The following is a 45,745-nucleotide window of genomic DNA, read 5'->3' on the forward strand; positions in this document are numbered from 1 at the left end:
GCAGTAACGCGGATAGCAGTAGATGCGGTGGCCGTCGCCGTCGACCGCCGACGCGCTCAACGCGGCGAACTCGTTCGATTCGGTCGTGTCGTAGCCTTCCGACAGGACCATGCGCAGCAGATCCTCCTTGGAGTCGATGTAATGATAGAGCGCGGCCTCGCTGATGCCGATCTCGTCCGAGATATCCTGCAGCGACATGCCCCAGTAGCCTTTGACGGCGATCGTCTTCGACGCGGCGCGCAGGATCTGCAGATGCCGCTCCTCCTGGCTCATGCGCTTGCGCTTGACGAAGCGCTTGCCGGAGGTCGTGTCGCGCACCGTGACCTCATGGGAGGCGAGCAGCGGTTTGCGCGGCTCGTTGGAGATGCCATGCTGGTCTAGGATCTGCTGCCATGCGGCGACTGTCATCATAGGTCCTTTGCTCGGCGTCGCGTCGACGACGATCGACGATGAAGACGGGGGATCGGGCGTGCGCGGGAGGGTGCGGCCCGACGTGCGCATGCGGTGCACGCCGTGCACATAGTGTAGCGCGCATGGTGTAGCGGCGTGCGCCGTCGGTGCGCGTCGTGCGGACTCAGCGCGCGAAGACGCGGTCGAGCCACCGGAAGGCGAGGGACGGCCAGACGTCGACGCCGGGTTCGATGCCGTCGGTGCCGCCCCATGCGGTCTCGGCTGTTGCGAGCGACAGGCCATGTCCGCCGGTCGGGAACAGATGCGCCTCGATCGGCACATCCGCGGCCTTGCAGGCGGCGATGAGCAGCAGCGTGTTCTCGACCGGCACGCAGTCGTCCGGCACCGTGTGCCAGACGAAGACCGGCGGCGTCTTCGCGCCGATGTGCTCCTCGATCGAGACCTCGCGCATCATGTCGGGGTCGGCGTAGCGCTCGCCGAGCAGTGCGCGGAAGCTGCCGTCGTGGCGGTGTTCGCCGGCGCTGATGACCGGGTAGGACAGCATCAGCGCGGCCGGTCGCAGCATGTCCGGATCATAGCCGTGGGCGCGCATCACGTCGTCGGAGGCGCTCGTCGCGAAGTCGGCGGCGAGATGGCCGCCCGCGGAGAAACCGATGACGGCGATGCGCGACGTGTCGACGTGCCATTCGTCGGCGTGATCGTGCATCAGCCGCACCGCCTCGGCCACCTCGAGCACGGCGGTCGGGTAGATGGACGGCTTGCATGAGTAGTGCAGCACGAAGGCGTCGCAGCCGTGCGCGAGGAATCGGAACGCGATCGGCTCGCCCTCGCGGCCGGTCGTCATCTCGTAGCCGCCGCCGGGCAGCACGAGGACGGCCGGGCGGCGTCGATCGGGGTCGATGTCCGGATAGTTGTCGGGGATGTAGCCGGCGAAGCGCGCGTCGGTGCCGTCGATGCCGGCGATCGTGGTCTCGAAATACTGCATGGCACTCCTTTGTTCGGGTCGTCGGCGACGTCGACGTCGCCGCCGTGGGGGGGGGCGGACGGTCCGTCGACCATATTAGTTCATTCGTCGAAATATTCTGGTGGGGATATCCGGGCGCCCGTCAGATCCACGAGTCGAGCCACATATGGCTCAGCCAGAACTCGTACGGCACCGGCATCGCCGTCCAGATCGGGTAGAAGAAGATCGAGATCAGCGTCGTCACGACGAGGACGCCGATCAGCGTCGCGCGCCACAGCGCCGATGTGCAGGTCTCGCGGATCCAGTCGAGCACATAGCAGATCGCGAGGGTGATCCACGGCAGCAGCACGATCGAATAGAACGTGAAGGTCGTGCGGTGCAGATACTGCGCCCAAGGCAGCCAGCCAGCGAGGAAGCCGGCGAGCACGGCCCAGATGCGCCAGTCGCCGCGCCTCCAGATCGCGATGCCGATCGCGACGAGCGTGCACAGCGATCCGAGCCACCAGATGATCGGGTTGCCGAGCGACGTCACCGCGGCGACGCATTCGCTTTTCGGCGCGAGCGAACACAGGCCGGGATGGCCGGAAGGCTTCTCCCAGTAGAAGCTCGTCGGACGGATCTGCAGCGGCCAGGTCAGCGGGTTCGCCTTGTAGTCGTGCGGCGCGTCGAGCGTCGTGTGGAACTGCCACATCTGCCGGTGGTATTCGACGAAGGAACGCAACGTCGGCGGCAGCCATGCGACGCCCTGGCCGGGATGGGAGAGCGCCCAGTCGTGCATGTAGGAGTCGGGATGGATGAACCATCCGATCCACGTCGCCAGATAGCTCAGCGCGTACAGCGGGATCATATACAGCGCGGCGAGCAGCCCGGAGCCGAGGCCGGCGTTGAGGAACCAGTGCCGGTAACCGGCCTGATGGTACAGCCAGGCGTCCCACAGCACGCTGATGATGCAGAAGACGGCGAAGAAATAGGTGCCGGACCATTTGACACCGGTCGCCAGGCCGAGCAGCACGGCGGCGCCGACGCGGTACCAGGAGCATGCGATCTGCGGCGGCTTGGCGTCCGGGTCGGCTTCATGCGCGGCGAACAGACGCCGGCGCGACCAGTCGCGGTGCATGACGAGCAGCATGAACGCGCCGAGCGCGAACACCATGATGAAATTGTCGAGCAGGGCGGTGCGGCTCAGCACGATGCCGACGCCGTCGATCGCCATCAGATAGCCGGCGACGAGCGCGACCGGCATGTTATGCCACAGGCGCAGCGCCAGGCGGATCAGGATGACGATCGCCACGACGCCGGCGAGCGCCGTCGCGATGCGCCACGCCCAGACGTGCTGCGCGCCGCCGCACAGCCTGAGCCCCAACGCGATGAGCCATTTGCCCATCGGCGGATGCACGACGTATTCGGCCGAGTCGAGCCATCCGTCGACGTCGCCGGCGGCGAAGGGGATGTTCGGACTGACTCGCTCTCCGTTCCAGACGACGGTGTCGGGCCAGTCGCGCGGTTCGCCAGTGTTGAGCATCGTCCATGCGTCCTTGACGTAGTAGGTCTCGTCGAAGACGACGGCGCGCGGTTCACCGAGGCGGATGATGCGCAGCAGCGCGCCGAAGAGCGCGACGATGAGCGTCAGCCCCCACGAGACCGGTGCGGACAGCGGCGGGATGCGCGTGGCCGTGGGGTTCTCGGCGACGTCGCTTGCGCGCCGGCCGTGCCGCGGACGGGTGAGCGCGAACATGGCGGTGGTGAAGGACCTGGCAGCGGACATCTCAAACCTCCCGGACATCGTGGCGCCGGCGATGCCGTCGTCCGGCGCGCGTGTCCCACGCTACCGGAGGTCGTGTATGGCGTCGACCGTGCATGGCGGCGCGTTTGGGAGACGCGCGCGGCATACTGAAGGCATGACGGCACACAGCATCGATGACGAAACGCATGGCAACGGATACGCGGCGGGCCCTGATACGGACGGGCGGACGGACGACGGGACGGCGACGCAGGTTGACGTCGAACTCGGCGACGCGGCGCTCGACGTGCATGTTCCACGTGGAACGGTCGTACTCGCGGCGACGCCGATCGGCAACACGGCGGACGCGTCGGCGCGTCTCGTCGCGCTGCTCGAACGCGCCGACATCGTCGCCGCCGAGGACACGCGCCGCCTGTACGCGCTCGCGAACCGCCTCGGCGTGCATGTGGCGGGACGCGTCGTCGCTAACCACGACCACAACGAACGCGGCAAGGCCGACGGGCTGCTCGACGAGGTGGCCGCCGGTGCGACGGTGCTCGTCGTCTCCGACGCCGGCATGCCGACGATCAACGATCCGGGACTGGCGATCGTGCGCCGCGCAATCGAACGCGGACTGCCGGTGACCTGCGCGCCGGGGCCCTCCGCCGTGCTCGACGCGCTCGCATTGTCCGGGCTGCCGACCGACCGCTTCTGCTACGAGGGGTTCCTGCCGCGCAAGCACGCCGAACGCGTGCAGCATCTGCGCGCGCTCAAAGGCGAACGGCGCACGGTCGTGTTCTACGAAACGCTGCACCGCATCGCCGATGCGATGGCCGACCTCGAGGAGATCTTCGGCCCCGACAGGCCGATGGCGCTGTGCCGCGAGCTGACGAAGGACTACGAGCAGATCCGGCGCGGCACGATCGGCGAGATCAGGCGGGGCGTCGAGGACGACCCGCCGCGCGGCGAGATGGTGCTCGTCGTCGGCGGCGCGCAGGACGGCGAGGAGGACGGCGGCGAGACCTTGGGCGTCGAGGCGCTCGCCGCGCTCGCGACGCGTTACGCGCAGGAGCACGACGTGCGCATCAAGGACGCGATCGCGACGGTCGTCGCCGAGCATCCAGGGGTGGACGGCGCGCTCGCGAACAAGAAACAGGTGTATGCGGCCGTGCTCGCCGCGCGAGGCGGACGCTGAGGCGGCGGACGCGCGTCGCCGTCCTCGCTATGGGTGGTGGGTTATGCGCGTGCGCGGTCGACGGAGTCGAACAGCATCTGCAATGTCTCGCGCACGCCAGGACCGCCCTGCTGGGAGATGTATTCGAGCAGGTTCGCGTCGGCGGAACGGTTGACGATGACCCATTTGCGCAGATGCGGCGCGTGGCGCGCGATATGCCACAGGACCTCGATCGGCGTGTCCGGGTCGCTCGCGACCGTCGGCGTCAGACGGATCGGCGGCGCCGGCGGCGTCAGCGGCTCGACGCACGATTCGCTTGCGGCGCAATCCTCGGCTCGCGTCGATTCGAGGCGGCGATGTGCGGCGCGTGCGCGTTTCGCGCAACCGCGACGATGAGACATAGACATGGAAATCCCCCGATGGTCGTCGATAACTGGATACTGTAGCCGCCGGTGTCGAACAACGGCGGCGGTATGGGCGTCGGCGCGGCATCGGCCGCCGTCGGCGTGGTCAGGCGATGCAGGCGAAATCAGCGATCACCTCGCGCGCCCGTTGCGCCGCATGCAGGTAGGCGCAGCCCTCGAGAATGAGCAAGCAGTCTTCGATGTCGATGCTGAAATGGCGCAGCAGCTGCAGGATCAGTTCGTCGAGCGACTGCTCGTAGATGTCCTCCGGCGGGCACATCGCCAGATCGCAGACCGTGCGCTCGGGCGTCGTGACGGTCAGCGGTCCGACCGGCTGTGTCTGCTTCGGCGGGACGCGCCGCTCGCGCACGTTGATCGGGCGCCCCATCAGCGGCGCGCGGTAGTGCGTCGTCGACAGGACGTCGACGGCGCTCGGGAACTCGCCGCCGAGCCACACCCATGCCGCCGCGCGGCCGCAGGCGACGAGCTGCGGGTTCGGCAGCATCGCCGCGACGATCGCGGCGCGGCCGTACAGCGTCTCGCCATCGGCGCTGCGGTAGGCGTGGCGTTCGTCGAGCGCGACGAGCGCGCCGGCGCGCACGAGGCTGCGCATCGCGAAGGGACCGGGGAGGTTGTCGTAGGTGTACAGGACCGTCTGCGTGGTCGCGTCGTCGTCGCCGGCGCCCATATGGCGGCTCCTCGCGCCGTCCGGGGCGGTGCCGTCATGCGGCCTCCGCGTCGTGTCGTGGCGGGGGAAGAGGCCGTCGACGCCTGCGTCGTCGTAGGTGAAGCAAGCCGCCTTGCGCAGGTCGATGCACGGCTGGCGGCGCTTGTCGTCATGCGTCGAGCGCGGCCGTTCGTCGTCCGCCGGCGGCTGCCACAGCGGCAGCATCGGCTGGTAGGCCTCGGTATGCCGGTCATGAACGCCCATCGGTCATGCCTCCTCTCCTCGTCCCCGGCTCGCGCCGGCACTCGTCGGCGCGTCTGCGCACGTCCGCTCGTGATGGGCGGCGTGTCCGGCCGGGTGACGAAGCCCGTGGCGTCGGTTGCCGTCGATCGGTGGCCGGACACGCCATGCATGCGCCGTCGGCACGGGATGTGCGTCATGGCGCATGGGACGAGCGTAGGGTCGGGGCGCGCGGAGGTGCAAGGCGAGCGGCGAACAATGTGCAAATGTGGATAACCGGCGTGGGATGCCCACCGCGTGTGGATGACGATGTGGACGGGGCGGTGCGTTGTGGACATCGTCGTGGATGCATCCACACGTTATCCACATGCCGGCCGCACGGCGGTTGTTGGCGTTGCGCCATGCGGTACGCCCGGACGGGGCGGTGCGCGGATGACGGCGCGATCGCATGGGATGGGTCTGCGCGCCGGTCGCGGCGCGGCCGCACGCCGCTGCCGGCGGGGCCTCGCGTGATGCGGTGGTGTCCGCGTGCTGCCGGATAATCGGCGCATGACTCATATTATGGTGAATGTCGCTTGGCCGTATGCGAACGGCCCCCGTCATATCGGCCACGTCGCGGGCTTCGGTGTGCCTTCGGACGTCTACGCGCGCTACCAGCGCATGAAGGGCAACGACGTGCTCATGGTCTCCGGCACCGACGAGCACGGAACGCCGATCCTCGTCGAAGCGGACAAGGAAGGCGTCACCCCGCAGGAGCTCGCGGACCGCTACAACCGCGTCATCGCCTCCGATCTGTGCAAGCTCGGCCTGAGCTACGACCTGTTCACGCGCACGACGACGAAGAACCACGAACTCGTCGTCCAGGAACTGTTCCGCCAGTGCCTCAAAAACGGCTACATCTACAAGGGCACGCAGAAGGTCGCGATCTCCCCGTCGACCGGCCGCACGTTGCCGGACCGCTACATCGAAGGAGAATGCCCGATCTGCCATGCGCCGGGCGCGCGCGGCGACCAGTGCGACAACTGCGGCAATGAGCTCGACCCGGACGAGCTGATCAACCCGGTCTCGAAGATCAACGGCGAGACGCCGATCTTCCAGGAGAGCGAGCACTACTTCCTCGACCTGCCGGCGCTCGCCGATGCGAACCTCGCATGGCTCAAGACGCGTCAGGGCTGGCGCACGAACGTCCTCAACTTCTCGATCGGCCTGTTCCGCGAGGTCAAGCCGCGCGCGATCACGCGCGACATCGACTGGGGCATCCCGATCCCGGTCCCCGGCTGGATCGACAACCCGAACAAGCGCCTGTACGTGTGGTTCGACGCCGTCATCGGCTACCTGTCCGCGTCGATCGAATGGGCGCGGCGCTCCGGCGACCCCGAGGCGTGGCGCAAGTGGTGGAACGACCCGTCGACGCCCGGCTACTACTTCATGGGCAAGGACAACATCACGTTCCATTCGCAGATTTGGCCCTCCGAGATGATCGCCTACAACGGCGGCGGTTCGAAGGGCGGCGAGGCCGGCCAGCTCGGCCCGCTCAACCTGCCCGAGCAGGTCGTGGCCTCCGAGTTCATGACGATGGAGGGCAAGAAGTTCTCGTCGTCGCGCGGCATCGTCATCTACGTCAAGGACATCCTCGAACGCTATCCGGTGGACGCCGTCCGCTACTACATCTCGGTCGCCGGCCCGGAGAACTCCGACTCCGACTTCACGTGGTCCGAGTTCGTCCGCCACAACAACGAGGAGCTCGCCGCGTCGTGGGGCAACCTCATCAACCGCGTCGCGAACCTCATCGCGAAGAACTTCGGCGAAGTGCCGCCGATCGCCGAGGACAGGCTGACCGGCGAGGACCGCGCGCTGCTCGCCGAGTCCGCGGCCGCCTTCGACACCGTCGGCTCGCTCATCGAGACGCATCATCAGAAGAACGCGCTCAACGAGGCGATGCGCCTCGTCGGCGACATCAACAAGTACATCTCGGCGACCGAACCGTGGAAGATCAAGGACGATTCCGATCGTCTGGGCACGGTGCTCCATGTGGCCGCGCAGGCGGTGCTCGACGCGAACCACCTGCTCGCGCCGTTCCTGCCGCACTCGGCGCAGAAGGTGTGGGAGGCGCTCGGCGGCACCGGCACGTTCTCGCCGTTGCCGCACATCGAAGAGGTCACCGACCTTGACGACCCAGCCTTCCATTACCCGATCATCACCGGCGACTACGTGCTCGGCGAAACGCTGCGCCCGTGGAGGAGCGAACCGATCGAGGTCGGCGCGAAGGTCGCCAAGCCGACGCCGATCTTCGCGAAGATCCCGGCCGAGGCCGTCGACGAGGAGCTCGCCCGCTTCGAGACCGCGCTCAACGCGCGCCGCGAGGCCGAGGCGCAGCGCCTCGCCGCCGAGCAGGCGAAGCTCGCCGAATAAGCGACTATCGGCGGTCCGGACCGCGGTTTCGAAGGCCGGTGCGAGGATGGATATCCGTCCTGCACCGGCCTTCGCCATGCGTCGGGGAGGTCCGTCTGGCCGGTTGTGAACGTCTGCGGTGCGGTTCGTGTCGGTTGCGTTCGCGGAGATGGCCGGTTGTGAACGTTTCGGGTGCGGTTTGTGTCGGTGATGTTCGCGAAGGTGGTCGGTTGTGAACGTCTGCGGTGCGATCTGCGCCGGCGGCGTTCGCGGAGGCGGATTTCCGCGGACGCGGCAGGTTGCAGGTCGGGTGCGGCGCGTTGGCGCGCAGCGGGTTTTGCTGGAGGCGAAGGGCGTCGTGACGGTGGCGCGGCGATGGACACAACTGCGGGGCGGTGCTGGTGGAAGTGGGACAATCGTTGGAATGGCGCCGTTTTGGCGACATTGAGGTCGGCTGTGCACATGCGCGCCGCCGGCCGATTCTCCCGTTCCGCGCCTGTTTTTCAGGGAATTTTCAGAAAATCGTAGCGTCGCACTCAGCAACGGATGGTTATATGAATCCTGTCAGCGATCGCCACAGGCTCGCCGACGAGGTTCCTTCCAGAACCCCATAACTGAACCCTTCTTCTCTCTTCTCTCTATTGAAATGCCGGCGGCCTTCTCTCCGCCGGCTTTTTCTTTTCCTTTTTCTTCCCGCACCGTCCGACCTGCCCGACTATTCGATCGCGTCGGTGATCATCGCGTACTGCGATTCGACGAGGCGCCAGTAGTGGCCGCGCCTCGCCATCAGCTCGTCGTGCGTGCCCTGCTCGACGAGCTGCCCGTGGTCGATGAAGCAGATGACATCGGCGTTCTCGATCGTGCTCAGGCGGTGCGCGATGATGAAGCTCGTGCGCCCGACGAGCAGATGGTCGAGTCCCGCCTGCAGCGCCTCCTCGGTCTTCGTGTCGATGTTGCTCGTCGCCTCGTCGAGGATCAGGATCCTCGGGTCGGCGAGCAGCACGCGCGCGAAGGCGATGAGCTGGCGCTGTCCCATCGACAATGTCGCGCCGCGCTCCTCGACGACCGTGTCGTAGCCGTCCGGCAGATGCATGATGAAGTCATGCGCGTGCACGGCCTTCGCGGCGCGCTCGATCTCCTCGTCGGTCGCGTCGAGCCGCCCGTAGCGGATGTTGTCTCGGATCGTGCCGGAGAAGATGAACGTGTCCTGCAGCATGACGCCCATCTGCCGGCGCAGCGACGTGAGCGTCACGTCGCGCACGTCGTGCCCGTCGACCGTCACCGATCCATCGGCGACGTCGTAGAAGCGCGACAGCAGGTTGATGATCGTCGTCTTGCCGGCGCCGGTCGGGCCGACGAGCGCGACCGTCTGCCCGGGGGAGACGTGCAGGTCGACGAGGTTGAGGATGTTCCTGCCGTCCGGTTCGTAGCGGAACACGACGTCGTTGAAATCGACCTGCCCATGCACCGGCGGCAGCTCGACCGCGTCGGACGCATCGGTGATCTCCGGCTGCACGTCCATCGTCTCGAAGATGCGTTCGAGATACGCCGAGCAGGTGACCAGCTGGTTGTAGAAGTTGCCGATGTTGATGACCGGATTCCAGAAGTTGTTCGCATAGCCGATGAACGCGATCAACGTGCCGGTCGTCGCCGCGACGCCGGCGACGTGCATGATGCCGACGTAGTACAGCAGCGCCATCGTGCTCATCGAGATGATCTCGATGCTCGGCCACATCAGGAACTGCAGATGCACCGAGCGCATCCACGCCGTGCGCACCGCGCCCTGCTGCTCCTGGAACGTGCGGTACTGCTCCTGTTCGCGCGCGAAGGTCTGCGTCGTCTTGACGCCGGCGATCGACTCGTGGATGAAGGCGTTGAGATTGCTCTGCTTGTTGGACAGGTTCTGGTACGCCTTGCGCTGGAAGTGCTGCAGCACGCGCACGACGACGATCAGCAGCGGGAACAGCACGAGGCTCCACAATGCGAGCTTCCAGTCGATGACGAACATGATGACCAGCGTGATGACGAAGGTGAACACGTCGGAGATGACGTTGATCAGCCCCGAGCTGAGCGTGTCCGACAACGTGTTGACGTAGTTGACGACGCGGATCAGGATCTTGCCATGCGGCCGCGAATCGAAATAGCTGAACGGCAGCGTCTGGATATGCGTGAACAGGTCGCGGCGCATGTCCTTGAGCATGAGCTGCCCGACGCGCGTGATCTCCAGCGTGCGGTAGCGCAGCCCGATCTCGTACAGCACGATCAATGCGAGCATGAGCAGCGATATCCAGCCGAGCAGCGCGTAGTCGCCGTGCGGCAGCACGTCGTCGATGACGACCTTCGTCAGATACGGCACGCTCACGGCGATGCAGCTCATCGACATGACGACGGCCACGATCTTCGCGATGCGCGCGCGGTACGGCTTCATGTAGACGGTGATGCGCCTGAGGTCGCCGAGATTGATCTGCTCCTCGAGTTCCTCGTCCTCGCGGAAGGTGTTGCGTTTCGCCATCGTGTCTCCTCCTCTCTGCGTTCGCCGCGCTCAGCGCGCGTCCGTCCCGTCGTCGGTCGCATATCCCTGCGCCTGCCCGGACTGCGCGCCGAGCTGCTTGTGGTAGATCGCCCAGTATCTGCCGTGCTTGGCGACGAGTTCCTCATGGGTGCCGCGTTCGACGATGTGGCCATGCTCGAGCACGAGGATGAGGTCGCTGTCCTTGATCGACGAGATGCGGTGCGCGATCGTCACGATCGTCTTGTCGCCGTCGAGTTCGTTGAGATGCTGCCGGATCTTCGCCTCCGTCTCCATGTCGACGGCGCTCGTCGTATCGTCCATGATCAGGATCGACGGGTCGTCGGCGATCGCGCGCGCGAGGCTCAGCCGCTGCTTCTGACCGCCGGACAGGCCGACGCCGCGCTCGCCGACGACGGTGTCGTAGCCTTCGGGCATCCGCTCGATGAAGTCGTCGGCGCCGGCGATGAACGCGATGTGCCGGATGTACTCGGGCGACGGCGTGTGCGCGCCGTCGACGCCGAAGCTGATGTTGCCGCCGATCGTGTCGGAGAACAGGAACGTGTCCTGCGCGACGACGCTCACCTGCGAGCGCAATGTGCGCAGCGGCCAATCGCGCGCGTCGACGCCGTCGATGAGGACGCGCCCGCGCGTCGGGTCGTAGAAGCGCGCGATCATGTTGACGAGCGTCGATTTGCCGGCGCCGGTCTCGCCGAGGATGCCGAGGCGCGCGCCGGCCGGGATCGCGAAGTCGATGTCGGTCAGGATCGGCGTCTCCGGGTCGTCGGGGAACGCGAAGTCGACGTGTTCGAAGCGGATCGCGCCGTCGATATGGTCGGGCATCGCCGCCATGCGCGTCGTCGTACGTTCGGCGGACGCGACGGGCGCAACGGACGCAACGGACGCGTCATCGTGGTCGGCGGGCTGCGGCTCCCGGATGCGCGGCGTCGCCGTGAGCAGACGGCGGATCTTGACGCAGGAGGCGTTGAAGCGCTGCCAGTCGTTGACGAGCCAGCCGGACTGGCGGATCGGGGAGTCGATCATCCACAGATACGAGTTGAAGGCGACGAGGCCGCCGAGCGTCATGTTGCCCTTGAGCACGAGGAAGCCGCCGAGCGCGATCGTGATCAGCTGCAGCGAGAAGCCGAGGCCGTCGAGCCACGGCATGTAGCGGCGCGTGTTGCGCGCCATGTCCATGTTGCGCTCCATGTAGTCGTCGTTGCGTTCGTCGAACTTCTCCGTCTCGTAGTCCTCGCGGACGAAGGCCTTGACGACGCGGTTGCCTTCGATGTTCTCCTCGACCATCGAATTCATCGATGCGAGCGAATTGCGGATCGCGAGGAACAGCGGCTTCGCATGCTGCGACAGCTTGCGCGTGAGCACGAACAGGAACGGCGTGACGCAGGCGAGCGCCAACGCGAGCCGCCAGTCGATCGACGTCATCATGACGAGCGCACCGACGAACATGACGACGCAGTTGATCGCCTGATAGCTCACCCAGCTGAGCAGATGGCGGATCGCGTCGGTGTCCGACGTCATGCGGCTCATGATGTCGCCGGTGCGCGTGTGGTTGAAGTAGTTGAAGTCGAGCGTGTGCAGCTTCTCGTATTCGTCGCTGACGAGACGGAAGACGGTGTTCTGCCCGAAGCGCTCCATCCACATCGCGTTGCCGTAGTAGGCGGCGTCGCGCACGACTGTGACGACGATCATCAGGATGCATAGCTTGGCGAGCAGCTGCAGCTGATGCTGTTCGATGACCTGGTCGACGATGCGCGCCGAGATCAGCGGCGTGACCAGCGCCATCGCTGCACTGACGGCGTACAGCGTCAGGCCGCCGACGGCGCGCGGCAGGTCGGGCTTGCAGTAGGCCATGAGCCAGCGGAGGTTGCCGGCGTGCTCGTTGTGTTTCGGATCGACGTACATCGGTGGTGTTCATAGCTCCTGTGCGCTGTGGTTCACCGGCACGGATGGATGGTGCATTCGGCGGTAACGGTCATCCTGCATTGTTGACAGCTGTAGGAACTTAAGCAAACCGGCGCCGGCGTCGGCGTGTCGGTGGCGGTCTGAGGGCGTCGGCGCGGCGAAAGTGGTCGTGCTTCCCCCGCGTTTTCCTCGCGTGGCACAGCATGGTCAGACGTAAACAACGCATGTGCATAATGGAATGGACGAGGATGGCCGGCCATGACGGCCTTGGCCATGCGCTTGAACGAGGAAGAAGACGAGGAAGGCGACGGCGATGACTGGCGTAGTGGAGCGAATGCTGGGTGGTGAGGAACGCATCGCGGGTCGTCTGATTCCCGACGCATCCGGAAGGTTCGTCTGGGGCAACGGCGTCGTCACGATGGTGTTCGAGGCGTCGGCGGACGCGCCGGTGCGGCTCGTCGGCCTGTCGGGACGCGGCATGCGCCAGGTGGACGCGAACATTCCGGGCGAGCCCGACGCGCAGCCGATCGTCGAACTGCGCTCGTCGGTCGACGGCGGCGGCGACAACCGTCTGCAGCTCGCCGCATCGGCCGCCGGCCTCAAACTGCGCTTCGTCAAGGCGGTGCTCGTCTCGCCGCCGATGGACGAAAGCATGGGCAGCGGCCCGAACGCCAAGCCGATGGACGCGCTCGCGATCGTGCAGCGCGACCCGAACGGCGACGGCCCGCTCGTCATCTCCGTCTTCAAGACGCGCACTGGCCTGAGTGCCGTGCGCACCTACACGATGCTGCACGACGACGACGAATACCCGGTCGAGGCCGTCTCGTCGATGAACGTGACGCTGCCGCTCGCGGCCGCCCGTCTCGACGACGCGCAGACGCTCATCTACTCCGGCGAAAGCTCCTGGGACCTCGAGAATGCGTGGAGCTGCCAGCCGCTGCGCTCGACGCCGCTGCGCGACCGCGACCAGCAGATCAATCCGGGCATGTCGTCGGCGCGGTTCGCGCGCAGCTCGTCGTCGACGTGGTCGACCGGCGAATACCAGCCGGCCGGCATCGTCGAAGGCTACAGCGAGGACGCGGGCGCCCGTCCGTTCTCCTTCATGTGGCAGATCGAGCACAACGGCGCATGGGAATGGGAGATCGGCGAGGACGACCCCGGCATCCGCGTGAGCGCCTACGGCCCCGAATACCGCGACCATCAGTGGTTCACGATGCTCGGCGATGGCAATGACTTCGTCTCGGTGCCCGTCTCCTTCGCGATCTGCGGCGGCGACTGGCAGCGCGCCGTCGCCGAGATGACGGTGCACCGCCGCGCGCTGCGCCGCCACCACGCGGCCATTCAGGGCCGTTCCGACGTCTTCGACGACTCGCTGCTGCGCGTCGTCTACAACGACTATATGAACACGCTGTGGGGCGACCCGACGATCGAGAAGGAGCTGCCGCTCGTCGAAGGCGCCTCGAAGGTCGGCGCCGACGTCTTCTGCATCGACGCCGGCTGGTACGACGACGAGGACGGCGGCTGGTGGGACATGGTCGGCGAATGGCAGCCCTCCTGCGACCGTTTCGGCACGATGCGCCTCGCCGGTCTCATCCACGACATCCAGGCCCACGGCATGATCGCCGGCCTGTGGCTCGAACCGGAGGTCGTCGGCGTGCGTTCGCCACTCGCCAAGGAGCTGCCCGACGACGCGTTCTTCTGCCGCCACGGCCGCCGCATCGCCGATCAGGGACGCTACCATCTCGACTTCCGCTCGCAGGCCGCGCGCGACCATGCGAGCGCCGCCGTCGACCGGCTCATCGACGAATTCGGCATCGGCTACTTCAAATTCGACTACAACACGACGCCCGGCGTCGGCACCGACGTGAACGTCGACTCGGTCGGCGAGGGACTGCTCGAGCATTGCCGCGCCGTGCAGGACTGGATCGACGACGTGCGCCGCCGCCACCCCGACGTCATCATCGAGAACTGCGGATCCGGCGCGATGCGCGCCGACTACGCGATGCTCGGCAGGCTCGACCTGCAGTCGACCTCCGATCAGGCCGATCCGCTCGTCTACGCGGCGATCGCCGCCGGCGCCGGTATGACGGTGCTGCCCGAACAGCAGGGCAACTGGGGCTACGCGCAGGAGGAGATGGACGACGAGACCGCCGTCTTCACGCTGACCGCAGGCATCCTCGGACGTCTGTACCTGTCCGGCTTCATCAACCGCATGGACCCGATGCGCCTCGCGCTCGTGCGCGACGCCGTCACCCTGCATCGCGCGGTGCTCGACGAACAAGGCCGTCTGATGCCGTGGTGGCCTTACGAGCTGCCCGGATTCAAGGACTCGTGGCTCGCCTATGGGCTACGGCACGATGCACGGATCTCGAAGGACCTGTTCCCCGATGTCGCCGATATCATCGACGACCACGGCCACTGTGAATACCTTGCCGTGTGGCGGCGCAGCGGCGTCGAATCGATGTATCTGACACTTGGCGAAGGCGCGCATATCACGCAGGTCTTCCCCGACCCGGCACATCCGGAGCATGCGCCGAACGCACAGCCATGGACGATTGAACAGGTCGATCCGCAGACGGTGTGTCTGACGGCCGCGAACCTGGACGTGCCGTCGGCGCGCATCTTCGCGGTGACCTACGGCGACGACGCCGACGCGGCGAAGGAGGCCGAGAAGGCATGAGCAGGAAGCACCGTGACCGCAACTGGGCGCCGGCGCCCGAGGCATTGCCCGCGGACGCGCGGGTCGTCGACAACCACACGCACGTCGCATCGGTCGTGCCGTTTTCCGAGGCGATGAGCCACGAGGCGCAGGAGCGCGGGCAGGATCCGGTGCCCGTCTACAGTGTCGACGAACTGCTGCGCCAGGCGGCCGACGTCGGCGTCGAAGGCGTCATCGACTGCGGCTGCGAACTGCCGGACCTGATGACGGCCGTCGACATGGCGAGGGAACACCCGGGCAGCGTGCATGCGGCCATCGCGATCCATCCGAACGAATCGGTGCTCCACGGCCACCGCGGCGCGCCCGGTCCGGACGGGCTGCCGGTGCGTTACAAGCCGTGGCACGACGTCGGCATCGACGACGCGATCGCCGAAGTGCACCGCATCGCCGTAGCCTATCCGAAGCAGGTCGTCGCGATCGGCGAAACCGGCATGGATCTGTTCCGTACCGGCGAAAGCGCGAAGGAGCTGCAGCGCGACGCGTTCCGCGCGCATATCGCGCTCGCGAAGGAACTCGACCTGCCGATGCAGATCCATGACCGCGACGCGCACCGCGACGTCATCGAAACGCTGCTTGCCGACGGCGCGCCGCGCAGGACTGTCTTCCACAGCTATTCGGGCGACGCCGAGATGGCGAGGATCGCGCGCGAACACGGATGGTATCTGTCGCTTTCCGGCACGTCGAGCTACAAAGGCAACGACGGCATCCGCGAATCGGCGAGGATCGTGGGCCTCGACCACGTCATGGTCGAGACGGACGCGCCGTATCTGACGCCGATGCCGTATCGCGGAAGGACGAATGCGCCGTATATGATTCCATACACATTGCATTCCCTTGCCCGATATCTGCAGATGTCGGTCGAGGACGTCGCGAGGGCGACGCGGGCCACGACCCGCGAGGTATACGGCGTCTGAACAACGGGGCGCGTCGCCGTGCGCCGTGTCCTGCGCATCGGTGCGCGGCGGCGCCGGCGGCGGATTGTAGGCGTCGCCGTGGACCGTACGGGCGCCGGTGTGCTGTAAGCAAAGGTAGTGTTGGGGCGCCGGCGCGGCGCGATATCATTCCCTATTGCATATTTTGCAAGTGCGGATCCGCGCGGCTGAAGGAATGCGAGCAAGGACGGGGCGAACCCGGTGATGCGGGCGGCTGGATCCTGCTCGTGAAAGGAACCGTGATGGCTGAAAGGCCGGATGACAACGGCGAGGACACGCTGCTCAAGCGCGCCGCGCAGTATACGAAGGCTCCGAAGGTCTCGCACAAGGTGCTGACCAAGCAGGAGCGCGAGGAGATCCTCAAGGAGCACAGGCTCAAGCAGGCGCAGGCCGAGCGTCTGGAATCGACGAGCACGTCGGGCCCCATCGGACGTGCATGGCGCAAACTCCAATCGAGCCCCGACAAGGTCTCGCTCGCTATGGCGCTCGTCGCGCTCGGCGTCGTGTACGGCGACATCGGCACGTCGCCGCTCTACACGATGCAGACCTTCCTCTACGGGCGCGGAGGCATGGCGAACACGACCGACGGATCGGTCATCGGCATGCTGTCGCTCGTGTTCTGGTCGATGACGCTCGTCACGACGGTCGAATACGTGCTCATCTGCATGCGCGCGGACAACCACGGCGAAGGAGGCATCCTCGCGCTCTATTCGCGCCTGCGCCGCTACGGCAAATGGCTCGCCGTGCCGGCGATGATCGGCGGCGCCGCGTTCCTGGCGGATTCGGTGCTCACGCCGGCGATGTCGATCAGCTCGGCCGTCGAAGGCCTGACGACGCTGCCGGGGCTGGAACGGCTCTTCGAGGAGAACACCGGGCTCACCGAGATGATCGCCCTCGTCATCCTGGTGTGTGTGTTCGCGGTCCAGTCGCGCGGCACCGAGAGCATCGGCCGCGTCTTCGGTTCGATCGTGCTCGTCTGGTTCCTGTTCATCGGCGTCGTGGGACTGGTGAACATGTCCAACGACTGGAGCGTGCTGCGCGCGCTCAACCCGGTGCATGGCGTCGCGTTCCTGTTCAGCGGGCAGAACGTCGCCGGCATCGCGCTGATGGGCACCGTCTTCCTGTCCATCACCGGCGCCGAGGCGCTGTACTCGGACATGGGCCATGTGGGGCGCGGCAACATCTACCTGACGTGGCCTTTTGTCAACCTCTCCCTCGTGCTGTGCTATTTCGGCCAGGGCGCGTGGATCATGGACCATGCCGGTGACGCCGCCTACATGAAGTCGGTGCCGAACCCGTTCTTCGCGATGATGACGCCGGGCGTGCGCGGCGTGGCCGTCGTGCTTTCGGTGGTCGCCGGCATCATCGCCTCGCAGGCGCTCATTTCCGGCGCGTTCACGATCGTCTCGGAGGCGACCGGCCTCAACTGGATGCCGCATATGCAGGTGCGCTATCCGTCGCGTACGCGCGGGCAGCTGTACATTCCGATGATCAACGCCGTGCTGTGCGTCTCGACGGTGTCCGTGCTGCTGATCTTCCATGATTCCGAACACATCGCCGCCGCCTACGGTCTGGCGCTCACCGTCACGATGATCATGACCTCGGTGCTCGTGACCGTCTATCTGTGGCATCTGCGCTCCCGGTTCGCGGCCGTGCTGTTCGCGATCGTGTTCCCGTCGATCATGGTCATGTTCTTCGTCGCGTCGATGGCGAAGTTCCTGCACGGCGGCTGGTTCACGATGATGCTCATGCTCGCGATCCTCGGCGTCATGTACACATGGGACCAGGGCACGATGCTCGAACGCGCGCAGCGGCGCCATATGAGCCCCAAGGAATGCCTTCCGGTGCTCCAACGGCTGCATGAGGACGCGACGGTGCCGTACTATTCGGACAACATCGTCTACCTGACGAGCGATCAGGAGATGTGCCGCTTCGACACGGACATCTTCTTCTCGATCTTCGCGAACCACCCGAAGCGAGCGCGCGCATGGTGGGCCGTCTCCGTGGAGACCGCCGACGAGCCGTTCACGCGCGAATACTCGGTGGAGACCTTCGGCACCGATTACGTGTTCCGTGTGCGCATGCGCCTCGGCTTCAAGGTCTCGCAGTCGATCCCGGCGTACCTGCATCAGATCATGCACGACCTGCTGCGCTCGGGCGAACTGCCGAAGCAGACGACGCACTATCCGAAGGTGGATGCCGATCCCGAGATCGGACCGATCCGTTACGTGCTGATCCATAAGGAGCTCATGCCCGAATCGAAGGTGTCATCCGGCGGGGCGATGGCGCTGCGCGTCAAGTACGCGATCCGTCATGTGGCCGGCTCGCCGATCAAATGGTTCGGCCTGGCGCCGTACGACCCGGTCACCGAGGTGCAGCCGCTCTTCCTGTCCACGGTGCGCCCGCCGCGCCTCAAGCGCATCATGTGACGTCCGCGACGGCGTGTCGGCGGCCGGCAGGTCCGGCCGCCGACACCGGCCGCAACGGCGTCCCCCGGGCGGTTTTGAGGCCGCTAGAAGTACGATTAATAGCGAAAATGCGAGAAAAGCGCGCATCGGCAACAGACAGCGGTTACAGTAACGTCTCATGTGCAGATTGCTTGGATACGCCACGAACGATGTCAACGCGAGCCTTCATCAGGTGCTTGGCATGCGCGAGTGCGCCGCGTTCCGCGATCTGAGCGTCATCCACAATGACGGCTGGGGCGCCGCGCTCATCACCGAACCGGCGGCCGCGGCGCATGTGACCGACGGCGGCGCGCCGTCCCCGGAGACCGGATCGGCGCTGTACCGCAACACGATCGCCGCCCACTACGACCCGATCTTCGACGAACTGGCGTCAGTCGGCGCACGCAGCGCGCTGTTCCATCTGCGGCTCGCCAGCTCCAACCTGCCGCTCATCCTCGAAAACCAGCATCCGTTCTTCGCGAACGGGCTGAGCTTCATCCACAACGGCGACATCTCCGACGCGCAGGGCCGCAACATCACGGCGAACCGTTCGTATCCGATCGACCACAGCCTCGTGCAGGAGACCGGCGGCCGTTCCGACTCGGCGATCTACTTCGCGACGGTGCTGCAATACCTGGGCGTCGGCTACGAACTCGAGGAGGCGCTCGCGCAGGCCGTCAAGGAGCTGCGCGCCGCGTATCCGGACAGCAGCTACAACTGCATGATCCAAAGCAAGGACACGTTCATCGCGTTGCGCGCCGAGAGCGGCAAGCCGACACGCCAAGGCGTCGTGGACGTCTACGCGCGCCATGGGCGCGCCGACGAAGCCGAGGACTACGCGGTGCTGCGCTACCGCGACCTCGGCGGCACGGTGGACGGCGCTGCGATGCGCGGCGTCGTCGTGACGAGCTCCGGCTATGCGCAGCCGGAGTCGGAAGGCTGGCGCGAGCTCGGCAACAACCGGATGATCGTCGCGTCCAACCGCACCGGCGCCTACCGCATCCGTTCGATCTGAACGTCGTTCCACCGGGATAATGCGCCTGCGGCGCTACGATGGCGGTATGACCGGAACGATTCCCACACTTGAGCAGATCGACGCGCTACACCGCAAGGTCGCGCCGTCGCAGGCCGCATACGATCTCATCCACACCCATTGCGTCATCGTCGCCGACATCACGCGCCGCCTCGCGCATCGGCAGAACGCGTTGTTCATGCGCCGCTGCACGTTGCCTGACGCGCGCGCCGAACAGACCGACGTGCCGCCGACCGACGGCATCGCCGGCGGCCTCGTGCCGCCGCGGTACATCGACGTCGACACGGCGGTGCGCGGCGCGATGGTGCATGACATCGGCACCTATCTGGTGCTCCGGGAGAACGGCGCGGACGGCGGTCCGCTCAAGTTCGGCGACAACTACATCGAACACGGACTGCTCGGCTACCAGCTGCTGCTCGACGAAGGCGTCGACGAGTCGATCGCGCAGTTCGCGCGCAACCACACCGGTGTCGGGCTCACCAGGGAGGCGGTCGAACGGCAGCATCTGCCGCTGCCGCCGGACGACTACGTGCCGGTCAACCTCGAACAGGAGATCGTCATGGTCGCCGACAAATACAACAGCAAATCGATGCCGCCGCGTTTCCTGACGGCCGCGACCTACGCGCGCAAGGCGGCGCGCTTCGGCGAAGCCAACCGCGACGAATGGCTCGGGCTCGTGCGCAAATACGGCGAGCCGCCGGTCGCCGAACTCGCCGCGCACTACCATCAGAAGCTGACCTGAGCGCGGCGGCTGTCTGGGCGGCGCGACGCCGTGATATACGAATTGCCCGGAGGATCGCGGAGGATCCTCCGGGCAATTCTCGCCGTCATGGCGACGCCGTGTCGCGCCGCTCAGCGCAGATCGATCGTCTCGTCGAGGTGGGCGGCGACCTGCGGGTCGGCGGTGACGACGATGACGGTGCGCGCCTTCGCATCCGTGTGCAGTTGCGCACGAAGCAGATCGAGGATCGTCGCCGCGTCCGCGTCGTCGAGCCTGGCCGTCGGCTCGTCGGCGATGACGATGTCCGGATCGTTCGCGATCGCGCGGGCGACGGCCACGCGCGCCGCGTCGACGGCGTCGAGATCGCGTACACAGGTGCGCGAACGGTCGGCTGTTTCGATCGCGGCGGCGTCATCAGCGCAGTCGCCGGCGTCGTCGGTGTCCGCGGCGCCGAAGCCGACCGCGCGCAGCAGGTCCTGCGCGACGACCGGGATCGGCTTGAGGAAGTTGCGGCCGGACGCGTCCATCGTGTAGATGAGGTTGTCGGCGGCGCTCAGCTCGAGGCGCAGCGGCCACATCGCGAGGATCGCGCCGATGCGGTGCCCGCGCAGTTCGAGCGGGCTGAGTTCGGCGAAGGACGTCGTCTTCGTGAGCACGCGGCCGCGCGTCGGTGTCAGGAAGCCGGTGAGCATCGCGACGAGCGTGTTGTGGCGGCGGTCGTCATCACGGTCCGCGAGGATGGCGTAGCTGCGGCCGGCCTCGCAGCGCAGCGTCAGATCGTCCCAGATGTGTTCGCCGGTCTTGCGGTCGTCGACGCCGACGCCGTCGAAGGCGAGCATCGGGTAAGCGCGGAACACGGCGTCGTCGGCGTCGCGCGAGCCGTGACGGATCTCCTGGTCGAGCGTCGCCGACACCGATGCGGACAGCGTCGCCGCGTCGCCGTCGGTCGCGTCGGCGTCGGTGTCGGCGGTCGCGTCGTCGGCGGTGCCGGCGTCTGCATCGTCGGTGGTGGCGTCGTTGTCGTCTGCATCGTCGTCGGGGGAGGCGGCGAGGTCCTCGGCGAGTTCCTCGACGCCGCTTGTGCCGTCGATCGCGATGCTCGGCGCGTCGTCGTAGTCGATCGTGTAGGTGACGCTGAGCGCGTCGTCGGAGACCGCGGTCGGGTCGGTCGCGGAGGCCTCGGTTGCGCAGGCGGCATCCGTGTCAGTGACCGCAGTCGCGTCGGAAGATGCGGCCGCCGTGTTGTCATCGGTCGGCATCGCATCGGCTGGGGTGGTTGTCGCATCGTCGGCGGTCGGCGTCGCGGCGGTATCCGTCACAGCCTCGTCGGCGTCCTGCGCCGGCGTCGTCGTATGTTCGTCGGTCATGCCTGCTCCTTCTTCGTCGACGTTGCATCCGTCGTCGATGTCGTGTCCGCTGTCGACTCCGCGTCCTTCGTCGACTCCGCCTCGTCGTCCGTATCGCTGTGGCCGATCGCGTCGTCGTCGCCTTCGTCCGTGTCGTTTTCGGAGGCCTTCGCGTCGTCATGCGCAAGATACGGCGACGCGAACAGCTGCGCGGTCGGGAACGCGGCGACGCGCACGCCGGCGATCGCCGCGAGCACAAGGCAGCCGGCGGCGCTTATCCAGATGAGGTTCCACACGAGCGCGGCCGGAAGCGTGAAGCTGTGGCCGTCGACGAAGTTGCCGGCGAGCGGATTCGCCGTGCAGCAGCCGATGATCAGGCCGATCGCGGCGCCGAGCAGCGTCGGCCACAGGATCTCGTTCATGAACTGCCATGCGAGGCGCCCCTTCGTGACGCCCACCTGCAGCGCGAAGCCGATCTCCTCGCGCCGCGGCAGCGCCTGCAGCAGCGTGAGCGCGAGCAGCAGCGCGCCGCCGATCGACCACAGCAGGATCAGCGTCAGCCGCATGGTCGAGGCGAGCGAGTCGAGCGGCTCGAGCGAACGCTCGTACTGGTCGATCGTCGGAGAGGAGAGCCGGTAGCCGCTCGGTAGTTTGACGTCCTTGACCGCCTGCTTGAAGGCCTCGTACTGCTCGACGCCCTGGAACATGAAGACGACGTTGACGTCGGGGCGCTGCCAGCCGGAGGCATCGAGCGGGTCGAGGTCGTCGGCGGCGAAGGAATAGTAGGTCGTGTAGAGCACGTTGTCCGGCACGTCCTTCGCGAAGGGCGCGGCGCCCTCGGCCGGTGCCGTGTACTCGTACAGGCCGCACACCGTGTACGTGTAGGTCGTCTTCGCGTCCTTCGCGTTGCCGAGCGTGACCTCGTCGCCGACCTTGATGCCGTTCTTGTCGGCGAGCGCCTTCGACATGATGAGGTCGTGCCGGGTGACGTCCTCGTAGCCGAGACCCTTGCCGTCCACGATCCGGTAGGTGCCGTAGCTGTTCGCCGGGACGGCCTGCTCGCTGAGGAAGGACTGGAGCGTGAAGTCGCCGCCGGTCTCGTCGGTGCCTGCATCCGGCTGCTGCGCGCCGGCGACCGGCTTGAGCTTGTCGCCGCCGCGCACCGGCACCGAGTCGATGAGCGTGTAGCCGAAGGTCGCGTTCTTCTCGTTGGCGGCGGCGCCGATGCCGTTGTAGTCGTCCCACGTCATGTAGTTCTTCGTCGAATCGGCGTTGTCGCCCTGCGCCCGCGCCTTGCTCAGGTCGCTTGGCGTGAAGACGCCGAGCGGCGTCAATTGGTCGTAGCGCGCGCCATGCGCTTCGTCGTACTCGTGCAGCACGGCCACGCCGAAGGCCGACCAGAGGGTGACCAGCAGGCTGACGACGATCGTCAGTACGGTCCTCCAAGGGTGACGGCGCAGCGCGGACCATGCGTTCTTCGCAACGAACATCCGTTGTCTCCCGTTGATTGTTCCCGATGTGCGCGTTCCGGGGATCGCGCACGTTCACTACCGTGATTGTATCTAGCAAGGCGGTCTGAACGATGCCTGAATGGCCACGGCTTCGCGCACGGTGAGCGTCGCGGCGAACCGACAGTCGCCGTCACATCCGAGCGCGCCGTCGTGGCGTGTCATGACGTGTTGCGTTGCGACGTGCCGTGGCGTGCTCGGTCGTCGCCGCGGACACCGGTTATCCACATTCGTCGGCGCATTGTGGATGACACGCCCGTTCTCCACTTATCCACAGTTTTTCCGATGCCGTTGGCGGCGCGCGGCGGCGCCATGCGAGGGTGGGCAGGGACGTCGGCGATGGCCGCCGACGGTGTGGCAGCCGCATTCCGCGGCGGTAAGGAGCACCCATGCGCGATACCTACACCTTCGATTCCGAGGCGTTTCTGGCGACGCTCGCCGCGCTGTCCTCACGCTTCGAACAGGTCGTCGCATCGTCGGCGCTGTCGTTCGACGGCATCGACGACGACGCCAACCCGATCCAGCATCCGGAACATCGTTGTGACGGCCTTGCGAAGATCGCCGACGTCGCTGCGGCGGGCACGGCGGCCGCTGCGGGCGACGTCGTCGGCGCCGACGGCCAATCGCGCGACGAACGCGGCGGCGTGCGCGAACGGATGCGCAACAGCGAAGGAAAGGTGGATTCGCGCATCCTCGAGCTCGCGGCGGAACTGTTCGGCGGCACCTGCTGGGCGTCGCTGATCGGCGTCGCATCGCTCGCCTTCGACGACGCCGTCGTCGACACGGCGCGCGCGTTCATGATGCAGGCGGCGCGCTGCGTGCGGCGCAACGGACTGGCCGTCTGGCTGCACGGCCTCATCGCCGATGCGTCGTCGGCGAAACTGCTCGGCAAGCCGAGTCCGATGATGCCGATGACGATCCGTCCGATGAGCCGCATCCAGATGCACCGTTGGGTCAGTTCCGACGCGGCGCACCACTACGGCACGCGCAAGCAGCGTCTCGAGGACATCGACGAATACCGCAAGCAGGCATATCGGCTCACCGCGTACTGCCTGCTGCGCTGGGGTACGCCGATCGACGAATGCAACAACATCGCGTCGCTGATGCTGTCCGACCCGAAGTTCGGCGTCAGTCTGCTGCGTCAGGACCCGAATCTGCTGCTGCAGGGCGTCGCCCCCGACCGTCGCATGGGCCGTGTGCTCGCCTATGTGCGGCATCTGCGCGTGCAGGCCGACATCTACTATGCGCGCGCCGTGCAGCGGCACTGGGATCTGCCGCAGCTCGACCCGGCCAACCACACCGAGGCGACGGCGGCGATGGACCGGCGGTATCTGTACGACGCGCACCGGCTCGTCGTCTCCTACCGCGCATTGTGGGACCGCGACGTGCCGAAGGCCGACGCCGTGCTCGCCGAGGTCATGCAGACGCAGGAGTATCCGCGCATGAAGCTGTGGGAGAATCCGGTGTATCTGCGCGACGTGGCGCGTTCGCTCGTCGGGACGTCATTGTCCGCCGACCTCGTCGAAGGCTTCGAGACGCGCGACGTGCAGCGTTTCGAAGCGGGCGTCGCACGCCTGCGCACCGTGGCGAAGATGGTCGACACGATGACGCTGCTGCTGATGCCGATCGCGTTGTCCGACTCGCACGAGCCGCAATGGGCGCAGATGAACCGCGGCGGCTACCGTTCGCGCACGCAGGCGTGGCGGCTGTACTGCGACGTCGGCGCAGACCTCGCGCTCGTCGTGCTGGACCGCATCGACCGCGGCGACGACCGCTACCGCGCCGATGCCGCCGCCGCGCTGATGCAGCTCGACGTGCAGGCTTACTGCGAGATGACGATTCCACTGTTCCAACCGCAGGACGTCGGCGATGCGAAGCCGGATGAGGATGTGCGGGCCGGCGGTGACGTGCGGAAGCATGGTGATGCGCGAAACGGCGGCACGCGAAACGACGTTGCGCCGCCGGACGCCGTAACCGCGCGGATGGATGGCGGTGCCGAAGTCGCCGAAGGTGCGATGGCTCACGCGGCAATCGAGACGGCAATCGGTGAGGTCGCGGCTGCGCATCCGGCCGACGAACGCGAACGGGTGGACGTCGTCGCCTGACATCCACCCGTCCGATGTGCCACTGTGCGCGCTATTGCCTGCGTCGCAAACGTTCGTGCCGCGCCATGCCGCGGACGCGCATCACTCGCAAGCGATGCCGTCGCCGTCGCGGTCGAGCTTCGGCGCATAGCCGGGGTCGCTGCGGTACAGCGGCGCCTTGCCGGCGGCGCGCACGGCCGCGCAGTTCTTGTAATAGACGTTCTCGTCCTGCTGCGCCGGCGCGGGTGTGGGCTCTTGCGTCTGCGCCGGCGCGGGTGCCGGTTCCTGGGTCTGTGCCGGTTCCGGCGACTCCTGCACCTCAATCGGCGTGACGACGCCGCCATCGGTCGGCACCTGCTGCGTCGGGCAGCTCGACAGCACGTTCTTCATCGCGTCATGCTCGCCCTGCGTCACCCACAGATCGTACTTCTTCTTGACGCCGATCTGACGTGCGACGTATTCGCAGCGGAACGACTTGTTCGCCGGCAGCCACGTCGCCGCGTCGCCGTCGCTCTTCTGCTGGTTGGCCGGGCCGTCCACGGCGAGCAGATTGTACGGGTCGTTCGCGAACTGCGTGCGCGTCGCCTCGCTCAGCTGTTGCGCACCGGTCTGCCACGCGTTGCTCAGCGCGACGACATGGTCGATCTGCACGGCCGTGCTCGTGTCCTGGCCGCGCGTGAAATCTATGCGCTTGCCGGTGTACGGATCGTTGAGCACGCCGGTGGCGACGACGCAGTCATGCGTGTTCGCCTTGTAGGTCTTGTCGGACATGTCGCGGTTGAGGATGTCATTGCGCGTGTCGCAGCCGTTATGATCGACGTCGCTCCATGCCGGGCCGAACTGGTCGCGCGCATAGCCGGTCTTCGGCGCGCGGCCCTTGACCGGCAGCTGCTCGAGCACATCGAGGGCGCTGCCCTCAGGCACCTTGAGATCCGGCTCCTTGCTCACCTGCGCGGACGGCTTCTCATCGGACGAACCGTCGTCGGCCACGGACTGGTTACGCTTCGTCTCGCTCGACGACGCCGAACTCGACGCCTCGGCGGAGGACGGCGTCGATCCCGAACACGCGCCGAGCGACAGCAGCAGGCCCGCGCTCGCGAGCAGCGCGATGGTTTTACGGAATGCGTCGGCGGACATGGGTGTTCCCTTCTGATTCATTTGATTCAACGTATGCTGATATGGATCCGGCCGCGCTCGCCGCGGTGGCCCGATCCGCGAATATGCTACCGGTGCCAGTGTAGAAGACGTATCAGTATGTGAGGCGAGGACGTCCACGTTCTCCATCGATTGTTCACAGGGGGAGTGGGAGCGGGTGGCGTGGCTGTGCGGTCAGGTTCGTAGACGCGGCTGACGGTTCGGGACGCAAACAGGCCGATTGGCGGGTGGGTTCGTAGGGCGCGCCGACGGACCAGGACGCAGCGGGTGGGTTCGTCGAAGGTGCCGACGGATCGGGACGGAAATGGGCTGATTGGCGGGCGGGTTCGTCGGCGGTGCCGACGGAGTGGGCCGCCCCGCTGTCGCAGCAATCGTCGGGGTTGTAGAATCGTCGCAACGAATCAGCGAGGAGATAGGGAAACGGGGAGGGCAATGGTGTTTCAGCATCAGGCATTGCTGCGGCCGGCGATCTACGGCGTCGCCGTCGGCGACGCGCTGGGTGTGCCGTACGAGTTCATGGCGCGCGGCGGCTTCCGCTGCACGGATATGGTCGGCTATGGCTCGCATCGGCAGCCGGCGGGCACATGGTCAGACGACACGAGCATGACGTTGGCGACCGTCGATTCGCTGCGGCAGAACGACGGCCGGGTCGATGTGGACGATATGCGCCGCCGCTTCGTCATGTGGCTGTGTGACGGCATGTACGCAATCGACGGCAACGTGTTCGACTGCGGGATCACCGTGCGCGAGGCGCTGCGGCGGGGCGTCGGGCGTGACGGCGAACGCAGCAACGGCAACGGTTCGCTGATGCGCATTCTGCCGCTCGCGTTCACCGACGCCTCCGACGACGAGGTGCGCGCCGTCTCCGCGATCACGCATGCGCATGCGACGAGCATGGACGCGTGCGTTGCCTATGTGCATGCCGCGCGCGCCCTGCTCGAAGGCGCCGGTCCGCGCGAGGCGGCGACGACGGCCGGCTATGCGGGTATTTGGGAGAGGCCGGCTTCGGCGGTTCGGTCGACCGGCTATGTGCTGCACACGCTGCCGGCGGCGCTGTGGTGTCTGACGACGACCGGAAGCTACGCCGACTGCGTGCGTGCGGCCGTCAATCTGGGCGACGACACCGATACGACGGCCGCCGTCGCCGGAGGTCTTGCCGCGATCCGCTATCACGGCGGTTCCGGCGACGTGCCGCGGGATTGGATGGGGCGACTGCGCGGCCGGGAGATCATCGAATCCGTGCTGCCGGCGTGAGGCGTGTGGGTACCGCGGGTGTGTTGCCGGGGTGCTGCGGGTGCGTAGCGGGTCGGTTCGTCGACAAGACCGACGGTTCGGGCCGCTGGCAGCCCGGTTTGCGGGCGGCTTCGTCGACAGGTTCGACGGTTCGGGACGCTAAGGAGCCAATTTGCGGGTGGAGTCGTCGGCCAGCCCGATGGTTCGGCCCATAGCGGGCGGGTTCGTCAACCGTGCCGACGGTTCGTCCCGCTCAGCAGCCAGATTGCGCCCCGGTTCGTCGACCGTGTCGACGGTTCGGGACGGGAATGGGACGGTTCGCGGGCGGAATTGACAGGCGATGAGATGAGAGATGTCAATTTCTGGCACCTTATGCGCACGACACACCGAAGTTGCGTATCGGAGCCGCCGTGATATATCCTTTTTAAGTTGCATGGTTTCGACCATGTGCATTTGGAGGATTCGCCTAGTGGCCTATGGCGCACGCTTGGAAAGCGTGTTGGTGTAACAGCCTCGCGAGTTCGAATCTCGCATCCTCCGCCCGAACTGGAAGGCGGAAACCTGATGATCAGGTTCCCGCCTTTCGCGTTCTTGGCCGCGGACCCATCAGGGGTTAAGTGACAAAATGTGTGCCTTATGCGGCGTGAGGGGGTGGTGCGGAAAGGTTGGACTGCGTCGTCGTTGTCCTGGTTATGCCATGAGGCCCAGTCTGCGTCGTCGCTTGGTGACGCTGGTGCCGTATTGGGTCTTGATGCGTTCGCCGTGGTACCAGACCACTGTTCGACTAAGACACCTCTGCCGTAAAGGGCATGCGGAAAGATGGTTTTCACCGCCTCTGCGGTGAGGCGGTGAAAACCACGTGGTTAGTCCGAGTTGGATCGCTTTGCCGATCGGTAGGCCGTCCACATGCACCAGGCCGCGTAATACAGCCACAGGAGCATGCGGGTTAGATCGCAGTTACGCCACAGCACGATGCACAGTGGCAGCAGCAGCGCCGGCAGAAGCATCGCCAACGATTTGCGGTCAGCCCTCCAGCACTGGTATGTCAGCGTCGTCAGACAGGCCACAAGGCCCGCGAGGTACACGATTGCATACACGGTGTGGCCACTGGAATGTGAACCCAGCTCGCCTGCCAAGCATGTAGCAAAGCCACAGCAGACGATCAGTAGGGGGATTGGGATCTGTTCGTTCTGTTGCGGGCTTGGCGTCAGGGGCGTTGGTCTGTCCGTGGGTCGCATCATCTGATTTCGGATTGCAGAGGCGGCCAACCCCACCGCGCGGTCACGCATACCCCCTTGCGTTTGGCGACGGCACCAACGATCTTGGCGCCGAGGTCAGCGAAGAACGAGGCGCCCAGAAGGCCGATTCCGGCTACTGCCGCTGCGCCGACCGGACCTCCGAACACTGAGGACAAAGCAGTGAATGCTGCCGCCAGAGCCGCCGGGCTGACCTGTGAGGCCGCAAACAGGGCTGCGGCAAACCCAGCGGTCAAATCCACGTATGACATGTACACTCCGGAACATCCGGCCATGGCGCGTCGCATCGTGGCCATCCCTGTTCTCTGCTTGCCTGCACCCACTGTGGCATGAGCGTCAATGTCTGGGTGAAGCACCTTTTGCGACAAAAACTCATACTGGTCATCGGTGAACCCGAATTGTGTTTGCAGGTCCTCGCGGGAAAGTGTCATGTCCAACCGTTGCCCATCCTCCGTGAAGCGGAAGTACGGCAGGACAGACATTATCTTGTCCAAGTTTGCCTGCAATTCATGATCTACTTCGATATCGTCGGAGACGATGCAGTCGCCTGCAGGGGAGGCTTCGATCGCGTTTGCCGATGTGGCGGGCAACATCACGCCCACGATGATCAGCGAAAGAACGCTGGCCAATATCAACCTCAACCTATGTCTGAAAGTCTCTTGTCTTTCCATGGAATGCCCCTTTGCATCTGGAAGATCAAACTTCTTCTATTCCAAAATATCAGGAAACAAAGCGCAGAGCCCATAGTGGAAGCACATACGAAAAGTCATATTCTGCCTAATTCAGAACATAGGCGTTGGAACATTTTGAGAAAGGGCCACTTAACTCCCCATCCGGCGCCGCATAGACCGGAGGGGCGCCAATCGTCAGTCGATCGGCGCCCCTCAGCATCATCGCGGCCTCATCGGCCGTCTCAGTCCATCTGCAGATAGGCCTTCCAGAACTCGACCGACTCCATCCGCGGGGCGGCGGCCAGATATTCGCGCGACAGGCGGTCGGCGTGCTGCTTGTAGTAGGCCAGGTCGCGCTTGTAGCGCTTCTGCACGTCGCGGTAGCGCTTGACGTCCTTAACGCGGATGACGCCCTTGCGCGTCGCCCAGTCGATCGCGATGATGATGTTCTCGTTGTGGATCATGCCGGCCGGATACAGCCAACCCGCACTCGGGATGATCGTGTATTCGACGCGGTCGCCTTCCGCACCGGTGCCGTCGAAACGCTTGACGACGAATTCGCCGGCGCCGAAACGCTGGCCGTTGTGCGTCAGGAAATCGAAGGCGCGCTGCTTGAGCGTGCGCGGCTCGTCGAAGTCGATGACCTGACGGGTGAGCATGTCGGGGTCGAAATCGGTGATGCCGAGCTGCTCGGCCTGCGCGCGCAGCTCGTCGAAGGACACAAGCTGCTCCTTCTCGCGGTTCGCGCGCATGAAGCATTCCTGCGCGACCGGCTGCATGATGAACTTCGGCCCCTTGAGGAAGTCCTCGAAGCCCTGCAGCGCGAGTTCGGCGTCCGTGTAGTTGAACTTGCGGCACTCGAGATCGACCATATGGTGCAGGCTGTGCAGCATCGTCTTCGTGTCGGGCACGAGGCCGGTCGTCATCTGCCCGATCATCTGGTTACGGATCGTCTGGTAGCGTTCGACGCCGGCGTTGTAGCGGATGTCGAACTTCGCATGCCACACGCAGATGCCGTTCATCGTCATGAACTTCGGATTGCAGCGGATGCCGTACTCGACGTCGTCGAAGCGCACGAAGACCGGCAGCGGCAGGCCGTTGCGCTCGATGACGGCCGTCGGGATCACGCAGTACCACCAGGCGGCGTAGCGGTGCGCGTCCGCGGGCACGCTCAGCTGCTCGTCGTAGCATTCGTTGTACACGACGTCGACGAACTTCGTCACCTGCAGCGGCGGCTTCGCCGGCACGCACGAGCCGTCGTACGTCGAGATGAAGCCGGTGTCCTCCTTCTGGTCCTGCGTGTCCTCGATGTTGAGCATCGCGCCGGAGACGAAGGCCTCGGCGTATTCGTCATTGACGATGCGCAGCAGGTTGTAGGTGCGCAGGATGCTTTCCGGCGAGACTTCGACGTCGTCGTCCATCAGCAGCACATGCGTCGCCGGCGTTGCCTGCTCGAGCGACTCGATCATGCCGCGCGCGAAGCCGCCGGCGCCGCCGACGTTCTCGTTCGGCGTGACCGTCACATGTTCGTCGCTCAGCGCGGCCGCGTCGAGCGTGCTGCCGTTGTCGATGACATGCATCGTCAGATGCTTGGCGATGTCGTAGTCGGAGCCGAGCAGCTCGGTCTTCACGAGCTCGATGTTGCGTTCGATGAACTTCTCCTTGCGGAACGTCGTCGTCGCGATCGCCAGTTCGACGTCGCGCGGATCGCCGTCGAACTCGACCTCGTACCAGCCGTTGCGGATCGTCGTCTTCGCCTGCGTGGCGATCTGGAATCCGGCGATGACGGTCGTCGGGTCGACCGTGATGTCGAGCGTCACCTCATGCCACTTGTTGTCGCCGGGCACGTTGGCCGTGACCGATTCGACGAGCTGCGGCTGCATCGACAGACGCTCGGCGCGCGTCTGCGTCAACGTGACCGGCTTCGCGCTCCTGACGTCGATGTGCAGACGGAACGCCGTCGCTCGCGTGTACCTGAGCAGCTTGAGCACGGACAGCGCGTTGAAGTACGTCGTGAAATCGACGGTGCCGGCGCCCGCGATCGTCCAGTCGCCGGTGCGCGGATCCGGCGCCAGCAGCTGGTCGGTGTGGTAATACATCGTGGGATAGCTCAGCGCACGCGGCTTCGTCTCCAGCAGCACGTTCGCGAATCGAATCGATGACATGGGTCCTCACTTGCTAGTCGTCACTTGGTCGTTTGCAGCCTTCAATCACGCTTCAGCATAGTCCGTGCAGCGAAAAAGGTACCGCTCCGCCGAGGGTGGACCGCCGCTGCCGAGGCGGCCTCCTATGATGGTCGCATACGCTGGCGCCGTGGCACGGCTACAATGAAGCGACTGGACCCGAAACGAAGAAGGTGCGAGTGAATACGTTGAAGCAACGGTTGAAGGACCGCTACGGATACGCCATGACCGTGTTGCGCGGCCTGGTGAAGACCGATTTCAAGATGCGCTACCAGGGATCGTTCCTCGGCGTGGCGTGGTCGGTGCTCAAGCCGCTGATGCTGTTCGCCGTCATGTACGTCGTGTTCGCGAAGTTCATGCGCATGACCGACGGCACGCCGACCTTCCCGGTCGTGCTGCTGCTCGGCATCAGCTCATGGCAGTTCGTCACCGAGACGGTGGGCATCGGCCTGCGCTCGATCGTCGACCGCGGTGACCTGCTGCGCAAAGTGCACTTCCCGAACTACATCGTCGTCGTCTCCGCATCGATCGGCTCATTGATCTCGCTCGCCATCAACTACGTCGTCGTGCTCATCTTCGCGATCTTCATGCGCGTCGAATTCACGTGGCGCGTGCTGTGGCTGCCGCTCAACGTGCTCGAACTGTACATCATCGCGCTCGCGCTCGCGCTGATGCTGTCGACCTTCTACGTGTTCTACCGCGACGTGCTGCACATCTGGGAGGTGCTGCAGCAGATCATTTTCTACGCGATGCCGATCATCTACCCGTTGAGCTTCATCACCGAGAAGCACCCCGAATACAGCACGATCGCCAATCTCGAGCTGATGAACCCGATCGCGCAGACGATCCAGGACATCCGCCACAACTTCATCGCGCCGGCGACGCAGCCGACGGTCTGGAACACCTTCGGCTCATGGTGGGTGAAGCTGATCCCGGTCGCGATCACCGTGCTGCTGCTGTGGTTCGGCGTGTACGTCTTCCGAAGGAACAGCCGTCGATTCGCGGAGGTGATGTAATTGACGCAGGCAATCGAACAGCACGACGCCGCGGCCGACGAAGCCGCGCAGGTCGTCACGATCGACAACTACATGGAGCAGCCGGTCGTGCTCGACGTAAACCACGTCGAGAAATGGTTCAAACTGCCGACCGAGCAGGCCACCGGCCTCAAGCAGGCGTTCATCAACTGGACGAAAGGCATCAAGGGCTACAAGAAGCAGCAGGTGCTCAAGGACGTGACGTTCCAGGTGCACCGCGGCGAGTTCTTCGGCATCGTCGGCCGCAACGGCGGCGGCAAGTCGACGCTGCTCAAGATCATCTCGCAGATCTACTATCCGAACAGCGGCTCGGTGCATGTGGAAGGCAAGCTCGTGCCGTTCATCGAACTCGGCGTCGGCTTCAACCCGGAGCTCACCGGCCGCGAAAACGTCTATCTCAACGGCGCGCTGCTCGGCTTCACGCCCGAGGAGGTCGACGCGATGTACGACGACATCGTCGAATTCGCCGAGCTCGAGGACTTCATGGACCAGAAGCTCAAGAACTATTCGAGCGGCATGCAGGTGCGCCTCGCGTTCTCGGTGGCGATCAAGGCGCAGGGCGACATCCTCGTGCTCGACGAGGTGCTCGCGGTGGGCGACGAGGCGTTCCAACGCAAATGCGACGACTACTTCACGAAGGTGCGGCAGGACCCGACGAAGACCGTCATCCTCGTCACCCATGACATGAGCGCCGTCAAACGCTACTGCACGCGCGCAATGTTCATCCAGGACGGCGAGGTCGCGGTAATCGGCGACAAGGAAAGCGTCGCTGAGCGTTATACGCTAGATAATCTCGAGGCGGAGAAGCGCAAGAAGGAACAGGAGCGTGCGCGTATCGCAAATGATCCCAACGCCTATCCTAATGGTTTGAATGCACGCTGCCCGTTGCTCAGAACATATGCGATATCATCACCCATGTGTACAACGAGTGATCGTTTCCGCTTCGCGGTGGAATATCAGTATGATGAACCAGGAGATTTTTATATTGCTATTGCGATGAATGATATTCGTCGCGGCGGTATAACATTCGATTCAGGACCAAAACGTTTTAAGATGAAGCATCACGGACATCATGTCGCAATATTTGAAATACCGTTGGCTCTGTTTAATGACGGCGAATTCCGTTTGATTGCTTCGTTGCGTACTCCTACGCCGGGTGATGGCACAATGACAGATGCCGTGGCGGTAGCGCTTGACGATAATTCTTGTACATTCGTTATACGAGACAAGGATAACAAGGATAGTTACGCTCTTATCAATGATCGATCTTTGGAGTTTGTTGAGATTGAGCAGCGATAATCATATTATCGTTATCGCCGGATTGTGGCAAACTTGTTGACGAGCGCATGTATGGGCTTAACGATTGCGTGGCCCATACGGTAGCTCGTCGAATCATAGACGCGCTGAACAAGACGGTCAAGCTCGCTGATTCTGGACTGCTGTTGCTTGACCTCTTGTTCTAATTCGTGTGCATGTTTGCCGGCGGAGACTAGTTCCTCTTCCAGAGAGGCTTGTGTGGCTTCAAGCTCGTCCTTGCGGTGATTGACCCATATCTCATAATCCCAATAGCGATAGAATCTCCATGCAAAACGCATCTGTGATGCAAGCGTCAAATAATAACCTTCAAACGGAAATTGTATTTCGCTGCGAGGTTGAACTTTGGCAAGTAAGTCTATAAGCGCTTCTTCAATGCTGTAATCTTTTTGCCATTGATTGCGATGAGTTTGATAGTACTCTACTGCGTCTGTGTATGAATTCACGACGTCATTAGCAATATACTCCGCAGTGAAGCGTTGGCCTCCTCGGCCGGAAAAGTTGAAGGCAGAGCATATTTGGAAATTATCAGAGTTCAAATATCCGAATCCACCGAATTGATCATATATGTATACAGGCTTGCCGGCACAAAGACAATACTGGACGGTCTTCCCTATAGTGATAATTGCGTTGTACCGTTCCAATACAGCGGGTGTAACCTCCTCTACCGTCCCTTGCTTGCCGATGATATCAGTGGTGATACCTTGCTCTTCCAACAGTCTCCGGGCCTCGAGCAGCTCATCAGGTACATGGTTGGATATGATGGCGATGCGCTGTGGTGTATCGATGGCAGTGGGAATTGGGGCAATTGTATTAAAGGCCGAGGGTGCAGGATTCGCGAAAATACGCTGGGGAACAGCATGGTTGAGGGACTTTTGGTAGAAGGGTTGCAACTTCTCTTTACATTCCTCGGAGACAAAGACCTCAAGCGATGCGGTGCTTTCCTCCAATGACATGATGTACGGCTGCTCGCCTGGCGCATAATCCACGGCTGACATATGGTTATAGATAAATGCAGCCGGTTTTTTCCCGGATGGTATGCCATATTCGTTGATCTGCTGAAGCTGATCAATGAAGGACATGGGGAGCAATTGTGAATGAATCCATACATAATCATAGTCATAGATGCTGTAGTGCTGCTTCTCGTCGATGACTACGGGGACACCACGGCTTTCAAACATAGCCCGCGCCGGCCCTGTGAAGGATGAAGAGAGAACAAGCACGTCAGCGCCCAAATGTTGCAATGCCTCAGCAACCTGAACACAGACGACCGTTGAGCCCATGATTTCCGAAATCAATGGATGGGTAATGAGCACGCGCTTGCCTTTAAGATCCATTCTTCAAGTATAAGCTAGATGCCGCTATTCCACCGCCTATGAGTGGATTGAAACGTTCTGGGCCCATTGCGACCATCCGAGCCGGTCGCTGCCATCGGCGTGTTCGCTACGCAGCCCGGTTGCGATCACCTCGTGCACGCTTGCGCATCGGGATGATCGCGACAGGCCCGGAGCGCGCCCTCAGCCGCGGAAGATCCGCTCCCACATCGCGACGCTGCCGAGATCGGCGGCCTTGTAGTCGGCGGCCAGCCGGTCCCAGCGCTTGAAGAACTCCTTGGACAGGAACAGTCCGCGCTTGAACTGCTTGCGGAACAGCGCGTTGTCACGCCGGCACCAGGCGGCCGAGTTGCCGTCCGCCGACGTCACGAGTACCGACGACGCCCCACGGAACGCGCGCCATGTGGCGTCCTTGGCCGTGATCGCACGCTGCGGACGCTTGTCCGCCGTGCCGTTGCGCCTCGTCGTCAGCGATTCGAAGACGGCGCGGAAGCATTCCTGTTGCACCTGCCGCTTGCTTTTCGGCCTGCCGTGCGGCTCGTATTCGACCGCCGCTTCGGGGAAGTCGGTGAGGTTCGCGCGCGTATCGGTGTCACTGAAGCCGCGGCGCGCCTCGCGGGCCGTGGCCAACGCCGTCGGCAGCGCATCGATCATGTACTGCGGTCCGCGCATGACGTCGCGCATCGCCAGATGCCGCAGTTTGACGCCGGAGTAGACGAGCCGCAGCCCCAGGTTCGCGTCGCCGTAGGCCATCTGGTACATCATCTGCCACTTCGGACGGTCGATGTGCAGCAGCGCGCAAACCCAGCGGTTGCGGTTGTTGAAATACTCCTCCCAGGAACGTCCAGGATCCTTGTCATGCCAGGCCTGATGCCATACCGCGACTCCCGGCAGGCTCACCGTGGCGTAGCCGTGCTCCTTGGCGCGCAGACCGTATTCGATGTCGTCGAATTTGATGAAGGCCGGCATCGACAGGCCGATCTCCTCCATGACGGCCGTCGGGATCAGGCACAGCCACCAGCCGTTGAAATCGGCGTCGAAACGGCGGTGCAGCTTCGGGCAGTCGCGCAGCGGGAACTGCGCGTAGTCATGGTTGTATTCGGCGCCGACGCACGGGAACATGCGCACCTCGGTCTTGTCGAAACGCTCGCCCTGCGCATACATGACGGTGCGGTTGTCGAGATGCAGCATGCCGCCGCCGACGATTGTCGGCGTCGAGCAGTAGTCGGCGAACTGCACGGCGCGGATGACCGATTCCGGCTCGCTGATCGCATCGTCGTCGAGCAGCATCGTATAGGCGGCGCGGCCGGCCTTGATCGTTTCGAACATGCCGCGCGAGAAGCCGCCGGAGCCGCCGAGGTTCGCCTGCCGGATATAGGTGAGCTGATCGCCGAGCGCGGCGCTCACGTCGGCGAATCCCGGCTGGTCGCAGACATGGTCGGTGCCCTGGTCGGTGCAGTAGATCGTATCGAGACGCGCGCGCACGTTGCCGTCGGCGGCGATCGCGCGCAGCTGGCGCAGACAGTAGGGGGCGCGGTTGAACGTCGCGATCGCGATCGAGAACGGCCGCGTTTTCGTTTCGCGGCGCGCCGATCGCGGCACCGCCCATTGCGCGTCGGCGATGTGCAGGTCGGCGTCGATGTCCGCCTTCGCATCAAACCAGAAGAAGCCGCCGTCGAGCAGGCCGTCCATCGCGATGTCGACGCTGACCGTCGTCGCCTTGTCCGGTGCCTCGACCGGGATCTCGCGTACCGGGTGGATCAGGCCGCGGCCGGTGGAGCGCATCAGCTGCAGCATGCCGGCACCGCGCACTTCGGCGGTGAAGCGGACCGTGTCCACCTTCGTCCAACGGCGCCAGTAGCTCGCCGGGAACGCGTTGAAATACGTGCAGAACGACGCATGATGGCCCTTATGGACGGTGACGGCGGTGCGGCCGTCGACCGAGAACACCTGCGACGATGTGTCGGCGGGTGTGCGCCGGTTCGCGTTGAGCAGCCGTCGCAGCTCCGCCTCGTTCATCGCGTCGAAGTCGAGCGAATAGAAATCGGCGAACGCGTTGACGACGTCGTCGCTGAGCGCCGGCCGCGTCCACGCGATCGCGTACAGCGGCATCGTCATGTCCGCGTCGGTCGTCGGGAACACGACGCGGTCGACGGTCTCCCAATCGCGTTCGTCATGCCGGTCGTCGTGCTGTGGTGAAAGTGTCACTGCCATACCCGCCCATAGTAGTAGGGGAGGCGGCCGTCGGCGGCGCGCGGACTTCGCCGTGCGCCGCCGGCATGCTCACCGCTTCGGCAGATCCATGAATCCCATGCCGCGCAGATAGTTCCTGCCCATCATCATGTCGTACTGCACGACGCGGTAGTCGTTGAGCAGCTGCTTCGCCTTCTTCGAGAAGTGCTTCGGATCCATCTCCTTGCCTTCGGCGTCGAGATAGGTGATCGACGCGTCGGCCGACCATGTGCCGCCGTTCGTCACGGCGCGCGACAATGCCGGGATCTCCTTGTGCAGCTCGGTGAGCAGCGCGAGATATGGCGAGACGCGCGCGTTGAGCTGCTGCGCCGTCTGCGCCATGAAATAGTTCGACGACGAATACGCCGCGTCCGCCGCCGGCAGTTGCATGTCGCGCGCCGCCGACGCCTTGTTCGACCAGATGAAGTAGTCCGTCTCGTGCAGGGCGAGACTGTTCTTCGGGTCGTCGACGGCCGTCGTGTAGATGCCGGGCAGATGGTCGCCGTAGAAGACGACGGTGATCGGCTTGTCGATTGCGTCGAGCTCGTCGAGGAACTGCCGCGTCGCCTCGTCGGTGCGCTGCAGGCCCTTCGCGTAGTTGGCGATGACGCCCTTCTCGCCGTCCGGCACCTCCGATTCGTTCGCGGCGAAGAACTCGTTCTCGTCGCCGTAGATGCCCGGATACGGCGCATGGTTCTGCATCGTGACGAGTTCGATGAACTGCGCCGGCTTGTCCGCGGACGCGTTCTTCTTCACTTCGTCGACGACGTTGCGGTACGCCTGCTCGTCGGTGACGTTGCCCGACTTGCCGCTCTTGCCCTCGTAGGTGCCGGCGTATTTGATCTTCGGGTTGCTGTCGAGCGTGTACAGATGCGAGAAGCCGAACTTCCTGTAGTTCGCGTTGCGCAGATAGAAGCGCTGCAGGAACGGGTGGAAGGCGACCGAGCAGGAGTCGGAGCCGCAGGCGTCGTTCCACATCTGGTTGAAGGAGAACACCTCCGGACGCGTCGGCAGCAGCTGCTGGTACGGCGAGAGCAGCGACCCGTTGAAGTTGGCCATCGACAGGCCGGTCATCTGCTGGAACTCGATGTTCGCGGTGCCGCCGCCGTAGCCGGGCGACAGCATCAGGCCGCTCGTCGTCGTGTCGCCGAGCGCACGCACGTTCGGCATCGGGTCGACGTTGAAATGGACGCCGGGGACGCGGTTCGGGTCGGAGAAGGTCTCCGAGAGCACGTTGATGACGGTCGTGTCGGTCAACGTCGCGTCGCGTTCGGCGTTGATCGCCTTCGCCTGCTTCGCATAGCGGTCGTTGATCGTCCTCATCATCGCCTCGTCGTAGCCGGGTTCCTCCTCCATCGCCTTGACGCGCGTGAGCGACAGGAACGTCGTCGCGGCGCCGTTCGCGCGTGCGTCGTCGCCGACGTTCCAGATGATCGGCGAGTAGCCGATCTCATTGACGAACTCACGAATCGACGAATGCGCCGACGACAGTCCGCCGGCGTAGCTGACAATCAGCCAGATGCTCAACACCGGCGCGGCGACGCGGCAGATGTTGCCGAAGACGTTCTTCATGTTCCTGATCGGATGAAGCCATGAACAGTGGATGAACGCGCGCCGGCGGTCGAGGAACTGCAGCACGATGCAGACGACGACGAACCAGACGATCAGCGGCACGCCATGGTCGATGATTGGACGATACTCGTCGGTGACGAAGGACGCGACGTTGTCGCCACCGCCACCGCCGCCGAGGAAACCCAGGTCGGAAGGCAGGATCGGCTCGGTGCGCATCGCGTACTTGATCTTGCAGGCGAAGGCGTAGACGCCGGCGAGCGCGCCGAAGACGGCGGTGCCGACCCAGAAGCGGTTGATGACGGTCACGCATACGAGATAGACCATCGCGAGCGCGAAGAAGTTGAGGATGCCGGCCGTCGACGACAGGCTGTGGTACGAGCTGTCGAGGATCTGGCGGAAGAACGAATGCTCGAGCTGCGGATCGTACATGTGCTTCGTGTCGATGCTCCACAGCAGCATCATGTCGGCGACGAGCACGAGCGAGAACATGACGCACAGATACGCGCCGTACGAGAACTTCGGTCGCTTGTTCCAGACCTGATAGAACTTCGTGTCGGTGAAGCGCTTCCACTGCCGCTTGACCGTCTTGATCGGATGGAAGCCGCCCCGTGCGGATCCATCGTCGGTGGAGGCGGCATCGGCGGATTCATCGGACCTGTCGGAGCCGTCGTGTGCGGAGTCTTCGGCGTCCTTCGCGGACGTGTCACCCTTGGCATCGGCGTCCGCGACGACGTCCTTGGAATCGTCGTGCTTTGCGGCCGCGTCGGCTTGCTCGGACTGTTCGTCCGCGTCGTCGTCGGCGTTCGCCTCCGAGGCCTCATCGTTCGCGTCGTCGTCCGGCGTTTCGGCGTCGACGATCGTCACCTCTTCGACATCGTCGTCTGCGGCGTTCGCTTCATCGTCGGCGGCGTCTTCGGCGTCCAGATCGATGATCTCGACGTCGACGGCATCGCTTGCGGCGGCATCCTTGATGTCGACGCCGGTGTCGGCGTCGCGATCGTCGTCGTCAATACGACGGCTCGTCGATTTCGGCTGTTCGGAATCGCGCATCGTGCTGGGCCTTTCTGAACAAGATCGCAACAGCGAGGACACTGCATGCGGCACAACGGTAACGGGGAACGGCATCCGGGACATGCGGCGCGGCGGATCGTACGGCGTCGCACGGGCGCCGCGTTCCCGATTCATGACAGGCCATTGTAACGTCGCCGCCTGATTACTCCGGCCATATTCCTCCGACCCGCATGCGCCGGCCGCCGCACATGCGGGCGGCCCGGCGGTATATCGATGCGCCCATATAATGGCGGCTATGCAATATTCAGTGACCGCGATCGTCGTCTCCTACAACCGCGCGCAGCTGCTCGGGGAATGCCTCGACGGCATCCTCGGACAGACGCGCCGCCCCGACCGCATCATCATCGTCGACAACGCGAGCACCGACGGCGCGCGTCAGGTCGCCCGCGACTTCGCCGACCATTCGCCGATCAGGACGGAGGTCGTCGCGCTGCCGCGCAACGTCGGCGGCGCCGGCGGTTTCTGCGCGGGCATCGCCGTCGCGGCCGGCAAAGGACGCCACGACTACAGACCGACGCCCGGCGTCGTCGAATACCTGTGGCTGATGGACGACGACACGGTGCCGACGCCGAACGCGCTCGCCGCGCTGCTCGACGCCTCCGACCTGTGCATCGAGACGAACGGATGCATGCCGACCGTTCTCGGTTCGAAGGCCGTGTGGGTCGACGGCCGCGAACACCGGATGAACCGGCCGCGTCCGCGCGCCGCGCTCGCGAAGGGCGCGCGACGCATGCGCGGCGGCGCCTTCCAGGTGCGTTCGCTCTCCTTCGTCTCCTGCCTGATCAACGTCGGCGCCGTGCGCGGCCTGCACCGGCTGCCGATCAGCGCGTTCTTCCTGTGGAACGACGATTTCGAATACACAAGCGCGCTGCTGCGCAACGGCGTCGGCTACTACGTGCCGACGAGCGAGGTCGTCCACAAGACGAAGAAGTTCGGTTCGTCCGACGCCGACCCCGGCGCGCGTTTCTACAACGAGGTGCGCAACAAGATCTGGATGTTCCGATTCTGCGGCGGCGACTTCACGCCCGCCGGCAGGCTTACGCTGCTGCTGAAGACGGCGCGCCGCTGGGCCTTCACCTGGCTGCGCGCCGGCGACCGTGCGCAGATCACGCAGTGCCTGCGTGACGGATGGCGTGACGGCTGGGCGACGCGCCCCGAATCGAATCTCGCGATCTTCGCCGACGCCTATCCGCCGATTGCGACCTACATCGGCTGGATCGAGGACTGAACGACGACTTCGCGATTGCGCTCGCGACGTCGTGAGCGCAATCGCGAAGTCAGTGCGTTGTCATGACGATATCGACATAAGAGACGGTGCCGACGTCACCGCGTGGGCGGCGCAGGTGGCTCGGATTGCGCGCCGTCCGCGGCATGCCGGCTCGGTGCCGCGCTGTGGCGGCCGCGCTCCGGCGGCTTCGGCGGTTTCGGCGAAGCCGCGATCTCGGTGTTGTGCCGCGATGTCATCGAACGATATGCGCGCTTGCGCAGCGACGTCGGAATCACGCGGTAGATGGCGCGGATGACCACGTTGCGCAGGAACTGCCACGGCGTCGTGAAGCCGTCGCGCAGGAAACGCCACTGCAGCCGCAGCTCGTCGCGGAACATCTCGCCGCCGCCGCGGCGTTCGTAGGCCGCCTCGTTCGTACGGTAGAGCACGAGCGTCTGCGGCACGTTGAGGAACTGCGCATGGGCGAGCATCAGACGCTCCCACAGCATGTAGTCCTCGAAGCGGCCGGAATCCTCGGGGTAGCCGCCGGCCGCGAGCACCGTCGACTTGCGGAAGACGACGCTCGGATGATGCACCGGCGACTGCATGCGCGCGTAGCGCTCCAGTTCGGGCCCCTCGGCCGGCAGCATGCGGATCTGGCCGGGCTCGTCCTCGTCGTCGCTGAATTCGCGGATCGCGCTGCCCATCACATCGATCGGGCGGCGCCCCCGCGCGCTCGTATGCGCGGCGTTCGAACGGCGCACGAACAGCGGGATGAGCGTCGCGAAACGGTTCGGCAGCGAGACATCGTCACTGTCGGCGCGCGCGACGATGTCGTATTTGCAATGCCGCAGGCCGACGTTGAGCGCATGCGCGAGGCCGCGGTTCTCCTCAAGCGGCACGATCGTCACCTGCGGCACCGGCTCGTCGGGATGCTCAGCGGCGAACCACACGGACATCGTCGACTGCAGTGTATCGAGATAGCGCTGCACCGGATCGGGCACGGCGCCGTCGCGCACGATGACGATCTGCGACGGCGGCAGGATCTGCTCGATCGTGCTCGACTGGACGGAACGCTCCACTTCACGCAACGAATTGCCCCCGTACACCGCCATCAGCAGCGTGAAGGGGGGCATCGTGTCCCGGCGTTCCGTTTGGTTCATGCAACCTATCGTAAACCACGGCCGTGGCGGCGGGTCATGCGGCGGCGGGCGCATGGCGGCCGCGGGCGTGGGAATCGGCGGCCTCGCGCGCCCCGTGCGCGGCGCCGGACCCCGTGTGCATACCGCGTTTTAAGCTGGTGCCGAATGCGCGCCGCGGCTTGCCATGACGGCGTGCGCAACGGGAACGTCCATGCGGCAGCGCCCGCGGACGTCTTCGATTCGTATGTTTTTCGGAAGGACATCTATGACCTCGAACGAGCGCAACGCCATGCCCGACCTCGTGATCGTCGGCGCCGGCATCTTCGGTCTGACGATCGCGCAGCAGGCGGTCGAGAAACTCGGCGCACAGGTGACGATCATCGACGTGCGCGACCATATCGGCGGCAACGCCTACTCGTATATGGATCCGGAGACCGGCGCCGAGATCCACAAGTACGGTGCGCATCTGTTCCACACGTCGAACGAGCGTGTTTGGGACTATGTGAACCGCTTCACCGACTTCACCGACTATGTGCACCGCGTGTACGCGACGCATGACGGCGAAGTGTTCCCGCTGCCGATCAATCTGGGCACGATCAACCAGTTCTTCCATGCGAGCTATACGCCGGCGCAGGCGAAGGCGCTCATCGAGGAGCAGGCGGGCGAGCTCGCCGGCACCGATCCGGCGAATCTCAACGACCAGGGCATCTCGCTGATCGGCCGTCCGCTGTACGAGGCGTTCATCAAGAACTACACGGCCAAGCAGTGGCAGACCGACGCGAGCGAGCTGCCGGCGAGCATCATCAAGCGCCTGCCGGTGCGCTTCAACTACAACAACCGCTACTTCAAGGACACGTGGGAGGGTCTGCCGAAGGACGGCTACACGACGTGGCTCAAGCGCATGATCGACGATCCGCGCATCAGCGTGCGTCTGGAGACCGACTTCTTCGACGAGTCGCAGCCGCTCAACAAGAAGGCGCTGCTCGAAGCCGGCGTCCCCGTCGTCTACACCGGTCCGGTCGACCGCTACTTCGACTACGATCTCGGCGAGCTCAAGTGGCGCACCGTCGACTTCAAGGAGGTGCGCTACGACGAGGGCGACCACTTCGGCTGCCCGGTGATGAACTTCTCCGACGCCGACGTGCCGTACACGCGTGCGATCGAGTTCAAGAACTTCAACCCGGAGCGCGCCGCCGAGCAGAACCCGGATAGGACCGTCGTCTGGGAGGAGTACTCGCGCTTCGCCGACCGCGACGACGAGCCGTACTATCCGATCAACACCGATGAGGACAAGGCGCTGTACGCGAAGTACAAGGCAAAGGCGGCCGAGGAGCCGAAGGTCGTCTTCGGCGGACGTCTGGGCACCTACGCGTACTACGACATGGACCAGGTCTTCGACCAGGCGCTCACGTCCTTCGAAACCGAAGTCGCACCGCTGATCGCGCAGCAGTGAACGGCGCGTTCCTGACGTCGGCGTCGTTCTCAACCCAAGAGAACCGGCGAGGGCCGGGCATGATCCATTCCGAATCGTGCCCGGCCCTCGCCGTTTTGGCTTCAGCCCCGCCACTGTTCGCCGTTCGCTCGTCGCCGCGTCACTGCGATGACATCACCGTGATGACGTCATATCGATGACGAAAGGGCTCGCCGGCGGGTCGCCGTTGTACAGCAGCCGCCGCTGCCGCGGATCGTTCGCGAGCGCATGCACCGGCGTCGAGCCATCGCGGAACTCGATGACGTACGGCGTCGTCGACCCCTCGGTCGGCGTGAACTCGGCGGTGAAGGAGCCGTCGTCGCCGACGTGGGTGACCGCCTCCTTCACGCCGTCCGCGCTAATGGCGCGCACGTTGAAGGCGTCGAAGACGGCACGGCGCGTGCGGTCGCCGGCGTGCGTCGACGGCGCCGCGTCGATGCTGCCGCGCACCGTGAGCGGCTCGTCGCGCTGGAAGACCATGTTGTCGCCGTAGAAGCCGGGCAACGTGACCGTCATGCCGCTGCCGCGCTGCGTCGCGACGACCAGCGGTTCGCCGTCGTGCAGGTCGTCCTCGCCGCTGTGCGCGAGCACGCCGATGACGACGCCGCCGATGACGGCGACGACGGCGAGCACGGTCCAGACGATCGCCGTGCGCCAACGTGCGCGCGTCGCGTCGGTGTTCGCTTCCGCGGCGGAGTCGTCGTTCGTGGACGCGTCGTTTGTTTCGTGTTCCCCGGGCTGCTGTCTGCTCATGTCTCCGTAGTGACTCACCGAGTTGACGATGGAGGATGCGCCGTCCATGTCGGACGACGACCTTGTCCGCCGCCGGGGATTCGGTCGTCGTGTGATGCTTTGCGGTGCGGCCTGCACCGCTGATGTTCGCCGATGCGCGGCTTCGCGATTACGGGCGGTGCATGCCGCGCCGATGGCGTTCGCTCGGTCGCGTTTTGCGATAACGACTGGCGCGGTTTGTGACCGGAGCGTTCGCCTGCATCGAGTTTTGTGAACATGCGCGGTGCGATTTGTGCCGATGATGGTCGCTTACGGGAGCTCCGGCGATCATGGGCGGTGCAATTGATGACCGGGATGGTCACTGGAGCTGGATGGTGCGGGATCAAAGCGGGGAGATTTGTGTCGGTTATGTGATGGTTGGCAGCTGAATGGGTGTGGTTGGGACGGCCGATGGCGTTCTACAGGGTTTAGCGACACGCCGTAGAGGTATTGGAATCATTGAGTTTTAGAGAAGTGGTTTGTGTTTGGTGTGGTGGTGGTGTAAGTTTTCTTCTTGCTGCCGCTCACGGCTTGCCGGTCTGGTTGATTGGTGTGGTTGTGGGTGTGTGTGGTGGTTTGAGAACTCAATAGTGTGTACTGTACTACTTCATCACATGGCCTTTGTTGGTTGTGTGGTGGTCTTTGATTGCCAGTCCGATGCCCGCCCGTGTGGTACCCGAGGGGGTTTGATGGGTGTCGGGGTTTTTGTGTGACCGTCCTTCCTTATTGGATGGTCCGTCTTTTTCTTTTGGGCCGTTTGGCTCTTCATGAAGGTTTTTGTGGAGGGTTCGATTCTGGCTCAGGATGAACGCTGGCGGCGTGCTTAACACATGCAAGTCGAACGGGATCCGGCCGGGCTTTGCTTGGCTGGTGAGAGTGGCGAACGGGTGAGTAATGCGTGACCGA

Annotated in this window: 30 protein-coding genes, 1 tRNA gene and 1 rRNA gene (1 of these 32 running past the window's edge); 15 read left to right on the top strand and 17 right to left on the bottom strand. The window is 64.7% G+C overall.

Features of this window, described 5'->3' with window-relative positions:
- From BCHO_RS06875 to BCHO_RS06885, 3 genes are all read right to left on the bottom strand, one after another.
- On the bottom strand, positions 1-411 hold the 5' portion of the coding sequence (locus BCHO_RS06875; protein WP_237743062.1) for a TetR/AcrR family transcriptional regulator. It extends 396 nt beyond the left edge of the window; only the first 411 of its 807 coding nucleotides appear in the window; the start codon lies at positions 409-411; its stop codon lies beyond the left edge, outside the window.
- Positions 412-574: 163 nt separating this feature from the next.
- Positions 575-1,396 (bottom strand): alpha/beta hydrolase, encoded by an 822-nt coding sequence (locus BCHO_RS06880; protein ID WP_024541565.1) that lies wholly within the window; start codon positions 1,394-1,396, stop codon positions 575-577.
- Between the two features lie 121 nt (positions 1,397-1,517).
- Entirely contained in the window at positions 1,518-3,140 is a 1,623-nt protein-coding gene (locus tag BCHO_RS06885) for a dolichyl-phosphate-mannose--protein mannosyltransferase (RefSeq protein WP_081708005.1), read from the bottom strand.
- A 133-nt stretch (positions 3,141-3,273) separates the two neighbouring features.
- On the opposite strand from BCHO_RS06885, the gene rsmI reads away from it, so the two are divergent.
- A complete protein-coding gene (rsmI, locus tag BCHO_RS06890) occupies positions 3,274-4,290 on the top strand; it encodes a 16S rRNA (cytidine(1402)-2'-O)-methyltransferase (protein WP_024541567.1) in 1,017 nt (338 codons plus the stop codon).
- 41 nt (positions 4,291-4,331) lie between these two features.
- On the opposite strand, the gene BCHO_RS08860 is transcribed toward rsmI, so the two are convergent.
- A complete protein-coding gene (locus BCHO_RS08860) occupies positions 4,332-4,670 on the bottom strand; it encodes a variant leucine-rich repeat-containing protein (RefSeq protein WP_024541568.1) in 339 nt (112 codons plus the stop codon).
- 109 nt (positions 4,671-4,779) lie between these two features.
- Positions 4,780-5,604 (bottom strand): hypothetical protein, encoded by an 825-nt coding sequence (locus BCHO_RS06900; RefSeq protein ID WP_024541569.1) that lies wholly within the window; start codon positions 5,602-5,604, stop codon positions 4,780-4,782.
- Positions 5,605-6,129: 525 nt separating this feature from the next.
- Between BCHO_RS06900 and metG the strand changes: the two genes are divergently transcribed.
- Positions 6,130-7,992: a methionine--tRNA ligase gene (gene metG / locus BCHO_RS06905; RefSeq protein WP_024541570.1), complete on the top strand. Its 1,863-nt coding sequence runs from the start codon at positions 6,130-6,132 to the stop codon at positions 7,990-7,992.
- Between the two features lie 694 nt (positions 7,993-8,686).
- On the opposite strand, the gene BCHO_RS06910 is transcribed toward metG, so the two are convergent.
- Positions 8,687-10,483 (bottom strand): ABC transporter ATP-binding protein, encoded by a 1,797-nt coding sequence (locus BCHO_RS06910; RefSeq protein WP_024541571.1) that lies wholly within the window; start codon positions 10,481-10,483, stop codon positions 8,687-8,689.
- A 30-nt stretch (positions 10,484-10,513) separates the two neighbouring features.
- Positions 10,514-12,403 (bottom strand): ABC transporter ATP-binding protein, encoded by a 1,890-nt coding sequence (locus BCHO_RS06915; protein ID WP_024541572.1) that lies wholly within the window; start codon positions 12,401-12,403, stop codon positions 10,514-10,516.
- 334 nt (positions 12,404-12,737) lie between these two features.
- On the opposite strand from BCHO_RS06915, the gene BCHO_RS06920 reads away from it, so the two are divergent.
- The 5 genes from BCHO_RS06920 to BCHO_RS06940 all read left to right on the top strand — a co-directional run bounded on the left by BCHO_RS06920 (position 12,738) and on the right by BCHO_RS06940 (position 20,276).
- On the top strand, positions 12,738-15,083 hold the full coding sequence (locus tag BCHO_RS06920) for a beta-L-arabinopyranosidase (protein ID WP_024541573.1): 2,346 nt from the start codon (positions 12,738-12,740) through the stop codon (positions 15,081-15,083).
- Positions 15,080-16,036, top strand: a complete 957-nt coding sequence (locus BCHO_RS06925) for a TatD family hydrolase (RefSeq protein ID WP_024541574.1) — start codon at positions 15,080-15,082, stop codon at positions 16,034-16,036. The genes BCHO_RS06920 and BCHO_RS06925 overlap by 4 nt, the downstream gene beginning before the upstream one ends.
- Before the next feature lie 260 nt (positions 16,037-16,296).
- Positions 16,297-18,483 carry a KUP/HAK/KT family potassium transporter gene (locus BCHO_RS06930; protein ID WP_024541575.1) on the top strand — a complete coding sequence of 729 codons (2,187 nt, stop codon included), beginning with the start codon at positions 16,297-16,299 and terminating at the stop codon, positions 18,481-18,483.
- Between the two features lie 157 nt (positions 18,484-18,640).
- Positions 18,641-19,516, top strand: coding sequence for a class II glutamine amidotransferase (locus BCHO_RS06935; RefSeq protein WP_024541576.1), 876 nt, complete (start codon positions 18,641-18,643; stop codon positions 19,514-19,516).
- A 46-nt stretch (positions 19,517-19,562) separates the two neighbouring features.
- On the top strand, positions 19,563-20,276 hold the full coding sequence (locus BCHO_RS06940) for an HD domain-containing protein (protein WP_024541577.1): 714 nt from the start codon (positions 19,563-19,565) through the stop codon (positions 20,274-20,276).
- A gap of 110 nt (positions 20,277-20,386) precedes the next feature.
- On the opposite strand, the gene BCHO_RS06945 is transcribed toward BCHO_RS06940, so the two are convergent.
- Positions 20,387-21,622 carry an ATP-binding cassette domain-containing protein gene (locus tag BCHO_RS06945; RefSeq protein ID WP_024541578.1) on the bottom strand — a complete coding sequence of 412 codons (1,236 nt, stop codon included), beginning with the start codon at positions 21,620-21,622 and terminating at the stop codon, positions 20,387-20,389.
- Positions 21,619-23,091 carry an ABC transporter permease gene (locus BCHO_RS06950; RefSeq protein WP_024541579.1) on the bottom strand — a complete coding sequence of 491 codons (1,473 nt, stop codon included), beginning with the start codon at positions 23,089-23,091 and terminating at the stop codon, positions 21,619-21,621. The genes BCHO_RS06945 and BCHO_RS06950 overlap by 4 nt, the downstream gene beginning before the upstream one ends.
- Positions 23,092-23,498: 407 nt before the next feature.
- On the opposite strand from BCHO_RS06950, the gene BCHO_RS06955 reads away from it, so the two are divergent.
- Positions 23,499-25,214, top strand: a complete 1,716-nt coding sequence (locus tag BCHO_RS06955; RefSeq protein ID WP_024541580.1) for a hypothetical protein — start codon at positions 23,499-23,501, stop codon at positions 25,212-25,214.
- Positions 25,215-25,295: 81 nt separating this feature from the next.
- Here BCHO_RS06955 and BCHO_RS06960 read toward each other — a convergent pair whose 3' ends face one another.
- Positions 25,296-26,351, bottom strand: a complete 1,056-nt coding sequence (locus BCHO_RS06960; protein ID WP_237743063.1) for a GmrSD restriction endonuclease domain-containing protein — start codon at positions 26,349-26,351, stop codon at positions 25,296-25,298.
- A 429-nt stretch (positions 26,352-26,780) separates the two neighbouring features.
- Here BCHO_RS06960 and BCHO_RS06965 point away from each other — a divergent pair, with 429 nt between their 5' ends.
- Both BCHO_RS06965 and BCHO_RS06970 read left to right on the top strand, forming a co-directional pair.
- Positions 26,781-27,602, top strand: coding sequence for an ADP-ribosylglycohydrolase family protein (locus tag BCHO_RS06965; RefSeq protein WP_024541582.1), 822 nt, complete (start codon positions 26,781-26,783; stop codon positions 27,600-27,602).
- 434 nt (positions 27,603-28,036) lie between these two features.
- A tRNA-Ser gene (locus BCHO_RS06970) sits at positions 28,037-28,121 on the top strand.
- Positions 28,122-28,818: 697 nt separating this feature from the next.
- Here BCHO_RS06970 and BCHO_RS06980 read toward each other — a convergent pair.
- Positions 28,819-29,508 (bottom strand): hypothetical protein, encoded by a 690-nt coding sequence (locus BCHO_RS06980; protein WP_051354943.1) that lies wholly within the window; start codon positions 29,506-29,508, stop codon positions 28,819-28,821.
- A gap of 242 nt (positions 29,509-29,750) precedes the next feature.
- Positions 29,751-31,673 carry a glycosyltransferase gene (locus BCHO_RS06985; RefSeq protein ID WP_024541585.1) on the bottom strand — a complete coding sequence of 641 codons (1,923 nt, stop codon included), beginning with the start codon at positions 31,671-31,673 and terminating at the stop codon, positions 29,751-29,753.
- A gap of 242 nt (positions 31,674-31,915) precedes the next feature.
- Between BCHO_RS06985 and BCHO_RS06990 the strand changes: the two genes are divergently transcribed.
- Both BCHO_RS06990 and BCHO_RS06995 read left to right on the top strand, forming a co-directional pair.
- Entirely contained in the window at positions 31,916-32,707 is a 792-nt protein-coding gene (locus BCHO_RS06990) for an ABC transporter permease (protein ID WP_051354950.1), read from the top strand.
- On the top strand, positions 32,708-34,024 hold the full coding sequence (locus tag BCHO_RS06995; protein ID WP_024541587.1) for an ABC transporter ATP-binding protein: 1,317 nt from the start codon (positions 32,708-32,710) through the stop codon (positions 34,022-34,024).
- Between the two features lie 11 nt (positions 34,025-34,035).
- Here the strand turns inward: BCHO_RS06995 and BCHO_RS07000 are convergent, their stop codons facing one another.
- The 3 genes from BCHO_RS07000 to BCHO_RS07010 form a co-directional block, all read right to left on the bottom strand.
- A complete protein-coding gene (locus BCHO_RS07000; protein WP_024541588.1) occupies positions 34,036-35,376 on the bottom strand; it encodes a hypothetical protein in 1,341 nt (446 codons plus the stop codon).
- 180 nt (positions 35,377-35,556) lie between these two features.
- Positions 35,557-37,587, bottom strand: coding sequence for a glycosyltransferase (locus BCHO_RS07005; RefSeq protein WP_051354944.1), 2,031 nt, complete (start codon positions 37,585-37,587; stop codon positions 35,557-35,559).
- Between the two features lie 69 nt (positions 37,588-37,656).
- Positions 37,657-40,227 (bottom strand): LTA synthase family protein, encoded by a 2,571-nt coding sequence (locus BCHO_RS07010; RefSeq protein WP_024541590.1) that lies wholly within the window; start codon positions 40,225-40,227, stop codon positions 37,657-37,659.
- Positions 40,228-40,483: 256 nt separating this feature from the next.
- Here BCHO_RS07010 and BCHO_RS07015 point away from each other — a divergent pair, with 256 nt between their 5' ends.
- Complete coding sequence (locus tag BCHO_RS07015; protein ID WP_024541591.1) at positions 40,484-41,476, top strand: glycosyltransferase; 993 nt, start codon at positions 40,484-40,486, stop codon at positions 41,474-41,476.
- 95 nt (positions 41,477-41,571) lie between these two features.
- Here the strand turns inward: BCHO_RS07015 and BCHO_RS07020 are convergent, their stop codons facing one another.
- Positions 41,572-42,618 (bottom strand): glycosyltransferase, encoded by a 1,047-nt coding sequence (locus BCHO_RS07020; RefSeq protein WP_051354945.1) that lies wholly within the window; start codon positions 42,616-42,618, stop codon positions 41,572-41,574.
- 244 nt (positions 42,619-42,862) lie between these two features.
- On the opposite strand from BCHO_RS07020, the gene glf reads away from it, so the two are divergent.
- Positions 42,863-44,050, top strand: coding sequence for a UDP-galactopyranose mutase (gene glf / locus BCHO_RS07025; RefSeq protein WP_024541593.1), 1,188 nt, complete (start codon positions 42,863-42,865; stop codon positions 44,048-44,050).
- Between the two features lie 153 nt (positions 44,051-44,203).
- Here glf and BCHO_RS07030 read toward each other — a convergent pair whose 3' ends face one another.
- Positions 44,204-44,821: a hypothetical protein gene (locus tag BCHO_RS07030; protein WP_152595854.1), complete on the bottom strand. Its 618-nt coding sequence runs from the start codon at positions 44,819-44,821 to the stop codon at positions 44,204-44,206.
- A 794-nt stretch (positions 44,822-45,615) separates the two neighbouring features.
- Between BCHO_RS07030 and BCHO_RS07035 the strand changes: the two genes are divergently transcribed.
- Positions 45,616-45,745, top strand: a 16S ribosomal RNA gene (locus BCHO_RS07035); the annotation flags it as partial.

The sequence above is a fragment of the Bifidobacterium choerinum genome, assembly GCF_000741135.1.
Classification (GTDB): domain Bacteria; phylum Actinomycetota; class Actinomycetes; order Actinomycetales; family Bifidobacteriaceae; genus Bifidobacterium; species Bifidobacterium choerinum.

Coding starts and splice junctions, on each gene's coding strand:
- BCHO_RS06880 (WP_024541565.1), bottom strand. CDS start 1,396: ATGCAGTATTTCGAGACCACGATCGCCGGCATCGACGGCACCGACGCG.
- BCHO_RS06885 (WP_081708005.1), bottom strand. CDS start 3,140: ATGTCCGCTGCCAGGTCCTTCACCACCGCCATGTTCGCGCTCACCCGT.
- rsmI (WP_024541567.1), top strand. CDS start 3,274: ATGACGGCACACAGCATCGATGACGAAACGCATGGCAACGGATACGCG.
- BCHO_RS08860 (WP_024541568.1), bottom strand. CDS start 4,670: ATGTCTCATCGTCGCGGTTGCGCGAAACGCGCACGCGCCGCACATCGC.
- BCHO_RS06900 (WP_024541569.1), bottom strand. CDS start 5,604: ATGGGCGTTCATGACCGGCATACCGAGGCCTACCAGCCGATGCTGCCG.
- metG (WP_024541570.1), top strand. CDS start 6,130: ATGACTCATATTATGGTGAATGTCGCTTGGCCGTATGCGAACGGCCCC.
- BCHO_RS06910 (WP_024541571.1), bottom strand. CDS start 10,483: ATGGCGAAACGCAACACCTTCCGCGAGGACGAGGAACTCGAGGAGCAG.
- BCHO_RS06915 (WP_024541572.1), bottom strand. CDS start 12,403: ATGTACGTCGATCCGAAACACAACGAGCACGCCGGCAACCTCCGCTGG.
- BCHO_RS06920 (WP_024541573.1), top strand. CDS start 12,738: ATGCTGGGTGGTGAGGAACGCATCGCGGGTCGTCTGATTCCCGACGCA.
- BCHO_RS06925 (WP_024541574.1), top strand. CDS start 15,080: ATGAGCAGGAAGCACCGTGACCGCAACTGGGCGCCGGCGCCCGAGGCA.
- BCHO_RS06930 (WP_024541575.1), top strand. CDS start 16,297: ATGGCTGAAAGGCCGGATGACAACGGCGAGGACACGCTGCTCAAGCGC.
- BCHO_RS06935 (WP_024541576.1), top strand. CDS start 18,641: ATGTGCAGATTGCTTGGATACGCCACGAACGATGTCAACGCGAGCCTT.
- BCHO_RS06940 (WP_024541577.1), top strand. CDS start 19,563: ATGACCGGAACGATTCCCACACTTGAGCAGATCGACGCGCTACACCGC.
- BCHO_RS06945 (WP_024541578.1), bottom strand. CDS start 21,622: ATGACCGACGAACATACGACGACGCCGGCGCAGGACGCCGACGAGGCT.
- BCHO_RS06950 (WP_024541579.1), bottom strand. CDS start 23,091: ATGTTCGTTGCGAAGAACGCATGGTCCGCGCTGCGCCGTCACCCTTGG.
- BCHO_RS06955 (WP_024541580.1), top strand. CDS start 23,499: ATGCGCGATACCTACACCTTCGATTCCGAGGCGTTTCTGGCGACGCTC.
- BCHO_RS06960 (WP_237743063.1), bottom strand. CDS start 26,351: ATGAATCAGAAGGGAACACCCATGTCCGCCGACGCATTCCGTAAAACC.
- BCHO_RS06965 (WP_024541582.1), top strand. CDS start 26,781: ATGGTGTTTCAGCATCAGGCATTGCTGCGGCCGGCGATCTACGGCGTC.
- BCHO_RS06980 (WP_051354943.1), bottom strand. CDS start 29,508: ATGGAAAGACAAGAGACTTTCAGACATAGGTTGAGGTTGATATTGGCC.
- BCHO_RS06985 (WP_024541585.1), bottom strand. CDS start 31,673: ATGTCATCGATTCGATTCGCGAACGTGCTGCTGGAGACGAAGCCGCGT.
- BCHO_RS06990 (WP_051354950.1), top strand. CDS start 31,916: ATGACCGTGTTGCGCGGCCTGGTGAAGACCGATTTCAAGATGCGCTAC.
- BCHO_RS07000 (WP_024541588.1), bottom strand. CDS start 35,376: ATGGATCTTAAAGGCAAGCGCGTGCTCATTACCCATCCATTGATTTCG.
- BCHO_RS07005 (WP_051354944.1), bottom strand. CDS start 37,587: ATGGCAGTGACACTTTCACCACAGCACGACGACCGGCATGACGAACGC.
- BCHO_RS07010 (WP_024541590.1), bottom strand. CDS start 40,227: ATGCGCGATTCCGAACAGCCGAAATCGACGAGCCGTCGTATTGACGAC.
- BCHO_RS07015 (WP_024541591.1), top strand. CDS start 40,484: ATGCAATATTCAGTGACCGCGATCGTCGTCTCCTACAACCGCGCGCAG.
- BCHO_RS07020 (WP_051354945.1), bottom strand. CDS start 42,618: ATGAACCAAACGGAACGCCGGGACACGATGCCCCCCTTCACGCTGCTG.
- glf (WP_024541593.1), top strand. CDS start 42,863: ATGACCTCGAACGAGCGCAACGCCATGCCCGACCTCGTGATCGTCGGC.
- BCHO_RS07030 (WP_152595854.1), bottom strand. CDS start 44,821: ATGAGCAGACAGCAGCCCGGGGAACACGAAACAAACGACGCGTCCACG.